Annotated in this window: 43 protein-coding genes (2 of these 43 cut by a window edge); 27 read left to right on the forward strand and 16 right to left on the reverse strand. The window is 70.1% G+C overall.

What is annotated here, in order from left to right:
* Positions 1-203 carry the beginning of a hypothetical protein gene (locus KF745_07650; protein ID MBX3358287.1) on the reverse strand. Its footprint begins 748 nt before the window's first position, so 203 of the gene's 951 nt are visible here — the first part of the coding sequence; it begins with the start codon at positions 201-203; the stop codon falls past the left edge of the window.
* Between the two features lie 91 nt (positions 204-294).
* Here KF745_07650 and arfB point away from each other — a divergent pair, with 91 nt between their 5' ends.
* Positions 295-744 (forward strand): aminoacyl-tRNA hydrolase, encoded by a 450-nt coding sequence (gene arfB / locus KF745_07655; protein ID MBX3358288.1) that lies wholly within the window; start codon positions 295-297, stop codon positions 742-744.
* Positions 745-767: 23 nt separating this feature from the next.
* Here arfB and KF745_07660 read toward each other — a convergent pair whose 3' ends face one another.
* From KF745_07660 to KF745_07680, 5 genes are all read right to left on the reverse strand, one after another.
* Positions 768-3,272 carry a hypothetical protein gene (locus tag KF745_07660; protein ID MBX3358289.1) on the reverse strand — a complete coding sequence of 835 codons (2,505 nt, stop codon included), beginning with the start codon at positions 3,270-3,272 and terminating at the stop codon, positions 768-770.
* Positions 3,273-3,908: 636 nt separating this feature from the next.
* Entirely contained in the window at positions 3,909-4,205 is a 297-nt protein-coding gene (locus KF745_07665; GenBank protein MBX3358290.1) for a transposase, read from the reverse strand.
* 207 nt (positions 4,206-4,412) lie between these two features.
* Positions 4,413-5,198 carry a glycosyltransferase gene (locus KF745_07670; protein ID MBX3358291.1) on the reverse strand — a complete coding sequence of 262 codons (786 nt, stop codon included), beginning with the start codon at positions 5,196-5,198 and terminating at the stop codon, positions 4,413-4,415.
* A 517-nt stretch (positions 5,199-5,715) separates the two neighbouring features.
* Entirely contained in the window at positions 5,716-6,915 is a 1,200-nt protein-coding gene (locus KF745_07675) for a DegT/DnrJ/EryC1/StrS family aminotransferase (protein MBX3358292.1), read from the reverse strand.
* A gap of 182 nt (positions 6,916-7,097) precedes the next feature.
* A complete protein-coding gene (locus KF745_07680) occupies positions 7,098-7,658 on the reverse strand; it encodes a hypothetical protein (protein ID MBX3358293.1) in 561 nt (186 codons plus the stop codon).
* Between the two features lie 300 nt (positions 7,659-7,958).
* Here KF745_07680 and KF745_07685 point away from each other — a divergent pair, with 300 nt between their 5' ends.
* From KF745_07685 to KF745_07710, 6 genes are all read left to right on the forward strand, one after another.
* Positions 7,959-8,909 (forward strand): efflux RND transporter periplasmic adaptor subunit, encoded by a 951-nt coding sequence (locus KF745_07685; GenBank protein MBX3358294.1) that lies wholly within the window; start codon positions 7,959-7,961, stop codon positions 8,907-8,909.
* Positions 8,861-10,903, forward strand: a complete 2,043-nt coding sequence (locus KF745_07690; GenBank protein MBX3358295.1) for an HlyD family efflux transporter periplasmic adaptor subunit — start codon at positions 8,861-8,863, stop codon at positions 10,901-10,903. Before KF745_07685 ends, KF745_07690 begins: the two co-directional genes overlap by 49 nt.
* 70 nt (positions 10,904-10,973) lie before the next feature.
* Positions 10,974-13,160, forward strand: a complete 2,187-nt coding sequence (locus KF745_07695; protein MBX3358296.1) for a PqqD family peptide modification chaperone — start codon at positions 10,974-10,976, stop codon at positions 13,158-13,160.
* A 19-nt stretch (positions 13,161-13,179) separates the two neighbouring features.
* Positions 13,180-15,186 (forward strand): hypothetical protein, encoded by a 2,007-nt coding sequence (locus KF745_07700; protein ID MBX3358297.1) that lies wholly within the window; start codon positions 13,180-13,182, stop codon positions 15,184-15,186.
* A 46-nt stretch (positions 15,187-15,232) separates the two neighbouring features.
* Complete coding sequence (locus KF745_07705; protein ID MBX3358298.1) at positions 15,233-16,444, forward strand: hypothetical protein; 1,212 nt, start codon at positions 15,233-15,235, stop codon at positions 16,442-16,444.
* Positions 16,441-16,914, forward strand: a complete 474-nt coding sequence (locus KF745_07710) for a cupin domain-containing protein (protein MBX3358299.1) — start codon at positions 16,441-16,443, stop codon at positions 16,912-16,914. The genes KF745_07705 and KF745_07710 overlap by 4 nt, the downstream gene beginning before the upstream one ends.
* Positions 16,915-16,928: 14 nt before the next feature.
* On the opposite strand, the gene accC is transcribed toward KF745_07710, so the two are convergent.
* The 3 genes from accC to KF745_07725 all read right to left on the reverse strand — a co-directional run bounded on the left by accC (position 16,929) and on the right by KF745_07725 (position 19,973).
* Positions 16,929-18,269, reverse strand: coding sequence for an acetyl-CoA carboxylase biotin carboxylase subunit (gene accC, locus KF745_07715; protein MBX3358300.1), 1,341 nt, complete (start codon positions 18,267-18,269; stop codon positions 16,929-16,931).
* Between the two features lie 95 nt (positions 18,270-18,364).
* On the reverse strand, positions 18,365-18,856 hold the full coding sequence (accB, locus tag KF745_07720; protein MBX3358301.1) for an acetyl-CoA carboxylase biotin carboxyl carrier protein: 492 nt from the start codon (positions 18,854-18,856) through the stop codon (positions 18,365-18,367).
* A gap of 13 nt (positions 18,857-18,869) precedes the next feature.
* Complete coding sequence (locus KF745_07725; GenBank protein ID MBX3358302.1) at positions 18,870-19,973, reverse strand: aminopeptidase P family protein; 1,104 nt, start codon at positions 19,971-19,973, stop codon at positions 18,870-18,872.
* Positions 19,974-20,165: 192 nt separating this feature from the next.
* Here KF745_07725 and KF745_07730 point away from each other — a divergent pair, with 192 nt between their 5' ends.
* The 15 genes from KF745_07730 to KF745_07800 all read left to right on the forward strand — a co-directional run bounded on the left by KF745_07730 (position 20,166) and on the right by KF745_07800 (position 41,845).
* The gene (locus tag KF745_07730) at positions 20,166-21,869 is read left to right on the forward strand and encodes a hypothetical protein (protein ID MBX3358303.1); all 1,704 of its coding nucleotides are present in this window, start codon (positions 20,166-20,168) and stop codon (positions 21,867-21,869) included.
* Between the two features lie 25 nt (positions 21,870-21,894).
* Positions 21,895-22,983 carry a hypothetical protein gene (locus KF745_07735; protein MBX3358304.1) on the forward strand — a complete coding sequence of 363 codons (1,089 nt, stop codon included), beginning with the start codon at positions 21,895-21,897 and terminating at the stop codon, positions 22,981-22,983.
* Between the two features lie 68 nt (positions 22,984-23,051).
* Entirely contained in the window at positions 23,052-26,123 is a 3,072-nt protein-coding gene (locus tag KF745_07740) for a VWA domain-containing protein (protein MBX3358305.1), read from the forward strand.
* A gap of 82 nt (positions 26,124-26,205) precedes the next feature.
* On the forward strand, positions 26,206-27,258 hold the full coding sequence (locus tag KF745_07745) for a MoxR family ATPase (protein ID MBX3358306.1): 1,053 nt from the start codon (positions 26,206-26,208) through the stop codon (positions 27,256-27,258).
* 154 nt (positions 27,259-27,412) lie between these two features.
* Positions 27,413-27,679 (forward strand): hypothetical protein, encoded by a 267-nt coding sequence (locus KF745_07750; protein MBX3358307.1) that lies wholly within the window; start codon positions 27,413-27,415, stop codon positions 27,677-27,679.
* A 15-nt stretch (positions 27,680-27,694) separates the two neighbouring features.
* Complete coding sequence (locus tag KF745_07755) at positions 27,695-28,618, forward strand: DUF58 domain-containing protein (protein ID MBX3358308.1); 924 nt, start codon at positions 27,695-27,697, stop codon at positions 28,616-28,618.
* Complete coding sequence (locus KF745_07760) at positions 28,615-29,094, forward strand: hypothetical protein (protein MBX3358309.1); 480 nt, start codon at positions 28,615-28,617, stop codon at positions 29,092-29,094. Before KF745_07755 ends, KF745_07760 begins: the two co-directional genes overlap by 4 nt.
* A gap of 57 nt (positions 29,095-29,151) precedes the next feature.
* Positions 29,152-31,302 carry a VWA domain-containing protein gene (locus KF745_07765; GenBank protein MBX3358310.1) on the forward strand — a complete coding sequence of 717 codons (2,151 nt, stop codon included), beginning with the start codon at positions 29,152-29,154 and terminating at the stop codon, positions 31,300-31,302.
* Positions 31,299-33,959, forward strand: coding sequence for a hypothetical protein (locus KF745_07770; GenBank protein MBX3358311.1), 2,661 nt, complete (start codon positions 31,299-31,301; stop codon positions 33,957-33,959). Before KF745_07765 ends, KF745_07770 begins: the two co-directional genes overlap by 4 nt.
* Complete coding sequence (locus KF745_07775) at positions 33,956-34,906, forward strand: ABC transporter ATP-binding protein (protein ID MBX3358312.1); 951 nt, start codon at positions 33,956-33,958, stop codon at positions 34,904-34,906. The genes KF745_07770 and KF745_07775 overlap by 4 nt, the downstream gene beginning before the upstream one ends.
* A gap of 10 nt (positions 34,907-34,916) precedes the next feature.
* Entirely contained in the window at positions 34,917-37,223 is a 2,307-nt protein-coding gene (locus KF745_07780) for an ABC transporter permease subunit (GenBank protein ID MBX3358313.1), read from the forward strand.
* A gap of 20 nt (positions 37,224-37,243) precedes the next feature.
* Positions 37,244-37,894, forward strand: coding sequence for a nitroreductase family protein (locus tag KF745_07785; protein MBX3358314.1), 651 nt, complete (start codon positions 37,244-37,246; stop codon positions 37,892-37,894).
* Between the two features lie 27 nt (positions 37,895-37,921).
* Positions 37,922-40,753: a hypothetical protein gene (locus KF745_07790; protein ID MBX3358315.1), complete on the forward strand. Its 2,832-nt coding sequence runs from the start codon at positions 37,922-37,924 to the stop codon at positions 40,751-40,753.
* A 14-nt stretch (positions 40,754-40,767) separates the two neighbouring features.
* Entirely contained in the window at positions 40,768-41,310 is a 543-nt protein-coding gene (locus tag KF745_07795) for a DinB family protein (GenBank protein ID MBX3358316.1), read from the forward strand.
* A gap of 40 nt (positions 41,311-41,350) precedes the next feature.
* Complete coding sequence (locus tag KF745_07800; protein ID MBX3358317.1) at positions 41,351-41,845, forward strand: hypothetical protein; 495 nt, start codon at positions 41,351-41,353, stop codon at positions 41,843-41,845.
* 15 nt (positions 41,846-41,860) lie between these two features.
* On the opposite strand, the gene radA is transcribed toward KF745_07800, so the two are convergent.
* Positions 41,861-43,366, reverse strand: a complete 1,506-nt coding sequence (radA, locus tag KF745_07805; protein MBX3358318.1) for a DNA repair protein RadA — start codon at positions 43,364-43,366, stop codon at positions 41,861-41,863.
* Positions 43,367-43,447: 81 nt separating this feature from the next.
* Between radA and KF745_07810 the strand changes: the two genes are divergently transcribed.
* A complete protein-coding gene (locus tag KF745_07810; GenBank protein ID MBX3358319.1) occupies positions 43,448-47,917 on the forward strand; it encodes an AsmA-like C-terminal domain-containing protein in 4,470 nt (1,489 codons plus the stop codon).
* Positions 47,918-47,971: 54 nt separating this feature from the next.
* On the forward strand, positions 47,972-49,102 hold the full coding sequence (locus tag KF745_07815; protein ID MBX3358320.1) for an LOG family protein: 1,131 nt from the start codon (positions 47,972-47,974) through the stop codon (positions 49,100-49,102).
* A gap of 12 nt (positions 49,103-49,114) precedes the next feature.
* Here the strand turns inward: KF745_07815 and KF745_07820 are convergent, their stop codons facing one another.
* Positions 49,115-49,930 (reverse strand): hypothetical protein, encoded by an 816-nt coding sequence (locus tag KF745_07820; protein ID MBX3358321.1) that lies wholly within the window; start codon positions 49,928-49,930, stop codon positions 49,115-49,117.
* A 124-nt stretch (positions 49,931-50,054) separates the two neighbouring features.
* On the opposite strand from KF745_07820, the gene KF745_07825 reads away from it, so the two are divergent.
* The gene (locus tag KF745_07825; GenBank protein ID MBX3358322.1) at positions 50,055-51,125 is read left to right on the forward strand and encodes a hypothetical protein; all 1,071 of its coding nucleotides are present in this window, start codon (positions 50,055-50,057) and stop codon (positions 51,123-51,125) included.
* Positions 51,126-51,461: 336 nt separating this feature from the next.
* On the opposite strand, the gene KF745_07830 is transcribed toward KF745_07825, so the two are convergent.
* Both KF745_07830 and KF745_07835 read right to left on the reverse strand, forming a co-directional pair.
* The gene (locus tag KF745_07830) at positions 51,462-51,782 is read right to left on the reverse strand and encodes a hypothetical protein (protein ID MBX3358323.1); all 321 of its coding nucleotides are present in this window, start codon (positions 51,780-51,782) and stop codon (positions 51,462-51,464) included.
* A gap of 113 nt (positions 51,783-51,895) precedes the next feature.
* Positions 51,896-53,191, reverse strand: coding sequence for an NAD(P)/FAD-dependent oxidoreductase (locus tag KF745_07835; protein MBX3358324.1), 1,296 nt, complete (start codon positions 53,189-53,191; stop codon positions 51,896-51,898).
* A gap of 175 nt (positions 53,192-53,366) precedes the next feature.
* On the opposite strand from KF745_07835, the gene KF745_07840 reads away from it, so the two are divergent.
* Both KF745_07840 and KF745_07845 read left to right on the forward strand, forming a co-directional pair.
* Positions 53,367-54,653 carry a hypothetical protein gene (locus tag KF745_07840; GenBank protein ID MBX3358325.1) on the forward strand — a complete coding sequence of 429 codons (1,287 nt, stop codon included), beginning with the start codon at positions 53,367-53,369 and terminating at the stop codon, positions 54,651-54,653.
* A 110-nt stretch (positions 54,654-54,763) separates the two neighbouring features.
* Positions 54,764-55,993 carry a hypothetical protein gene (locus tag KF745_07845; GenBank protein MBX3358326.1) on the forward strand — a complete coding sequence of 410 codons (1,230 nt, stop codon included), beginning with the start codon at positions 54,764-54,766 and terminating at the stop codon, positions 55,991-55,993.
* A gap of 3 nt (positions 55,994-55,996) precedes the next feature.
* On the opposite strand, the gene KF745_07850 is transcribed toward KF745_07845, so the two are convergent.
* The 3 genes from KF745_07850 to KF745_07860 form a co-directional block, all read right to left on the reverse strand.
* Entirely contained in the window at positions 55,997-56,356 is a 360-nt protein-coding gene (locus tag KF745_07850; GenBank protein ID MBX3358327.1) for a hypothetical protein, read from the reverse strand.
* A gap of 46 nt (positions 56,357-56,402) precedes the next feature.
* A complete protein-coding gene (locus tag KF745_07855) occupies positions 56,403-57,392 on the reverse strand; it encodes a hypothetical protein (protein MBX3358328.1) in 990 nt (329 codons plus the stop codon).
* Between the two features lie 108 nt (positions 57,393-57,500).
* Positions 57,501-57,671: the final stretch of a hypothetical protein gene (locus tag KF745_07860; protein ID MBX3358329.1), read on the reverse strand. 1,749 nt of this gene lie beyond the right edge of the window; 171 of the gene's 1,920 nt are visible here — the last part of the coding sequence; its start codon lies beyond the right edge, outside the window; the stop codon is at positions 57,501-57,503.

Genomic DNA, 57,671 nt, shown 5'->3' on the forward strand with positions numbered 1-57,671 from the left:
GCGGGCATGAGCGAGCGGAGCGGGTCGGAGTCGTTGGGGTCGCCGTCGGGCACCTCGCGCGCCGGGGAAGCCGGGGCGACGGCCGCTGCGGGGGCCTCGTGCTCTGCGGGATCGGGGACCTGCGCCGGCGCAGCGCCCGCGGCCAGGAGGATCGCCGCGAGACACGCGGCGGGAGCAGCGGCAGGGCAAGGCATCATCTTCATGGACACGCTCTCCGGCGCTGGCGGTAGGGGTCAGCCGTGCAGAGAATACCGGAACCGTCGCCGGAGCGACGCCCCCGGGCAAGGAGCGAGCGTGCACGAACAGGGAGCCGATCAGCCGAGCGCTCCCGGATCGGGCGTCACGCTCGCGCCGGGGGTGAGCGTCCCGGGCGACGCCGTGCGGTTCGCCTTCTCGCGCAGCGGCGGGCCTGGCGGACAGAACGTCAACAAAGTCGCGACCAAGGCGGAACTGCGCATCGCGTTGGGCGTGCTGTCGATCTCTCCATCGGCCCGGCACCGCCTGATCGCGCTCGCGGGCCGCCGCCTGACCGATGCGGGCGACCTGGTGATCGTCAGCGAGAGCGAGCGGAGCCAGGGGCGCAACCGCGATGAGTGCCTGTCGAAACTCCGCGACCTGCTGGTCCGCGCCATGGCCGAGCCCAAGGTGCGCCGCCGCACCCGGCCGACCAAGGGCTCCAAGGAGCGGCGTCTGCGCGAGAAGAAGGCGCGGGGGGAGATCAAGAAGAGAAGACAGGGGGGGTAGCCCCCTGCGTACGCGCGGCCCCGTCAGCACCCGCTGGACAGCCCCGCAAGCCACTCGTTGATAAATACCGCGATGTCGGACGGCTCGACGACGCCGTTTCCGTCGAAGTCCCCGGCGAGTGTGCCCTGGGAGAGGGAGATCAGCCACGTGTTGATGAAGATTGCAACGTCGGTGGGATCGATCGTTCCGGTGCAATCTACATCGGCGCGGCAGACCAGGATCGACGCCGGATCGCTTGTCGCCTGACCGCAGTCGGTGAGGATCTCGGCGGTGTAGGTGCCGTTGTCCGCGGAAACAAGGTTGTCGATCGAGAGCGTACTGCCGGCTTGTGTGCTGGTGATGGAGAGACGCGGATCGCCGGTGTTGACCGGGTCGCCGTTATGGAACCACTGGTACGTCACGCCGGCGTATGCGGCAGCGGGTGTCACCGTGAACGAGGCGGTCGAGACACCGCCACAGACCCGTCCGATCGACTGGGGCTGGCCGGCGATCCATGGCTCCTTGGTGTCGGTCCATCGTGCAAAGTACGAGTTAGGAAGCCCGCCGGCGGATTGGAACTGCCCGCCAACGACAATGTCGCCGTTGGGAAGCGTCTCGACGGCATTGACACCCGATCCAACGCCTGGAATGGCCGTCCACGAAGAGCCATTCCAGCGGGCGACCCGCTGCGTGGCGCCACCGAGTGTGAATGTGCCGCCGGCTACCAGATCGCCGTTGGGCTGGACGGCGATGGATTTCACGCTGCCCGAGGGAAGACCGCCACCAATCGGCGACCACGAGGAACCGTCCCACCGTGCGATGTTGAGCGCGGTGACGCCGCCTGCTGTGCCAAACAGGCCACCCGCTATGAGGTCGCCGTTCAGCGCAACCGCAAGAGCTGTGACATCCTGCCCGATCACCCCGCTGCCAAGGGCGTGCCACGCGACGCCGTCCCAGCGTGCAATTCGGGCAACAGGGACACCGCCCGCCATGGAGAACTGCCCGCCGGCGACGACATCCCCGTTGGGCATGACCGCGAGCGCGAAGACCGGGAAGTTCATCCCTGTGCCCAGCGTCGACCATGCGGTGCCGTTCCATCTCGCGATATAGCTCGCGGGGGCTCCACCGGCGAAGGAGAACTCGCCGCCCGCGATCACATCGCCGTTTGGCATGATTGCGGTGGCCCAGACCGTGTTGCTAAGCCCGGCGCCAAGCGGACTCCATGCGGTCCCATTCCATCGCGCGATGCGCAGCGCCGGCACCCCCCCCGCCGCTATGAATCCCCCCGCCGCGAGAACGTCGCCGCCGGGTAATCGCTTCAGCGACAGCACGGCGCCGCTCGTGCCCCCCGCCATCGGCTCGAACGCGGCTCCGTTCCATCGCACGACGCAGTATGTGACGACTCCGCCAGCCACCTCAAAGAGCCCGCCAAGTACAATGCTGTTGTCGGGGAGAGCGAGCAAGGAGTACACCGAGTTATCCAGGCCGTTGCCGATCACTTGCCACCCCGATCCGTGCCACTGCCGCACCACATTTCCACCAAGCACGAGCCCGCCATCAGCGAGCGCTGCGATAACCCGCACGTCGGTCGAAGAGACATATCCGAGCGACTGCCACGCCGAGCCATTCCAGATGGCTACACGGCTTCCGTCTTGTGTAAAGGATCCGCCGGCAACCACACTGCCGTTGGGCCGCACCGCGATGGTGCGCACGGTGTCGCTCAGTCCGCCCCCCATCGGGCTCCACGCGCTCCCGTTCCACCGTGCAACGTTCGAGGCAGGTATCCCTCCGCCAACCGTGCCGAACGAGCCACCGGCGTACAACGTGCCGCCTGAATCAGCTTCGAGTGCGTAGACCGTGCCGCCGACTCCGCTGCCAAGCGGGCTCCACGCCGTACCGTTCCAGCGGGCAATCTTACTGACGCTATCACTGCCCGACATTGTGAATGCGCCCCCTGCAACGACATCTCCGTTTGGAAGTGCCGCCAGCGCGAATACAGCCGCATCCAGCCCGGAGCCCATGGCGCTCCATTGCGTGCCATCCCATCGCGCCACGCGCAGCGCCAGATTGCCGCCCGCAAGCGAGAAGCTCCCGCCGGCAATCAGGTCGCCATTGGGGAGGACCGCAAGTGCGTTGACGGTCCCCGACAACCCAGATCCAAGGGGGCTCCACGCCGTGCCGTTCCAGCGAGAGATGAAGGCCCCCGCCGCGACGTTGAAGGTTCCCGCGGCGATGATGTCGCCGTTCGGGAGTGCCGCCAGGGCGTTGACCTGCGTGCTGAGACCCGGCCCCAACTGGCTCCATCGCGAGCCATCCCACCGGGCGACCCGAGGGGCCGGAAGCCCCCCGGCCTCCGAGAAATCACCGGCAACGATGACGTCGCCGTTGGGCAACTGGATCGCCGCGTACACATTTCCGTTCACACCGGGACGCCCCTCCCCGATCAGCCACTGCGGGCCGCAGGTCTGTGCGTGGGCCAACGAGACCGTGGCGACGATCGCAACCATGAACCCAAATATCGAGAGAAGCGAGTTTTTTGGCTGGAACACCGTGAGCCTCCTTGGTGAAAGCAGGAGCACGCAAACCGTACAGCGCAAGCCTAGCACATGCTGAGTTGCGTGAGAATACCCCCATATAACAACCTTGCTAGCGTTTTCTGCGTACACACACCAACCGGCGTGGGTCGCGGCCTACCGCCAAAGGATCCCGTGCCGCCGGGAGCCGCAACAGCGGTCCCGTACCCATGGGCGAACGATCGCCGGCGCGCGCACAAACGCGTCCGCGCGGGGACGCGAGAACCGCGCAACCAGCCGCGGAGGGAGTGGTTACGAAATCTCAGGATTCCCCGGGATCACGGCGCCCGCGTACTCGCGGTGTGCGCACAAATGCGCGCGCGTGGCGAGTTCGCCGCACGCATAGAGAGCGCAGGGTGCCTACAAGCCGAAGGCCTGGACGCACGTAGCCGGTGGTGGAGCGGCCCGCAGGGCACGCGATACCACCGGACCCCGACCGCTTGGCTTGTGCAGCCCGAAGGGCTGCGATCAAACGGGCAGCGATGTTGCCAAAGCCACGTGCAGACCTTCGGCCTGCAGAATCCAACCGAACGCTTCCTGGGGTGTCGGACGACACCCCAGGCTACTCACGACCAGGCCTTCGGCCTGAGCACACCGTGTGCCGCGGCGCCGCTACTCCCACGCCAAGCGATCGTCCCATTGCACCCCATACTTGCGGAGGAACGCGCGGACTTCATCTTTGAAATCGACGCCGGCATGGTGGGCCCTCTGGCCCGCGATGTACGCCTTGAGCGCCTCCACGCCGGACTCTCCGATCGAAAACGCAAAGTACCCCGATTGCCACGCGAAGCCCGCGCACTCCGGGCGACGGTGCAGCCACCGCGAGGAATCTCGCTTGATGTTGAGCATCAGGTCCGACAGGGCAACGGTCTTCGCGAGGCTCACCAGCAGGTGAACGTGGTCCGCCACACCGCCGATCGCAAGCAGCGGTGAATCCGTGAATCCATGTTGCGGCAGATGCCGCCGATGTAGGCGTGCAGATCGGACTCGGCCGACTCCGGGATGGCCGGGACGCGACCGTGCGTGGAAAACGTCGCATGAATGAAATCCGCGTCAGCGTGGAGGCCATGCGACGGACGATACCACGGGATGCGCCGAGCCGATCCCTCGCCGCCCTTACCTCGCCCGCTCGCCGTACCAGATATCCAGCCCCTCGCGGGTGGTCAGCATCTTCCGGCCGCGAACCATGTAGCGCCCGAGCAGCCCGACCATCTCCAGCATCGAGTGGGACTCGAGCTTGCGGGCCGAGGTCACCACGGCGTGGGGGACGACCACGAAGCGCCCCCGCCGCCGCATTGCGGCGCTGAACTCCACCTCTTCACTGGCGAACAGGTCGTGGGCGAAGCCGCCGACCGCCTCGAACTCCTCGCGGCGGGCGTACACGAAGCACCCCGCGGCGATCGAGCGGAACCTGGCGATCAGGTTCCACGCCCCCATGAAGCACCGCGCCGCCAGACCCAGGCTGGTGTCCATCCGCACCACCGCGCCCCCGCCCACGGCCCCGCCCGCGAGCGCCGCGAGCGCGGCCCGCAGCACCGCCTCGTTGATCCGTGTGTCGGCGTCGACGAAGACCAGTGTTCCGCCCCGGGCCGCCGCGGCGCCGGCGTTGCGGACGCGGGCGATTTGCCGGAGTTTCACGCCGACAACGGTCGCGTCGTGCGAGCGTGCGATCGATGCGGTGGCGTCGGTGGAGTCGTCGTCGACGACGATGGTCTCGAAATCCACGCCGCAGGCCCGAGCCGCCTCGCTGATGGCCGCGAGCGTGCCCGCCAGGAACCGCGCCTCGTTGTGCGCGGGGATGATGAACGAGACAAGGGACGGGACGGGCGGGCCGCGACCGACAGCCGTCGCTGCGGGAGCAGCGATCGCGGGGTTGGCGGCGTTCGCATCGGTCCTGTTCATGAGTTGCCGCGCGACTATCTCAGGGCCGGTCACCCGCGTGCCCGCGAGCGACTGCTGAGCCGCACTCGGGGCATTCGCTTCCCCCTCCGCCACGGAGATCGTACCCACAGCCCTGACATTCGTACGACGCTCGACGCCACTGTCGCCGCTTCCAGATCCACAGGAGCGTACAGCCCACGAGCGGTATCCAATATGGGCAACTCACGTACGCGCCACCCGCACGAATCGCTACAAGCGGCATGAGCCCCGGCCTGCGAAATTCCAGCGCCAGCCAGCAATGGAACCTATCTACTTCGGTGGATCGTGGCCAACCCGAAGTGTCGACCCAAATCACACCAAGCTGCCCATTCATCATGGTAACTTGCACTACCACGGGCGATGTCGCCTTGATCCGGCACGATGCAGAACATTGAACAAACAGACTTAGAAATGACATAACCGCCACGACCACCAGGGCCGCTGTCGCCAGGCGTGTGCTGCCACGCTTCTTCATCGATCAATCCGCCACCGGGCGTCGCTAAGCCCTGAACGCCGCCGCCACCTTCGCCAGCGACCGCTCGACGATCCGGAAGTGGTCGTCGGTCAGGTTGTGGTGCATCGGCAGCGCGAAGACGCGGGAGGCGAGAGCGTCGGCCACCGGGGGGTGCTCGGTGACGAGGGTCTTGAACGCGGGCTGGCGGGTGAGCGGGCGCGGGTAGTGGACGGCCGTGGGCACGCCCTCGGCGGCGAGCGCCTTGATGAAGCCGTCGCGCGTGCAGGTGAACTTCGCCGGGTCCATCTGGACCACGTAGAGGTGGAAGACGCTGGTGCCGCCGGCGGTGGTGCGCGGGGCCTTGAGGCCGGGGATGGCGCCGATGATCGCGTCGTACCGCGCGGCGTGGGCCTGCCGCTGGGCCGTCTCGGCCTCCAGGCGGTCCAGGCGCGAGCAGCCGATGGCGCCCGTGATGTCGTTCATCCGGTAGTTGTACCCGACGCTCTCGTGCAGGTACTTGTCCGTCTCGCCGTGGGATCGCAGCAGGCGGATGGAGCGGGCGAGCGCATCGTCGTTGCACGTCACCATGCCGCCCTCGCCGGTGGCGAAGTTCTTGGTGGCGTAGAACGAGTAGGTCACCGCATCGCCGAAGGCGCCGATGCCCTTGCCCTTGTACGTCGCCAGGTGCGCCTGCGCCGCGTCGTAGATCACCCGCAGCCCGTGCTTGGACGCCAGGCCCTGCACCGCGTCGATGTCGACGGGGCAGCCGTACAGGTGCGTCGCGGCGATGGCGGTGGTCTTGGGCGTGAGCTTCTTCGCCGCGTCCGCCACGTCGATCTGGTAGGTCTCCGGGTCCGCATCGACGAAGATCGGGCGCGCCCCGCGGGCGACCACCATCGACACCGTCGCGATGTACGACCACGCGGGGACCAGCACATCGTCCCCCGCCTTGAACAGCGGCTCGTACGCCAGCTGCAGCGCGACCGTGCCGTTGGCGCAGGTCATGCCGTGCTTCGCCCCGGAGATCGCGGCGAACCGCTGCTCCAGTTCCTCGCACTTCTTCGCGGCCCGCAGCATGCCGGACTTGAGCACTACGATCGCCGCGTTCACGTCCGCTTCGGCCAGGCCGGGGGACATGAATGGCACCGGCGTCGCCGACACGGCCGTCCCGCCCTGCATGGCCAACTTCTCGGCGGGAACGCTGACCTCAACAGGCTGACGCGGGGCGACGGTCTGGCTGTGCATGGCAATCGGCTCCGGTGACGACCCGCGCACGACCCAAACACAGGTCTATCAGGGGCGCGGCCGCGAATCCGCAGAGCATAGCCCACCCGCCGAGTTTGGACAGGTCGATCGCTCGCGCGTCGGCACGCCAAGCCCCTTGTTTAGGGGCTTGGCCGAGCAGGGCGCAGGGTCCGGATAATCGATTACGCCGCGAGCCGGTCCGGCCCGTCGGCCGGGAAGGTCGAGGCGAGGGTCAGCCGCGTGCGTGCCTGGTCCTGGGCGATCTTCTCCCCGAGCGTCCTCGACATGACCGCCAACTCGGCAGACACGCGCTGCGCGGCTGACATCTGGCGGGCCAAGTCGTTGACCAGCGGACGGGCCCGGTCGATGCCGCAGTTGGCCCGCGCGACCAGGTCGGCGAGTGTGCCGGTGCGCGGTCCGGGTGTGGATGCAACAGGGGCCTCGTGGGGGGGGAGCCCCCCCTCCTCCCCCTCGAACCCCGTCCCTTCGATGAGCCGCTCGGCCCGGGTGCACAGGCAATCCAGCCGATCGGCGAGCGTCTGCGCCCACACGGCGATCCGCTCGATGCGGGCCTCGGCCATCGCCGCGTGCTCTTCGACGGCCGAGATCGCGGAGGCGCAGCGGTGGGAAATGGCCTCATGGAGTTCGGCAACCTCCGCCCCTCTTGTCGCGCGGCGGCGCGTGGAGGCGGGCTTGGCGGGAACCTCGACCGTGCGGGCGGCGGATCTGGTGCGGCGGGTCATCGGTGATCTCCGTGCTGGAGTGACGAGGGCCCCAAGCGGGACTACGAGGGTGGGATCGTCCGAAAACCGGGACGGATTGAGCATCGGGGCGGATTTTCCGGAACAACCGGCACGCGCCGCCCCCGGAATACGGGGCCGATGGGCCGGGGTCGAACCGAGGGCGACCCGCCACGGCGCGGCCTATGGCACCGGTTTCGCTTCGCCCTCGCGCCCCTGGGCGTGAACTCGCCGGGCGCCGCGAGCGAACAGTCAGGAACGCACATGGGGTCCATCCACACGCCACAGGAACTACGATCACCTATGAACACCCGAACAGTCACTCGCCTGGCCGCCCTGCTGATCTCGCTCGCCGGCGCTGCGCCGATCGTGGCCCAGCCCACGGGCGACCCGGCCGGCGCCGACCCCGCCGCGACCATGGACGAGCGCCCGCTGTGGGAATCGCAGGTCGCCATCTTCGGCGGCGTCAAGGCGGACACCAAGCCCAGCAAGGACTCGGTGATGAAGTTCAGCGTGCCGACCGAGGTGCGTGAACTCAACGCGACAATCGGCAAGACCGTGAAGGCGGGGGATGTGCTGGTGCGCGGGCGCGACGCCGACGTGCTCGCCGCGATGGAGACCCAGCGGTTCCAGGTGACCAACGACGCCGAGGTGCGGGCCCAGGCGGCGCTGCTGGAGCGGGCCGAGTTCCGCTACGAGCGCGGCGTCAAGACCGGCACCCTCGCCGAGACGGAACTCAAAGACCTGGAGATCGAGAAGAAGACCGCGGCGATCCAGCTCGAGGCCGCGAGGATCAGGCTGGAGACGGAGCGGTACAAACTCAAGTATTACGAGGGCCAGTACGAGCGCTACCGGCTGGAGGCCCCCTTCGACGGCGTGATCTCCGAGGTCAACGTGGAACTGGGCCAGGGCGTCAACGACCAGGCGCCGGTGGTGCGGATCGTCGACGTCGACACCCTCTACCTCGATGCCTACCCCGGCACCGAGGAGACGATGAACCGCGGGCTCAAGCCCAGCTCACCCGCGTGGGTGCTGATGAAACTCCCGGGCGGGCCCCGCCTGGTTGAGGGGCGAGTGATCAACGTCAACCCGGTCGCCGACTCGGTGAGCCGGACGCGGCAGGTGCGCGTCGAGATCGCGAACCCCGAGCGGTGGCCGTCGGGCACGCCCGCGATGGTCCGCTTCGCCCCGCCCCCCAGCGGGCCATGGGACGCGGCACGACCCGTGCCGGGCAGCGGGAGGGCCAGCCGGTGATCGACCTGAGCAACCTCAAGGCCCCCGGGTGGGGCAAGGTCGTCGCCGACCTGTCCGCGGCGGCGCACGACGACAAGTCGTACATGGACCGCCTGATGGGCATCCTCGCGCAGGTCTCCGCCGCGAGGCAGGCTGTGTTGTGGATCCCGGATCGGCGCGAAGAGGGCGGCGAGGTCGAGCCCCGCGCGGCCTCGATCTGGCCGCCGGTCCAGGCGCAGCCGGGGGCCGGGCCGATGGACGGGCCCACACCCGAGCAGATCGAGCAGCTCGCCGACGCCAAGTCCGCGGCCAGGGGCGGGATGACCACCGCCCACGCCCGCGCGTACGGACTTGATGCACAGAACACCCCCTACTACGACGCCGCGCCGACGCAGGGCTACGTCCTGGCGATCCCGCTCCCCGGCGGCGGCCTGGGCGCCGGGCAGACGGCGGTCGTCACGCTGCTCATCGAGTCGCGATCCAAGGACGCGCTGCGCAGCACCCTGGCGATGGCCGAGGTGCTGGCCGGCTACGTGCACGGGCACAGCACCCGCCAGGCCCTGAAGCGGACCCAGCACGCCTCGCTCGCCCTCGACCTGGCGACGAAACTCATCGCCTCGGTCAACACCGCCCCCAACTTCAAGGGCGCGGCGATGACCCTGTGCAACGACCTGGCCAAGCAGTTCAGCGTCGACCGCGTGGCGCTCGGGTGGGTCCGCGGGTCGGGCACCGACGGCGACTCGATCCGCGTCGAGTCGATCAGCGACACCGAGCACTTCGACCGCCGCATGGCGATGGTCGAGAAGCTCAAGCTCGCGATGGAGGAGTGCTTCGACCAGTCCCAGCCGGTGATGTACCCCCCGCCGCCGTCCGAGGGCAGCGGGGGCGACGTGCTCCTGTCACAGGCGATCGTGCACGCGCACCGCGAACTGGTGGCGGCGGATGCGGGCCTCAAGGTCTGCTCGCTGCCGCTGCGGATCGACGAGCGCGTCGTCGGCGTGGTGACGCTGGAGTCCAAGGGGCAGGGGCAGATCGACCTGGCGTCGATCGAACTGGTGCAGGCGGCGCTGGACCTGGTGGCCCCGGTGCTGCGGGTCCGCCGCAGCGACGACCGCAACCTCGCCCTCCGCGCCAAGGACTCGATGGTCAAGGCCGCCGCGTGGGCCGTGGGCCCGAAGCACACGGTGTGGAAGGCCATCGGCGTGACGGTGGCGGCGGCGCTGCTGTTCGTGACGTTCTTCACGATGACCTACCGCGTCGGGTGCGATGCGGTCTTCGAGCCGCGGATCCGCCGCGTCGTGTCCGCGCCGATGGAGGGAGTGCTGCTCGAACTGGGCAAGGACCGCGAGGGGCACTACATCGAGCCGGGACGCCTCGTGAAGAAGGGCGATCTGCTCGTGCAGATGGACGACAAGCCCTGGCGCCTCAGCGCCGCCGAGGCCCGGGCCAAGATGCACCAGGCGGAACTGCTCGCGAGCGCCGCCCGCAAGGAGGACGACCGCGGCAAGGTCGAGCAGGCCGACGCCCAATACCTCCAGGCCAAGGCCGAACTGGATGTGTACGAGTACAAGATCTCCCAGTCGCGGATCACCTCGCCCATCGACGGCGTGATCCTCGCCGGGCGGCTCGAGGACCGGATCGGCTCCTCGGTGAAACTCGGCGACGCCCTCATCGAGGTCTCGCCGATGGACGACATGCTCGTCGTCGCCAAGGTGGACGAACGCGACATCGCCCTGGTCACCCGCGCCATGGAGGGCGGTAAGGGCAAGGGCGTGCTGGCGAGCAAGGCCCGGCCCAACGAGTCGTTCGACTTCACCGTCGAGCGCATCGTGCCGCTGGCCGAGGCCAAGGAGGGCAAGAACACCTTCGCGGTCTACGCCAAGCTCGACGGCCGCCCCGCCGCGTGGATGCGGCCCGGCATGGAGGCCCGTACGCGGTTCGACACCGAGAAGCGGTCGCTGCTGTGGATCGGCACGCGCCGGATCATCGAGACCGTGCAGCTGTGGTTCTGGTAGCCCCCTCCTCCTCCTCCCCTGTCCTGCACCCCTCTGACCGCAACGCCCAGCCCGATCGGCCAAGGTGACCATGTCCGAGCGACCGACATTCAGCCCCTTCTGGCACCGCGTGCGGACGATGAAGCCGCGTCTGCGCCCCCACGTGCAGATCACCCGCCAGCGCTACCGCGGGCGGCGCTGGCACGTCGTGCACGACCCCGCTTCCAACCAGTTCTACCGCCTCAACCCCATCGCGCACGAGTTCGTCGGCATGCTCGACGGCAGCCACGACGTCGAGACGGCGTGGAAGGCGGCGCTGCAGAAGTTCGGCGATTCGGCCCCGACGCAGAACGAGGTCATCTCGCTCATCAGCCAGCTCTACTCCGCCAACCTGCTCACCGCCGATGTGCCCCCCGAGACCGAGCAGCTACTCAAGCGCGGCAAGGACCGCCTGAAGCGCAAGATCCAGCAGCAGCTCATCGGGATCATGTACTTCAAGATCCCGGTGTTCAATCCCGACCGCATGCTCACCGCGCTCGAGCCGGTGTTCCGCCCGATCCTCAACCGCTGGGGGTTCCTCGCCTGGTGCCTGGTCCTGTTCGCCGCGCTCTGGCAGGTGGTCATCCCCCGCTGGGGCGATCTCACCGCCGGCTTTGACGCCCTCGCCGGCGGCCGCAACCCCGGCGCGTGGGCGTGGCTCGCGGCGGTGTGGGTGGTTACCAAGGTCATCCACGAGATGGGGCACGGCCTGTTGTGCAAGCGGTTCGGCGGGCAGGTCCCCGAGTTCGGCTTCATGCTGCTGGTGCTCTTCCCCTCGCCCTACGTCGACGCCTCGGCGTGCTGGGCCTTCCCCAGCAAGTGGCAGCGGGTGGCGGTCGGCGCCGGGGGCATGCTCTTCGAGCTCTTCATCGCCAGCATCGCCGCGTTCGTCTGGGCCCAGACCGACGACGCGACGATCCGGCAGATCGCCTACAGCGCGATGCTCACGGCGAGCGTTTCGACCGTCCTGTTCAACGCCAACCCTCTGATGCGCTTCGACGGCTACTACATCCTCGCCGACCTTGTGGAAGTCCCCAACCTCGCCCAGCGCTCCAACCAGATCCTCAAGCACCTGATCCAGAAGTACGTCTTCCGCATCGAGCGGCCCAGCGCCCTGATGCCCAGCCAGCTCCCCGGCGAGCGGGTCATCCTCGTCGTGTACGGCCTGCTGTCGATGGCCTACCGCATCTTCCTGTTCGTCTCCATCACCCTTTATGTGATGGGCAAGCTCTTCGCCATCGGCCTCGTCCTGGCCGTGTGGACCTCCGCCGCGTGGTTCATCATGCCCATCGGCTCGTTCGTCCACTGGCTCTCGAGCAACTCGTCGCTGGCCGAGCACCGCCTGCGCACGGTCGTCATCAGCCTGCTTCTCATCGCGGCCGGGCTGATCGGCATCGGGGTGATCCCCTGGCCCGACCACCGCCGCAGCTACGGCGTGCTGCAGTCGCTCAACCGCTCGGGGATCTATGTCGGCACCGACGGCTTCATCGTCGAGGCCCACCACCGCCCCGGCGACGAGGTCAAGGCGGGGGAGGCCATCGTCACGCTCCAGAGCCCCGAGCTGGTCCAGCAGCGCGCCAAGCTGCTCGCCATGATCGCCGAGACCCGCGTCGACGAGCGGCAGGCCTACAAGGAGGGCAAGCCCAGCGCCGCCCAGCTCGCCGACGACCGCCTCCGGGTCTACAGCGACAACCTCGAGGAGATCGACCGCCGCATCAGCGAACTGGTCGTCCGCGCCCCGCACGACGGCGTGATCGTCTCCAACGACCCCACCCGCCTCGTCGGGGCCTTCGCGAAGCGCGGTCAGGCCATCTGCGAGGTCGTCGACACCAGCAAGATCCGCGTCGCCGCGATCGTCGAGCAGCCCGACGCCGACTGGCTCTTCGACCCGCAGCACACGCCGGTGGTCAAGATCAAGCGCTTCGCCATGACCGACTCGGTCATCCCCGCGACCCGCATCGAGCCGGTCCCCGCAGGGCGCGAGGAGCTCATCAGCGCCGCGCTGGGCTACTCCGGCGGCGGCGCCGTCGAGACCAACCCCGAGGACCGCTCCGGCCAGAGCGGCCGCCGCCCCACCTTCACCGTGCTCATCACCCCCGACATCCCGACGGGTGACCACGTGCAGTGGCTCTCACCCGGCGAGCGGGTCAAGATCCGCTACACCCTCCCGAGCAAGCCGTTGCTGGTGCAGTGGCTCGACAGGCTCTCGAAGACCATCCAGGGCCGCGTCGACGTCTAACCCCGGGGACCGTTGATCCATGTCGCAGGCGGTCACACGCTACAACGCGATCTTCGAGTCGGTGCGCAGCCGGCGCCGGCGCCCCGAGTCGCACAAGGGGCTGGACTCCTTCGCGGCGCACACCGCGATGGTGCTGCGCAACCGCCGCATCTCCCTCTCGTTCCTGCGACGCCAGGCCGAGGCGATCGACCGCCTCGAGCCGGCGATGCGCCACCACTCCGAGGCCGCGCTCGACGACCGCCTCCGCACCCTCCGCGAGGTCTTCGTCCGCGGCCGGCAGGACGACGAGACCCTCCACCACGCCTTCGCCGCGGCCCGCGAGGTCGGCCGGCGCGAGACGGGCGAGGAGGCGTACATCGTCCAGCTCATGGGCGCCTTGGCCCTGTACCACGGCCGCATCATCGAGATGCTCACCGGCGAGGGCAAGACGCTCACCGGCTCGCTCGCCGCGCCCCTCATCGCCTGGCGGCACCGCTACCTGCACATCTTCACCGTGAACGACTACCTCGCCCAGCGCGACGCCGAATCGCGCCGGAAGATCTACCGGCGCTGCGGCTGCGAAGTCGGGGCGATCCACCAGAACCTCGAGCCCGAGGCCCGCTTCGGCATCTATGCGCGCCCGATCGTCTACGGCACCCCCAAGCAGATCACCGCCGACTGGCTCCGCGACCAGCTCCGCATGGGCCCGATGACCTCGGCCTGGGCGGGCCGGCGCGCCATGACCGCCGCCCCCTCCGCCGCCGGCGGGCCAATGATCCCCGGCCTGCGCGCCGCGATGGTCGACGAGGCCGATGCGGTGCTCATCGACGAGGGGGTCGTGCCGCTCATCATCGCCAGGGCCCGGCGCGAGGACGAGATGGCCCCGGTCTACAAGCAGGCCGCAGAGATCGCCCGCAGGCTCGACGAGGGGCCCGACTACAAGGTCGTCCACCTCCAGCGCCGGGCCGACCTCACCCGTCGCGGCCGCCACCGCGTCTCCGAGATGACTTTCAAGTTCGACGAGCCCATCTGGCGGGCCAGCCGGCGCGCCGAGGAGCTCGTCCGCCAGGCGCTCGTCGCCCGGCACTGCTACCTCAACGGACACCAGTACGCCGTCGTCGACGGGCGCGTCGTCATCGTCGACGAGTACACCGGCCGCTTCCTCCCCGATCGCTCGTGGGAGCATGGCCTGCACCAGGCCGTGGAAGCCAAAGAAGACCTCGACGTCACCGCCGACCGCGAGACCCTCGCCCGCGTCTCCTTCCAGCGATTTTTCCGCATGTACCCGACGCTCTCGGGCATGACCGGCACCGCCGCCGACGCCACCGGCGAGATGGAGCGCGTCTACTCCCGCCCCGTCACCGTCATCCCCACCAACCGCCCCCTCATCCGCGAGCGCTGGCCCACCCGCGTCTTCCGCACCAGCGAGGCCCGCTGGAACGCCGTCATCGAGTCGATCCGTGAACTCCACGCGGCGGGCCGGCCCATCCTCGCCGGAACCCGCTCCATCGAGGCGAGCGAGCACCTCTCCCGGCGCCTCACCGAGGCCGGCCTGGAGCACCGCGTGCTCAACGCCACCCACGACAAGGAAGAGGCGGACCTGATCCAGTTCGCGGGCGACTCCCGCGCGGGGGCCTCGGGCGCTCCCGCCATCACCGTGGCGACCAACATGGCCGGCCGCGGCACCGACATCAAACCCGATGCGCCCGCCATCAAGGCCGGCGGTCTGCACGTCATCCTCACCGAGATGCACTCAGCCAAGCGCATCGACCGCCAGTTCATCGGCCGCGCCGGCCGGCAGGGCGATCCGGGCTCGTCGCAGATGTTCGTCAGCCTCGAGGACGAGCTCGTCCGCCTGCACGCCCGGCCCTTCGCCGCGCGGCTGCGGGCCTCCGCCCGGCGGGAAGAACTCGCCGGCGCCCAGCTCCGCATCGCCCTCGCGATGTTTCGCCTCGCCCAGCGGGCGGGAGAGTCCCGCGGCCGGCGCAGCCGTGCCGAGGTGCTGCGGCAGGACGACTGGATCGACAAGAACCTGCCAGGCGGCTGACCGGGCGTGCACACCCGCCCGCACCCCCCGCCGTACGCTCATGGCGATGCCCATCGACGTGGCAACATGGCAGCGCCTGATGGGCGATGGGGCCCGCCGCCTCCGCGACCTCGCGGAAGCACACCCCCACGCCGACCCGGCCGGGGTCGCCCGCCTCCGGCGCGAGTTTGACGCCGACCTGGTCCGCTGCGCCCTGGAACTCGCCGAGGCCCGGCGACGGGCGGCATCCAAGTTCGGCGACCGCGCCCGCAAACTCGTTGCCGATCGCCCCGGCGTCGAGATGGCCAGTTCACGCTTGGCCGCCGGCCACAAAGCCGCCCGCTTCGCCGCCCTCTCGCCGCGGGCCTCACTCGCGGACCTGTGCTGCGGCATCGGCGGTGATGCGATGAGCCTGGCCGATGCGGGGCTCGACGTATTGGGCGTCGACATCGATCCGGCGCGGGCGTGGATGGCGGGGGTCAATGCGCCCTGCCGCTCCGTCGCGGCCGATGTGACCTCCGCCGCGTGGACCACCGACTTCTTCCACATCGACCCCGCCCGCCGCACGGCCGATGGCTCGCGCCGACTCTGGCGCCTCGAGGATCTCCAGCCCAGCCTCGACGCCATCATCCGACTCACCGAATCGCACCGCGCCGGGGCCGTCAAGCTCGGACCCGGCGTCGACGCCTCGGCGCTCCCGCCCGGAGAGGTCGAGTTCATCAGCGAGCACGGGCGCCTGACCCAGGCGGTCTTGTGGACCGGCGATCTCGCCATCGAGCACCGCCGCGCCACGCTCCTGCCGGACGGCGCCACGCTCACCGGCGCTCCGGGCATTCCGCCCGATGTGTCACTCGATCATGCGGTGCGATACGTTCACTCGATCGATCCGGCCCCGGAGCGGGCCGACCTGCTGCACCGGCTGTGCGAGCAGGTCGGCGCCCCGGTGCTCCACCCCAAGGTCGGCCTGATCGCGGCGGACTCCGCCATCAGCAGCCCGTGGCTCACGCCGTTCGAAGTGCTCGCCCGCATGCCCTGGATCGAGAGGCGCCTCACCGCGTGGTTCCGCGAACACGACGCCGGAATCGTCGAGGTGAAGACCCGCGCGGGCGTGGTCAATCCCGACGTGCTCCAGCCACGGCTCAGCGGCAGCGGCGCCGCGCCGTTCACGCTCTTTGTCCTGCGCATCGGGCGCCGCATCGAGGCGATCGTCACGCGCCGAGTGGACGCGGGTCCCGATGCCCAGCCCAATCACGTGGCCCGTCTACCATCCTCGCCATGACGCAGACCCCCACCGCCTACTGGGTGCTCGGCAACCTCGTCCGCATGCTGCGAACCGGGGAGCAGAGCGACGGCCGCTTCGCGATGTTTGAGATCTGGACCCCGCCAGACCCGGCCCTCGCACCCCCGCCGCACACCCACGCCAGGGGCGAGGAGTCGTTCTTCGTCGTCAGCGGCGAGATCGAGGTGCTCGCGGGCACATCGTGGTCCACGCTGGAGGCCGGAGGGTTCGCCAGCATCCGGCCCGGCACCGTGCACACGTTCCGGAACTGCGGCGACGGGCCCTCGCGGGTGATCGTCACCTTCAGCCCCGCGGGGCTGGAGCAGTTCTTCACCGACCCGGACGTCGGCATCCCGGTCTACGGGCTGATCGAGCACGAGTTCGCGCGACCGCCGAGCCTCGGGCACGACGCGATCAGCCGCGCGGTCGCCGCGATCCAGCGGTTCGACATGGCGCTCGCGGCGTCCTGACGCCGGGCGATCCGCTACTTGAGCAGCCGCTCGAGGAAGTGGATGTCCACGCCGCCCTCCTGGAACGCCGAGTTCTCCATCAGGCGCAGCTGCAGCGGGATCGTCGTCTTGATCGGCTCGATGCGGAACTCCCGCAGCGCCCGCGACATCCGCTGGAGGCACTGCCGACGGTCGTCCGCGGTCACGATCAGCTTGCCGATCATCGAGTCGTACGTCGGCGGCACGGTGTAGCCCGTGACCGCGTGCGTGTCCATCCGCACGCCCGGGCCGCCGGGCGGTTCGAACCGCGTCAGCAGACCGGGACTGGGGCGGAACCCCTTCTCCGGGTCCTCGGCGTTGATCCGGCACTCCATCGCGTGCCCGCGGAGGTGCACGTCCTTCTGGCGGAAACTGATGGGCTGGCCCGCGGCGATCTTGATCATCTCCTTGACGATGTCGATGCCGGTCACCTGCTCGGTCACCGGGTGCTCCACCTGCACCCGGGTGTTGACCTCGAGCATGTAGAAGTTCTGCTTCTCGTCCATCAGGAACTCGACGGTGGCCGCGCCCGCGTAGTCGGCGTCGCGGATCAGCCTCGCGGCGGCGGCGCACACGGCCTCACGCTTCTTGGGCTCCAGACCCGGGGCCGGCGCCTCCTCGATGAGCTTCTGGTGCCGCCGCTGGATCGAGCAGTCGCGCTCGTACAGGTGCACGGCGTTGCCGTGCTTGTCGCCCAACACCTGCACCTCGATGTGGCGTGCGCTCTCGAGGAACTTCTCGATGAACACGGCGCCGTTGCCGAAGGCGTTCTGCGCCTCCTGGCTGGCGTTCTTCAGGCTCGCCCGCAGCGTCGCCTCGTTGTGGCAGACGCGCATCCCGCGCCCGCCGCCCCCCGCCGAGGCCTTGATGATCACCGGGTAGCCGATCTTCGCGGCGACCGTGACCGCCTCCTCCTCGGTGTCGATCGCCCCGTCGCTCCCGGGGAAGATCGGGACCTTCGCCTCCTTCGCCGCCCGCTTGCACGACACCTTGTCGCCCAGCTTGCCCATCGCCTCGGGGCTGGGACCGATGAACTCGATCTTGCAGTCGCGGCAGACCTGGGCAAACTCCGCCCGCTCGCTCAGGAACCCGTACCCCGGGTGGATCGCGTCGACGTTGGCCACCTCCGCCGCGGAGATGATCCGCGAGACGTTGAGGTAGCTCTCCTTGGACGGGGCCGGGCCGATGCAGATCGCCTCGTCGGCCATCCGCAGGTACGGCGCGCCCGCGTCGGCCTTGGAGTACACGCACACCGTCTCAATGCCCAGCTCGCGGCAGGCGCGGATGATCCGGAGCGCGATCTCGCCACGATTTGCGATCAGGATTCGTGAGAACATGGGCGGTTCGGCGGACGGGCAATGGCTCGGGGCCGTGGCCAGGAGGAAAGGGAAAGCGGCCGGCGAACGCCGGCAACGCGCCGCAGCGGGAGCGACTAGCTCGGCCGCACCAGGAAGAGCTTCTGCCCGAACTCGACGGGCTTGCCGCTCTCCACGAGCACACGCTCGATCACGCCCGAGGTCTCGGCCTTGATCTCGTTGAACACCTTCATCGCCTCGATGAGGCACACCGTCGTGTCCGGCCCCACGCTCGATCCGACGCTCACGAACGCCGGCGAGTCCGGGTTCGCGGCGGTGTAGAAGGTCCCCACCATCGGAGACTCGACAGCCACGAGGCCGGCAGTGTCGGCCGGCTCGGCTCGCTCGGGGGCCGCCGCGCCGTTCTCCGATCCCTCCGCCGCGCCCGCGGCCGACGCGGGCGCGTAGCCCGGGGCCGCCATCGCCACCGCGCCGTGGTGCACCACCGGCGCCCCCGCGCCACCGCGCTTGATGGTGACGGTTTCCTGCTGGTCCTTGAGGTCGAGCTCGGCCAGATCGTTCTCGACCATCAACCGGACCAGTTCCTTGAGTTTTCGGATATCGATCATTCGTTGGCGTCCGTCACAGGGTGGCCCAGGCGAGGTCCTTGGGCAGCGTGCACAGGTTCCGCGCACCCTGGGGGGTGATCACGTAGTCGTCCTCGATCCGCACCCCACCGATCCCCGGCAGATAGATCCCCGGCTCCACCGTCACCACCATCCCCGGCTGAAGGACCGTCGATGACGTCATGTGCGACAGCCGCGGTTCCTCGTGCCCATCGAGCCCGAGCCCGTGCCCGAGCCCGTGCCCGAACTGCTCGCCGTACCCGTGGGCCGCGATGTGCTCGCGGGCCACCGCGTCCACCGCCGCGGTGGTCTTGCCCGGGGCCAGCGCCGCGGCCGACATCTGCTGGGCCTCCAGCACGATCTCGTAGATCTCGCGGATCTTCGGCGGCCACTTGCCCAGGGCGAACACCCGGGTCATGTCCGAGTGGTACCCCTGGTACACCGCGCCCCAGTCGATCAGCAGGCTCCGCCCCCGCAGCGTCCGCGCCTTCCCCGGCCGGTAGTGCGGCAGCGACCCGTTGGCGCCCGCCGCGACGATCGACTGGAACCCCGGCTCGCTGGAGCCGCGGCTCTTCATCTGCGCCTCGAGCGCCGCGGCAATCTCCAGTTCCGTCTGCCCGGGCTCGATCGTCGGAAGCACCGCCTTGATCGCCGCCTCCTGGATCTTCGCCGCGTGGGAGATCAGCCGGATCTCCTCGTCGTCCTTGATCAGCCGCTGCCCCGCGACGATCCCCGCGGTATCCACGATCCGGTTCGCCCCCACCGCCTTCGCGAATCCGGCGCGCTGCGCCACGGTCAGGTGCTCGCTCTGGATGCCGACCTTCGCGGCCCGGTCCGAGGCGAGCAGGTCCGCGATCGCTTCGCTCATGGCGCCCCGCCGGATCACCACGCTCGCCAGCCCCGCCTCCTCCACCGGCTCGAGCTCCTCCCGGTAGCGGAAGTCGCTCACCACCACCGGCTTGGCCGGGCCGACCAGCAGGTAGCTGTCGCCGCCGAGAAACCCGGTGAGGTAGCCGACGTCGCGCGGGCTTGTCACCAGCAGCCGGTCCACGCCCGCCTTCGCCACCAGCGCCTTGAGGCGCGACAACCGGCCGGCGTGCACGGACTTGGTCGATTTCATCGACGACGATCGTCTCACGCGCACTCGCACTCGCTTGCCGGACACAACCACTGCAGAAGAAGCGGCCATAGGGTGCTCATCATACCGGGATTCCGACCGCTCCGCGATCTCCTCCCCGCACCGGGGGATTCCCCCCGCGGCCCCGCCGGTGGTTTAGACTCGTGCACCGCGTGCCCACCCGCGGCCGCATCCATGCCTACCGCACTCGCGCCGCCGCGTCAGACCTCCGCTACCTCGCTGGCGCTCTGCGCCATTCCCGCCTCCCTCATCGGCGTGGCGATCGGGTATCCCGCCGTGGCCGCCATCGCCGCCGTCGCGTGGCCCTCATCGCGTGGCGGCGAGCCCGCACCCACCGCCTCCTCGCCGGCCCCCCTCTCGCTTGTGGCCGCGACCATCCTCTGGCCGCTCGTGATCGCCGTCCTCTCGACCCTGATCGCCCTGCCCGCGGCGTGGCTGCTCCGTGCCGGCTCCCGCCGGCGATCGCTGGCCGCGTTCGTTGCCGTCCCTCTGTTGCTCCCCAACTACCTCGCGTACGCCGGCTGGGGCCTCCTCCGCGCACCGATGACCTTCCTCGGCGACCTCCTCGCCACGCAGAGCCAGACGGTTCAGGTGGCGGTGAACAAGGCGATCGCGATCCTGGGGCTCTCGCTCTGGGCATGGCCGGTCGCCGCCCTGGTGCTCGCCGTCGGCGCCCGTCGCATCCCGCAGTCGCTGCTCGACTCGCTCTCGCTCGATGCCGCCGGCGCTCCGGCGCCGGTGCCGATGCTGCGGCGCTGGCTGGTGCTGCTCACGCTGCTTCGCCCTGCGCTGGCCTGGTCCGTGGCGCTGGTGACCCTGATCATGCTCGGCTCGCCGGTGCCGCTGCACCTGGCGCAGATCGAGACCTACTCCGTCGAGATCTGGCGGCGGCTCAGCCTGACGACGGATCTAGCGCCGGTCTGGGCCGCCTCCTGGCCCCTGGTTCTGGTCTCGCTTGCCGGTGTCGCTGCCCTCGTCTCTCGCCTCTCCCGCCCGACCGATCCAGGGGCCGACACGGAGATCACGGCGCCGCCCGCGCCCCCGCGCCGCTCGCTGCCGCTGCTCATCCTCGCCGCGGCAATCTGGGCACTCTCGATCATCGTCCCCTTCGTGCTGTTCCTGCTGGCCCTGCGCGACCCACCCCATTCCCCCACCCTCGCCTCGATGCTCCGCCTCAGCACCTCGTTCTGGCAGACCAGCGGCGACGCCGTCGTCTCCAGCCTCGGCGTCGGCGCGTGCACCGGGCTGCTTGCCCTGCTCCTGACCCTCTCCTCATGGGCGGCGCTCTCCCTCTCGCCCTCGCGGCTGATCCGCAGCGTCATGCTGGTGATGATCGCGTGCTCCCTCCTCGTGGCCCTGCTTCCGGGCGTCCTCGTCGGATCCGCCATCGCGGCCGCCTGGAACTCCCCCGCCACGCGCTTCGTCTCCGACACGCCGATCATCCTCGTCCTCGCCCACACCGCCCGCTTCGGGTTCATCCCCATGACCCTCGGTTGGTGGCTCGCCGCCCTGGAATCCCGCGCCGAACGCGATCTCCGCCGACCCGAGGGGGACTCCCTCCGAGCCTTCGTTCTCGCGCGTCTGCTTAATCCCGCGGCCGGCGGTCTCGCCGCGCTGGGCGGGGCCGTTGCCGTCGGCATCCTGAGCATCCACGAGATCGAGTCCACCATCATGGTCCTCCCCCCCGGCAACGCCAGCCTGTCGCAGCAGGTTCTGGAGTACCTTCATTACGCCCGGGACGAACGCCTCGCCGCGTGCGCCGTCAACCTGCTCGCGGTCGCCGTGGCGGCGGCCTACCTCAGCGCCCGCCTGATCGCCTCGACCGAGCCCACACCGGCCTCGGGTTTCTCCGGGACTGCAACGCCCCCGCACCCCTAGGGGTATTCCATTGGTGATGCTCCGGATGCCATCTCGCTTTCTCACCCGACCCGCCGGGGCTGTCGCCGCGCTCTTTCTGACCGGGCTGGTCGTTTCCTGCGGCCGGCACGACACGGGCGCCACCGGCACGGCGCCGATCTCAAATGCGAAATCGATCTGCGGCCTCGGCGAGCAGCCGGGCCGATTCGCCTACCCCCGCGCTATGGACTCTGACGGCGACTCGCTCTGGATCGTGGACAAGACCGCCCGCGTCCAAAAGATCGACCCGAACAGCGGCGCCTGCCTCGCATCGTTCCGGATGCCGGACTCGGCCCTCGGCAAGCCGGTCGGCATCACCTGCGTCTCGCTCGCCGCGGGATCGCGCGAGGATTCCTACCTTTATATAGCGGACACCCACTACAGCCGCGTGATGGTCTACCGCCCGCCCCCGGGCCCCGACGCCCCCCCGGTCCTGGTGGCCTCAGTCGGTAGCTACGGCATGGAGCCGGGTCAGTTCATCTATCCGACCGATGTGGCCGTGCTCACCTCCCCCGACCGCACCCGCATCGAGCGGATCTACGTCACCGAGTACGGCGGCAACGACCGCGTGAGCGTCTTCGACAGCGAGTGGAAGTTCCTCTTCTCGTTCGGCTCCTACGGCGCCTCGACCTCGCCGGACTCGGTCCAGTTCGACCGTCCGCAGTCCATCGCCATCACCCGCGATGCCGCAGGCGCCCCGGCGGGCGTCATCATCACCGACGCCCGCAACAACCGCGTCGGCCGGTTCACCCTCGACGGCGCCCTCACCGCGTGGATCGGGCTGCCCGGCTCCGAGGGAGCCCATCCGGAGACGGACCAGCCCCCCGTCGCCGACGCCCTGACTTTGTTCAAATACCCCTACGGCATCGCCCTCACCGCCGATCGCTCGGCCCTGATCGCCGAGTTCGGGGGCAACCGCGTCAGCGAACTCGATCTTGACACCAACCACATCATCGCCACCTTCGGCCGTCCCGGCCGCGGCGAGGGCGAACTGGCAACGCCCTGGGCCGTGAGCCTTCAGGGCGGGCGGGTGCACGTCCTGGACTCGGGGAACAACCGCGTTGTGTCGTTCCCGCTGCCGCGGAGAAAGGTGTAGTCTGTCCCACCCCCGTACACCCCCCGTCAACCCCTCTTCCCGGTCCGACGCCAGACTCCGCCAGCCACATGTCGCTCCCCCCGTTCCACCTCGGCCCGATCCAGTTTGACCAGCCCATCTGGCTGCTGATCGCGATCCCGATGTGGGCGCTGGCGATCTGGATCGGCCGCTCGAGCCTCTCGGGGATGGGGACGGCCTCCCGGCGCGTGGCGCTGGTGGTCCGCCTTTTGGTCATCCTCCTCCTGCTCGGCGCCGTGGCCCGCCCGCAGTGGCGGCAGGAAGCCGACACGGTTGTCGTCAGCGTGGTGCTGGATCAATCCAAATCCGTCCCGCTCGCCCTGCAATCCCGGGCCAAGGCCTATCTCGAGGAAGCCGCGGCGGCCTCGGCCCAAAAGGGCGACCAGCAGGCCGCCGTCACCGTCGCGCGCGAGGCCTACGTCCGCGCCCTCCCCACAACCCCCGGCGCCATGAGCGACACCGAGCAGATCGGCGATCGCGACGGCACCAACCTCGCCGAGGGGCTCCGCCTGGCCATGGCGGTCATGCCCAAGACCGCCGCCAACACCGCCCTGATCATCTCCGACTTCAACGAGACCGCAGGCGACCTCATGGCCGCGGCCCAGGCGGCCCGGGCGGCCGGCCTCAAGATCAACGTCCTCCCCCTGCGCTACAAGAACGACCGCGAGGTCGAGCTCGAACGCCTCGTCGCCCCCGCCACCGCGCGCATGGGCGAGACCGTCAACCTTCGCGTCCTGCTCTCCGCCACCCGCCCCACCTCCGGCCGCCTCAATGTCCTGATCGATGGCGAGCCGATCAAGCTCGACCCCGACGCCTCGTTCACCGGCATGGACGTCTCGCTCATCGCCGGGATGAACCCGCTCACCATCCCCGTGGTCATGTCCCGCGGCGGCGCGGTGAAGTTCGAGGCCGTCTTCGACCCTATCCCCGAGGCCGACAACAAGCTGGGCGACACCATCGCCGAGAACAACCGCGGCGAGGCGATCTCGTTCGTCTCCGGCCAGGGCCGCGTGCTCGTCCTGGGCAGCAGCACGGAGGAGGCCGCACCGCTCGTCAAGGCCCTGAACGACGCCAGGATCCAGACCGAACTGCGCGACCTCGACCAGGCTCCAAGATCCCTCGTGGAACTCGGCGCGTACGACGCCGTGGTGCTCCTCAACGCCTCCGCGTACCGCTTCTCCCAGCAGCAGCAGGAGGACCTGCGAACCTACGTCCACGACCTCGGCGGCGGAATGGTGATGATCGGCGGACCGGACTCCTTCGGAGCAGGCGGCTGGATCGGCTCGCCCCTGGCCGATGCCCTGCCGATCAAGCTCGACCCGCCGCAGAAGCGCCAGATGCCCCGCGGCGCCCTCGTGCTCATGATGCACTCCTGCGAGATGCCCAACGGCAACTACTGGGGGAAGCAGACGGCGCTCGCCGCCGTCAAGAACCTCTCCGCCCAGGACCTTGTCGGCGTCGTCGAGTACGGCTGGCAGTCCGGCGGCGCCGAATGGGTCTGGGAACTGCAGGAAGTCGGCTCCCGCGCCGGCGTCAACCGCGCCATCTCCAACATGAACTACGGCGATGCGCCCTCGTTCGATGCCTTCATGCGCCTCGCCATCCCGGCACTCGAGAAGGCCAACGCCGGGCTCAAGCACGCCATCATCATCTCCGACGGTGACCCGCAGGCCCCCTCGCCGGCGCTCATCGGTCGCTACCGCGCCGCCAAGGTGACCGTCTCGACCGTCCTGGTCTTCCCCCACTACATGGGAGCCAGCGGACCGGACTTCTCCACCATGCGGGATATCGCCGAGCAGACAGGCGGCAACTACTACCAGATCACCGAGGACAACCAGCTCAAGAGCCTCCCCGAGATCTTCATCAAGGAAGCTCAGACCGTCCGGCGCGCCCTGATCTGGGAGGGCAAACCGTTCAACCCCTCCGCCGCGAACGTCGCCACCGACGCGATGCGCGGCATCCCCCTGCCCGTGCCCCCCATCACCGGCTACATCGTCACCGCCGAGCGTGAGGGCCTCTCCCAGGTGTCGCTCCGCGGCGTGGAGAACGACCCCATCCTCGCCTCCTGGCAGTACGGCCTGGGCAAGTCCGTCGCCTTCACCTCCGACGCCACCAACCGCTGGTGCGCCGCGTGGCTCCGGTGGCCCTCCTACCGCGCGTTCTGGGAGCAGCACGTCCGCTGGGCCATGCGCCCCAATGCCTCCGCAGATGTCCGCGTCGCCACCGAAGACAGGGGCGACTCCACCCGCATCGTCATCGAGGCCCTCGACCCCGGCTCGGGCGAGCGACTCAACTTCCTCCGCTTCCGCGGCCGGGTGGTTGATCCCGACGGCGGCGCCGAGAGCGTCGAGCTCCGCCAGACCGGCCCGGGCCGCTACGAAGGGCAGTTCAAGTCCGACCGCTCAGGCTCGTACGTCCTCTCGTACCGCTACGACATCCCCGCCGCGGAGGGCACGCCCGCCCGCGAGGGGACCGTGCAGGCCGCCGTGACCCGCCCCTTCGCCGATGAGTTCCGCGCCCTGGAGGACAACTCGGCCCTGGCGCAGCAGATCGCGACGCTCACCGGCGGACGGGTGCTCAGCGGCGATCCCAAGGCCGACGACCTGTGGACCCGCAACGGCCTGGTGATGCCCGTGTCGCTCACCTCCATCTGGCTCTGGTTCGCCGCGATCGCCATCGGCACCTTCCTGGTCGATGTCGCCGTGCGTCGCGTCCGCATCGACCTCCCCGCGATGGCCCTCGCGATCAAGCGCGGCCTCTCCGCCCGGCGCGAGAAGAAGGCCGGGCAGCAGCTCGCCTCCCTCCACGAAGCGCGGCAGCGGGCCCAGCAGTCGATCGCCCAGCGCAGCGCCGAGCAGGCATCGGGCGGATCGCCGCGGGCCGACGAGCCCGCCGCCCCGATGGACCCATCGGTCCGCACCGCCAAGTTCGAAGCGAGCGCCGACGAGCTCGCCGCCGCCCGCAAGTCCGGCCCCGCCGGCGCGATGGGCACACAGGCGCCCGATACCCGCCCCGCGCCCGGCCAGCCGCAGAAACCCAAGGACAAGGCCGCAGAAGAAGAGGGAATCAACCGCCTGCTCAAGGCCAAGAAGCGCGCCCAGGACCAGATGGAGCAGGACTAACCCCCGGCCCGGCCGCGCGCCGGGCTGAAGCAGCACCGCCCGCCCGACCACCGACGACAACGCCGCACGACTGGAGCAACCCATGGCAGCCCCAACCGAGAAACTCCCCGAGACCCCCGCCGAGGTGAAAGCCAAGTGCGAGGCCTTCCGCGACACCTTCAAGCAGCTCAAGGCCGAGGTGGGCAAGGTCATCGTCGGCCACCAGGAGGTGATCGAGGCGACGCTCATCGCCCTCTTCGCCGGCGGCAACGTTCTGCTCGAGGGCGTTCCTGGCCTGGGCAAGACGCTGCTGGTCCGCACGCTGGCCCAGAGCCTCCACCTCCCCTTCAGCCGCATCCAGTTCACCCCCGACCTGATGCCCGCCGACGTCATCGGCACCAACATCGTCATGGAGGACCCCGCCACCGGCCGCCGGTTCTTCCAGTTCAACAAGGGCCCGATCTTCGCCCAGATCGTCCTCGCCGACGAGATCAACCGCGCCACGCCCAAGACCCAGTCCGCGCTCCTCGAGGCCATGCAGGAGCGCTCCGTCACCGTCGCGGGCACGAGCTACAAGCTCGACCTCCCGTTCTTCGTCCTCGCCACCCAGAACCCCATCGAGCAGGAGGGGACCTACCCCCTCCCCGAGGCCCAGCTCGACCGCTTCATCTTCAAGATCAACGTCGGCTACTCCCAGCTCGACGACCTGCTCACCGTCCTGGACCGCACCACCGGCACCGCCGCCCCGGAGGTCAAGCCCCTCCTCGACGGCCCGCAGATCATGGCGGCCCAGCAACTCATCCGCGGCTGCATCGTCGCGCCGCACGTCAAGGAGTACGCCGCCCGCCTCGTCCTGGCCACGCACCCCGGCGGCGAGTTCCAGGCCGGCGGCGACGGCGGCATCACCACCAAGTACATCCGCTGCGGCGCCTCCCCCCGCGGCGCCCAGGCCATCCTGCTGGGCGCCAAGGTCAAGGCCCTCACCGACGGCCGCTACCACGTCGGCTACCGCGATGTGCAGGACATCGCCACCCTCGCGCTGCGCCACCGAATCCTGCTCAACTTCGAGGCCGAAGCCGACCGCATCGACTCGGACGCCATCGTCCGGCAAATCCTTGAACTCACGCCAAAGGAGCCGGTGCGCGCCACGGCGTGACCTAAACGCGACCGTGGCCCACACACCGTTCATCTCCCCGCCAACCTGCCCCCTGGTAACCATGTTCCGTATTCACTCAATAGCCATTTGTACTTTGCTTACAGCCGCGCCCACCGGCTGCAGTACGGGCAACTTCGCCCCGATTCACTCTCGCATGAGCGAGGAATGCGTCAACCGCACGCTCGAACGGGATATCCCGACCGGCACTCCCGCGGTAACCGTCAAGAACACGCTTGATGAGTGGAAGGTCGCGTATGCGGATCGTCTCGAGGAAGTCGGCGAGATATCCGCTTTCCTGGATGAGCCTTGGTACCAACCGATCGTTCTCCCCTTCAAGACGGTGGGAAGCGTCACGTTCCGATTCAACGACGAGTGCCAACTGGAGTCATGGACGCAGTGCCGTGGCGGGTTGGCTCCCTGACACCACGAGAGGTTGATGCTCCGAACCCCCTCCATCCAGCGCCCCGACTCGATCGAGGACCTCCTCAGCCCCGATCTCATGTCGCGTCTCGGCCAGCTCGATGTCTCCTCGCGCAAGATCTTCGCCGGCAAACTCAAGGGCGAGCGCCGCAGCAAGAAACGCGGCGAGTCCGTCGAGTTCGCCGACCACCGCCCCTACGTCGTCGGCGACGACCTCCGCCATATTGACTGGAACCTCTTCGGCCGCCTCGACCGCCTCTTCCTCAAGCTCTTCCTCGAAGAGGAGGACCTCTCTCTCCACCTCGTCATCGACGCCTCCGCCTCGGGCGACTGCGGCGAGCCCCACAAGTTCCTCTTCATGCAGCGCCTCGCCGCCGCCCTCGCCTACATCGGCCTGGTCAACCTCAACCGCGTCGCCATCACCGCCATCGGCGGCGGCAACGCCGGCATCGCCTCGGCCGTCCGCGACCTCCGCGGCCGGCGGCGCCTCCACGATGTCTCCCGCTTTCTCTGCTCCCTCACCCCCGCGGGGCCTTCGAACTTCACCGAGGCCGCCAAGCGCATCGCCATCACCCGGCGCGGCAAGGGGGTCATGATCGTCCTCTCCGACTTCTTCTTCAAAGAGGGCTACGACACCGGCCTGCGCCTGCTCGTCGGCCACGGCTACGACCTCTTCGCCATCCAGGCCCTGAGCCCGCAGGAGCTCGAGCCCACGCTCGGCGGCGACCTGCGCCTCAAGGATGTCGAGGACGGCGACACCGCCGAGATCACCGTCTCCGCCCCGCTCCTCAAACGCTACAAGGCCAACATGAACGCCTACATCACCCGCCTGCACGACTTCTGCGCCCAGCGCGACATCGTCCACCTCATGGTCAAGTCCGATGCCCCCATCGACGTTCTCGTCCTCGATCACCTGCGAAGGAGAGGCCTGCTGAAATGATGTCCATCCGCCCCAACCTTGCCCGTTGCCCCGCGACCACCGCCGCCGCCCTCGCGGCGTGCCTCGCCATCGGCGCCTGCAACTCCCCGCCGAACGCGCCCCCTCCCACTGCCTCGGAGGCGTTCGCCCGGTCCAGCGACGCGGACCTGCGCACCCGCCTGATCACCGATTTCCCCCTGGGCTCATCGCGCGAAGCCGTCGAGGCCACCGCCGCGAGGATCGGCCTGCGCATCGCCCACTACCAGCGCTACTCCCCCTCGCTCGACCGCTCCGACACCCCCACGCTGGCCGAGACCACCTCCCGCTTCGACGTCCTGCTGATCGCCGACGCGATGCCCGCGTACAAGGACCAGGATCCGCTCCCCGCGCGCCAGCGGCTGGTCACCTTCCGCTTCTCATCCAGCGACGAACTGCTCCGGATCGAGGTCCGGCCTCCCAAGGACCCCAACGCGCCGCCGACCGTGGTCATCGAGTAACCCCGTGAACCCCGCCGCGACACCATCCCGCCACGCCTCGCCCCGTGGAGCCCGCGCATGACCTGGGCAACCCCCCTCATCGCCGGCATCGCCGCGGCCATCGCCATCCCCACGCTCCTCATCCTCTATTTCCTCAAGCTGCGCCGGCGCGATCTCGAGGTCTCCACCACCCTCCTGTGGAAGAAGTCCATCCAGGACCTCCAGGCCAACGCGCCGTTCCAGAAACTCCGCCGCAACCTGCTCCTGTTCCTGCAGCTGCTCGCCCTCCTCGCCGCCCTCGCCGCCCTCGGCCAGCCCCAGTTCAAGGCCCTTTCCACTAAGGGCGCCCGCCACGTCATCATGCTCGACCGCTCCGCCTCGATGAACTCCACCGACGGCGCCGACACCGAGGGCTCGCGCGAGCCGCGCCTCGGCGCCGCCAAGGCCGAGGCCCTCCGGCTCGTCGATTCCCTCCCCGAGCCCGGGTTCTTCGCCGAGCCCGAGTCCGGCGACCAGGCGATGGTCATCGTCTTCGATACCAGCGCCGAGGTCGTCCAGCCCTTCACCGCCAGCAAGCCCGATCTCCGGCGCGCCATCGAGTCCGTCACCCCCACCGACTCGACCACCTCGCTCCAGGCCGCCCTCAAGCTCGCCAAGGCCTACTCCCCCCGCATCATCAACCGCGAAGAGGTTCGCGCCGTCACCCACGCGCCGCCGCTCACCATCCACCTGTTCTCCGACGGCCGCATCCCCGATTCCGCCCGCCTCGCCGTCAACCCCGATGAACTCGAGGCCTCCGACCTCTCCCCCGACGACCAGGTCATCTTCCACTCCCTCGGGTCCGCCGAGGCGCCCAACCTGGGCATCACCGGCCTCCGTGCCGAGCGCGCGTACGACAACCCCGGCAAGCTCACCATCTTCGTCGGCCTCCACAACTCCTCCCTCGCCGATCGCAACGCCGACGTCGAGCTCTCGATCGACAACCAGCGTGCCGCAGTCCGCGCCCTCACGATCCCCGCCGCCACGCGCGGCGCCCCGACCGCCGCCCCAGCGGCCCCGGACGCTCCGCCGCCGCTGGGCGACATCGACCCGCGCGCCGGCGGCCTGGTCTTCACCCTCGACCGCCCCGAGGGCGGCGTCGCCGCGGTCAGGCTCATCCAGTCCCAGCCCGACTCGCTCCCCACCGACGACATCGCCTACGTCGTCATCCCCCCCGCCCGCCGCCTCAGCGTCGCGCTGGTCACCTCCGGCAACCTCTTCCTCCGCGAGGCGATCGAGGGGATGAACCTCTCCCGGCGCGTCGTCATCACCCCGGAGGCCTTCCAGCAGATGGCCGAGGGCAAGTCCGTCAACAACACCACCCTCGCCGACTTCGACGTGGTCGTCCTCGACCGCTTCATCCCCACGCTCAAGGACGCCGCCGGCAAGGCCATCCCCACCCTCCCGCCCGGCCGCATCCTCGTCATGAGTGCCGTCCCTCCGCCCCCTTTGGGCGCGATCGACGAGGGCCCCGGCGAACCCTCCCTCATCGTCGATTACGCACGCGACCACCCCGCGCTCCGCTACGCGGGCCTCACCGACCTGCTCATCGCCCGCGGCCGCAAGGTCAAGATCGCTCCGGAGTCCCCGGTCCGCGCCATCGCCTCCGACCAGTACGGCCCCGCCATCCTCGAAGCCGCCAACAACGCCACCCGCGCCATCATCGTCCCCTTTGACCCCGCCGAGACCGATTGGCCCCTCAAGCCCGGCTTCGTCCTCTTCCTCGCCTCCGCCATCCAGAACCTCGCGACCGACGGCCCCGAAGCCCTCGGCGACTCCCTCCGCCCCGGCGAGACCCTCGTGCAGCGACTCCCCCTGGGCGCCACCGACGCTCGCATCGTCCTCCCCGACACCACCTCGGTCCCCCTCGCCGTCGCTCCCGACGGCCGCGTCGCCTTCGGCCCAGTCTCCAAGGTCGGCATCTACACCGTCTCCTGGGCCGGCCCCACCCTTCCCACCGACGTCGTCGTCGACAACCGCGGCCGGCGCGCCGCCGCCGTCAACCTCCTCGACCCCGCCGAATCGCTCGTCGCCGCCCGCTCCACGCTCGACCTCCCCGGCCGGCTCGTAACGGCCACGCCCACCGCCGAGTCCGATTCCGTCCAGCGCCTCTGGCCCTGGCTCCTGCTCGCCGCCCTCGCCGTTGTCATGTTCGAGTGGTTCATCTACAACCGCAAGGTGTACGTGTGACCTCGTTCTGTCATCCAGCCCTTCCCCGCGCCGGCGCCCCGCCGCGGCGGTCCCACTCCCGGCGCCCGCCCATCCTCTCGCTCCTCGCCCCGCTCCTTGCCGTCTGGCTCATCGCCTCGACCGCGCGGGCCCAATCCGACGAGCCCCCGCCCACGGTCGAGATCGACGCGCCCGCCATACCCACGCCCGCCGCGAGCCCACCCGACAGGCCCTCGCTCCTTGCCCGCTTCCCCTCCACCGATCGCCCGATCGGCCGCTGGCTCCCCGTCGTCGTCTCGATCCAGGGCGGCACCAAGCCCTTCGACGGCGTCCTCCGCATCGAGTTCACCCAGACGTCCAGCCGCACCGCCGCCGTCGTCACGCGCGTCGCCGCCACCCCGGGCCGGATCTCCGACTACACCGTCGCCATCAACCCGTCTCCATCCGCCGGCCGCATCGCCTTCTCCCTCATCGATTCCCGCGGCGAGGTCGCTCGCGTGGTCTACTCCACCGCGCCCGATTCCACCGAGATGCAGCTTCCCCTGATCAACGGCCGCAACCAGCAGATCGCGGCGCTCTGCGTCGGCCCACCGGGCGGCATCGCCGCCTCGGTCGCGCCGGCCCTTGAACTCCAGCCCGTCGGGATCATCGCCTCGCAGGCCCGCGCCCCCTCGATCGGCGCCGATGCGCTCCCCGGCGCATGGGCCGCCTACGACTCCCTGCGCGTCCTCATCGTCGAGGCCGAGTCCGCCGCCCGCGCCGATCCCCGCGCCCTTGCCGCCATCCACGAGTGGGTCTCTTCCGGCGGCCGCCTCATCATCATCGCCTCCCGCCCAGGGCGAGAGTGGCGATCATGGCTCCCCCCGGCGCCCTTCGGCTCGGTCGTCACCATCGATGAACCCGCCGACCTCCCCACGCCGCGGGACCTCGCGGGCGTCGCTGCCGCGGTCCGTCCCCGCGGCAACCTCGTCGATCGCACCCGCACCGACCGCACCTACACGTGGACCTCCAGCGGCTACCAGCGCGTCTACGGCCCCGTAGACCTTTCCTCCCGCACCGCTAACACACTCGGCAGCGACTCGACGGACCCCGCCCACGCGCCGGCGGACCCGGCCGCCGCCGCCCCAACGCCGGTCCCGTCGCCCTCCGTCACCGCCCGCATCGTCCGCATCACCCCCGCCGGTCGCGAGTTCGGCTGGCGCACACGCTGGACCGCCCACTCGGTCAGCCCCGACGAGATCACGGTGCAGTCCCCGGAACTGACCACGGGCGACGGCGCCGCGGGCCTCATCGCCGAGGGTCCCGTCGGGTTCGGCTTCGTTACGATCGTCGGCGTCGACCCGCGCCGCTGCACGACCGTCCTCTCCGAGCCCGCCATCAAGGCCGTCTGGGAGTCGATCCTCCGGCCCGCCGTGGTCGACTCCAGCGCCACCGCGGCGAGCCAGTGGGGCGGCTACGCGGTCCCCCTCACCGAGTCTGCCCGCTCCTCGGTGCTGGACTCGCTCAGCGATGTCCCCACCGTCGGCCCCGGCGCGTTCCGCCTGATCATCGTCGCGATGGTCCTCCTCGCCCTGCTCCTTGGCCCGATCGACGCGTTCATCCTCGGCCGCCTCTCGCTGCGCCACCGCTCGTGGATCAGCGCCCTGCTCTGGATCTCCATCGCGTCCATCGCCGCGTACCAGTTCCCGCTCCTGGCCCGGTCGACCGAGTGCGTCGTCAACCGCGTCCGCGTCATCGATGCCCTCTTCCCGGCTCACGCATCTGTCGGCCCGACGGCCCCCGGCGCCTCCTCCCTCCGCGCCGTCGCCCCCGGCTCCGGCGCCGCCACACCGCTCGCCTGGCAGACCGGCCTCACCGGCTTCTTTGCCGGCTCCACCCTCAGCGCCTCCTTCACCGGCGACCGCATCGGCTCCTCCTGGTGGCGCTGCGTGGTGGCGAACGACGAGAACTACTGGGGCATTCAAGACTCCCAACGCGACTCCTTCGGCGGCGCCATCCCGTTCGCTGAAACCGTCCCCGACCTCGCGTCGCTCGGCTCGGCCCCGGACCCCTGGGGCGGCTGGCCGCTCGTCCCCAACGCCTCGGGCCTCGCGGGCGCGCCCCTCGCCCCCACCACCTACCCCCTCTGGACCTTCCACACCTTCGAGGACCGCTCCCGCACCCTTCCGCCCTTCGATGTCCGCCTCTCGGATTCCGTGGCCGACGGCGCCACGCCCGAGTCCCCACTCGTCGTGCTCTCCAACCTGCCGGAGGATGCGACCCTGGTCTGGGGCGCACTGCGGACCGCCAACGCCTGGTCCGAACTCACGTTCAACGAGCCCACGGGCGCCACCCGCACCGCGTCGCTCGCCCGGTTCTCCGCCGTCATCCCGACCCCATGGGCGCTCCCCGAGAACCTCACGCAGGGGTATTACTACTACTACGCCAACCAGAACAGGGCGGGGGCCCTCCCCTCTCTCCCCGGCGTCGCACTCCAGCTCACCGGCCCCGACACCCGCGAACAGGCCGTCTCCGCGCTGCTCGCCACCGGCCGCTGGGCAGCGGTCTACGCCTCCCTCGATCACGCCCCCGACGACATGACCCTCTCCGTCCCCGCTCAGCGACGCACCCGCCTCGTGCTCCGCGCCGTCATCCCCATCCCCGAATCCCTCATCCGCTCTCTCGGAGACGCACGTTGATCGAGCTCCGCGACGTCACCAAGAAATACGGCGACCTTACCGCCCTCGACTCACTCACCCTCTCCATCGGCGAGGGCGAGGTCTTCGGCTTCATCGGCCCCAACGGCGCCGGCAAGTCCACGACGATGAAGATCCTCGCCTGCCTCCTCCGCCCCGATTCCGGCTCCGCCTCTGTCGGCGGGCACGATGTCCTCACCGACGGCGACGCCATCCGCCGCCTCGTCGGCTACATGCCCGATTTCCTCGGCGTCTACGACGACCTCACCGTCGACGAGTACCTCCAGTTCTTCGCCTCCGCCTTCCGCATCCCCTCGAGCAAGCGACGCGCCACCGTCGACGGCGTCCTCGATCTCACCGACCTGACCGCCAAGAAAAACGCCATGGTCGAGTCGCTCTCCCGCGGCATGCAGCAGCGGCTCGGCGTCGCCCGCGTCCTCATCCACGACCCCAAGGTCCTGCTCCTCGACGAGCCCGCCTCCGGCCTCGACCCCCGCGCCCGCATCGAGATGCGCGAACTCCTCACCGAGCTGGGCCGCATGGGCAAGACCATCATGGTCTCCTCCCACATCCTCTCCGAACTCGCGGAGATGTGCACCACCATCGGCATCATCGAACGCGGCAAACTCCTCTACGCCGGATCCATCCAGGACGCCTATGCCCGCGCCCAGGTCGGCCAGCGCGTCGCCGTCGGCCTCGAGCCAGGCGGCGCCCCGCTCGACCAGGCCATCCTCTCCCTCCAGCGGCACCCCGCCGTCGCCTCCGCGTTCCGCGAGAACACCCCGGGCAACGGCACGCTGCTCATCATCGAACTCCACGCCGACGCCACCAGCCACCACGGCGTCATCGAGACCCTCGTCGCCTCCGGCTGCCGAATCTCCTCCTTCACCCCGCGCCAGATCAAACTCGAGGACGCCTTCCTCCGCCTCACCAAGGGCCGCGTGAACTAGCCGACCTCCAATGCCCGCCGACCGCGCCCCATCCCGCCTGGCCTTCCTGCTCGTCGTCGCCGCCGCGACCGGCGCGTACGCGTTCTCCGATGCCTGGTGGCCCCTCGCCGACCAGTTCCCGGGTCTCGAGGTGTACGCCTGGGCCCACGCGCTCGCGGTCATCGCGTCGATCGCGTGCCTCGTTCTCCTCTGGCGCTGCCGCCGGCCCATCGACCTCCTCCTCCCCTCCGCCATCGTCGCCGCGGTGCTGTTCCTCCACGGCCTCGCCTGGTTCAGCTTTGCCGATGCCGCGTTCGCCAGCGGCCTGGCCTTCCCGCCCAACGCCCCCGTTACCGGCCCGCTCGTGACCCCACTCATCCCGCTCATCGCGGCGCCGCTCCTGATCCTGATCACCTGGTTCCGCGTCTCCGGCCCGCCGAAGCCGAGACGCTCGCTCCGCAGGAGTCTCCGCGCCGGCCTCCGCTCGCTCAACCCGATCGCCCTCCTCCTGGGCCCTGTCTTCCAGAAGGAGGCCCGCGTCATCGGCCGCCGCCGGACCACCTACTGGGCCCGTGCCGCCTACCCGCTCGCACTCACGCTCATCGTCGGCCTGACCTACCTCGCGATGTCAAGCGACATCCGCGCCTCCACCGGAGCCTTCCGCCTCCAGCAACTCCAGCAGATCGCCCCCGTCCTCGGCACCGCCCTCGCCGCGTGCCAGTTCGCCCTGCTGGTCTTCATCGCCCCCATCCTCACCTCCGGCGGCATCTGCGACGAGCGCCGGGCACGCACCCTCCCCGCCCTCATGACCACCCCGATGACCTCCGCCCAGATCATCGGCGGCAAGCTCACCAGCCGCATCGTCGAGCTGTTCATCCTCGCGCTCGTCGGCCTCCCCCTGCTCCTGGCCCTCCGGGTCTTCGGCGGCCTCGAAGCCAGCACCATCTTCGCATCAACGTGCGTCGCCCTCTCCGCCGCGGCCCTCGCCGCCGCCCTCGGGCTCATGTTCTCCATCTGGCACAAGCGCGCCGGCGTCGCCGCCGTCTTCGCCATGCTCACCATGGTCGCCTTCGCGCTCGTCCCCGTCTCCATCTTCGTCGCCCTCGAGCTCCGCGCCATCGGCGGCACCGGCCCGCCCCCCGGGTGGATCTTCGCCCTCGCCGCGCCCGCCACGATGTTCCTCGTGGTCCTGAGCACCTTCGAACCCGAAGCCGCCGCGATGATGGACGTCCACTTCGGCGGGCAGTTCGCTGTCCCAGCCTGGGTCCTCAACGTCGCCCTCAACCTGATCCTCACCGGCGCCGTCGTCGCCTTCTCGACCGTCGCCCTCCGCGCCGTGCTGATCGCCGAGGCCGCCGGCGCCACCATCGATTCGCAGCCGAGACGCGCCCGCCGTCGCCGCGCCGCCCCAGCGCCCTCTTCGCCAGATGGCGAGCCTCGCGCCGAAGCCCTCTCGACCCAGGACGACGACGCCGTCGTCGAATCCCACCGCAAGCGCACCGTCTCCGACCGCCCGGTCCTCTGGCGCGAGGTCCGGCAGGCCGCCTTCGGCAGCCGCTGGCCGCTCCAGGTCTTCTCCGTCGTCGCCGTGCTCTCTCTCGCCTGGCTCTACTGGCGCTTCGGGCTCTTTGATGAGACCCTCCACGGCATCGTCGGCTCCGTCATCATCCTCGCCATCTGCCTCCACGCCGCCGTCTCCGCCACCGCCGCCATCAACGGCGAGCGCGAGGCCCAGACCTGGGACGTCCTCCTCACCACCACCCTCACCGGCCGCGAGATCATCCTCGGCAAGCTCCTCGGCTCCATCCGCCGCCAGTGGTTCCTCTTCGCCGTCCTCGTCGCCCACTTCTCGATCTCTGTACTCGCCGGCGCCGTCCACCCCGTCACCGTCTTCCAGGTTCTGCTCATCGCGCTCTGCGCCTCGGTCTTCCTCAACGGCACCGGCCTGCTCCTGAGCCTCCTCTTCCGCCGCTCCACCATCGCCGCCGTGCTCAACATCTCACTCGCCCTCCTGCTCTGGATCGGGCTTCCCGTCGGCGTCTCCATCCTCAATGAACTCTTCAGCTACCGCGGCGGCAACGAACTCGACTGGATCATGCAGTGCTTCATCACCATCAACCCCGTCGTCATGACCTCGGTCTCGCTTCAGGAAGGCGTCGCCCGGAACCCATGGGTGTTCGATACCTACGACAGGTACTCCATGCCGACAGGCTCTATGGGCCTCGCGGGCTTCACCGCCTGGCTCCTCGGCGGCTGCCTCCTCCAGGCCGGCTTCGGCCTCGCCTGCGTCTGGGTGTCGATCCACTTCTTCCGCCGCCTCGCGGGCCGCTGCTCCTGATCCCACACACGTCGTGCCCCATGCCCAATCCCCTCACCATCCCCCTCGATCCCTACACCCCCGCGGCTACCTCTCAGGCCGCCGCGAACGCCTTCTTCGAAGTCATACGCCGCCGCCGCAGCGTCCGCGACTTCTCCCCGGCCCCCGTCCCGCGCGAGACCATCGAGTGGTGCGTCCGCGCCGCCGGCGCCGCCCCCTCGGGCGCCAACAAGCAGCCCTGGCGATTCGTCTGCATCAGCGACCCCGCACTCAAGCGCGAGATCCGCGCCGGCGCCGAGGCCGAGGAGCGCGAGTTCTACACCCGCCGCGCCACCCCCGAATGGCTCGCCGACCTCGACCCCCTTGGCACCGGCCCCGACAAGCCCTTCCTCGAAACCGCCCCCTGGCTCGTCGCCGTCTTCAAACTCATGAAGACCGACGACGGCGGCGCCGTCTACTACGTCAACGAGTCCGTCGGCATCGCCGTCGGCCTGTTCCTCGCCGCCGCCCACCACGCCGGCCTCGCCACCCTCACCCACACCCCCAGCCCCATGGCCTTCCTCGCCAAGATCCTCGACCGCCCGCCCCACGAACGCCCCTTCCTCCTCATCCCTGTCGGCCTCCCCGCCCCCGGCTGCACCGTCCCCAACATCGATCGCCACCCCCTCGACCACATCGCCGTCTGGCGCTAGCCCGTCGGCCCTGCCGATAATCCACCCATGCCCTTCCCCCGCGCCAGCGTTGCGCGCACCCTTCTCGCCCTCGCCGCGGCAATCCTCGCCGCCCGCCCTCTCGCGGCCGCCGCCCAGCCCACCGCAGACCGCCCCCCCTCCGCCCGCCGCGTCGTCCACCTCTTCGATTTCGAGGAGCACCTCCCCGACTCCACCGGCTTCGTCAACCCCGACCCCGTCCCACTCAACTGGGAACGCGTCTGGTCCACCCCAACCTCCCCCCCTCCCCTCCGCGGTTTCCCCCAGTGGAACGCCGCCGCCTTCGACCTCACCACCGCCCACTCCGGCGAGGCCTCGGTCAAACTCCCTGCCAACGGCGGCTCCACCCGCCTCTCCCTCGCCCCCGGCGTCATCCCCGTCCTCCCCGGCGGCGACTACCTCGTCTCCGCCTACGTCCGCACCAACAACCTCCGCTCCGCCCGCGCCTTCGTCGTCACCCGCTTCCTCGACGCCTCCCGCACCCCCATCCCCGGCTCCGAGGCCCGGTCCCTCCCCATCGAATCCCAGGACGAATGGACCCCCGTCCTCCTCGATCTCCGCGGCAAGTTCGATTCCGCCGTCTTCCTCCAGATCGATCTCGAGCTCCTCCAAGCCGTCAAGTTCCAGCCCCCGGGCCCCCTCGCCGAGCAGACCGTCTTCCTCGAAGACCTCGACGCCGCCGCGTGGTTCGACGACGTCGCCGTCTTCCTCATCCCACGCACCGAACTGGTCACAACGGCCCCCGCCAACCTCTTCCTCGCCCCCGACCGCCCCCTGCTCCGCACCATGGTCCGCGACATGGTCGGCGACGACCTGCAGGCCCGGATCTCCATCATCGACGCCGACGGCCACGTCGTCGCCTCGAACAAGACCGACGTCGATCCCTCCGGCCGCCCCTCCGACTGGACCCCGGACCTGCCCGCCTTCGGCTGGTACCGCGCCACGCTCGAGACCTACCACGAAGCCGCCCTCGTCGGCCGCGCCTCGCTCGACCTGATCTGGTTCCCTCCGCTTCCCGCTGACTCCTCCACCACCGCCCCCGAGCGGACCCGCTTCGGAATCGCCGCCGACGTCGATGCCCCCGAGGACCAGCCCTGGCCCCGGTTCCTCCCTCACCTGACCTCCGCCACCGGCGCCGGCTTCCTCATCCTCCCCGCGGCCGACCCAACCCAGTTCCCCCTGGAGCGCACCGACGACGCCCCCGGGCTCACCACCGTCATCGATCAGCTCCTCGACCGGCAGGTCGATCTCACCGTCTCATTCCACGGCGTCTCCCGCGCCACCGCCCGCGAACTGGATATCGACTCCTCCGACACCCTCGCAGCGATCGCCCGCGCCGAGACCGTCTGGCTCCCTCTCCTCGCGCCGATGCTCGAGCGCTACGGCCAGCGCATCCGCCGCTGGCAGATCGGCCCCACCGGCGCCGACGCCGCCGCGTGGCGCGCCGACCCGGCCGCGGTCGGCGCCTTCCGCGCGGGCGTCGGCCGGTTCGTCCCCGGCCCGGTCATCAGCCTCCCCTGGCGCGCCGAGTTTCCGCCGCCAGCGCAGGGCGCCGCCGGCGTCGGCGCCGACTCAGTCTCCGACTTCATCCCCTACACGTTCCCCGCGTCCTCGATCTTCCCCACCCTCGACTCGTGGTACGCGACCGCCGCCGCGATCGTCCCCCCGCCCCCGAACCTCCCCATCGACCTCGTCCTCGATGTCGCGCCGACCACCTCCTTCGGCAACCGCGCCGGCGCCGCGGACCTGGTCCGGCGCACCGCCGACGCCTTCGTCGCCGCCGAGCGGGCCGGCATGCCCCGCCAGCCCCGGCTCGCCATCCGAGACGCCTGGCGGGTGGTCCCCGGCGATCCCCCCGCCGTGGCGCCCGCCCCGCATCTCGCGGCGTGGCGGACCATCATCGATCACTTCACCGGCCGGCGCGCCGTCGCCGAACTCCCCATCACGCCCGGCGTCCGCGCCGTCGTCCTTGCGGATCGAACTCCCGCGCCCATCGGCGCCCCCTCCCGCGGCACCATCGTCGCCTGGAACCATTCCGCCGACCCGAAGCGCGCCATCCTCCACGCCTACCTCGGCGATTCCCCCGTCACCGTCACCGATATCTTCGGCAACTCCCGCCTCCTCGAGCCCGACCGCGCCCGCGCCTACCTGATCGCCATCCCCTCCACCCCCATCTTCATCGACGGCATCGATCCCAACGTCGCCCGCTTCGTCTCGTCGTTCCGCATCGAGCCCGGCTTCGCCCCGGCCTCCATCACCGAGCACGATCACCGCATCGTCCTCGAGAATCCCTGGCCCATCCGCATCTCCGGCAAGATCCAGATCGTCGAACCCGTCGACGGTCGCGGCGGCTGGACCATCTCGCCGCGCGGCCCCGTCCCCATCTCCATCGCCCCCGGCGCCTCGCAGCGCATCCCCCTCACCTTCGCCTTCGGCGCCGCCCAGGAGTCCGGCCCGCAGCCGTTCAAGGCCATCGTCACGCTCAGCGCCGACCGGACCCTCCCGCCCCTCGAACTCGAGACCAGCATCGACATCGGCCTCCCCGAACTCGATCTCACCGCCGATCTCATCCTCGGCCCTACACCAGCCGGCCCCGATGCCTCCGTCGTCGCCACCATCGTCAACCGTGGCGCCTCACCCCGCACGCTCCGCCTCACCGCTCTCGCCTCGGGCTACGCCACTCAGGAACAGCCCATCTCCAACCTCGCTCCCGGCGAGTCCGCAGTAAAGAAGTTCCTCTTCAAGGATGCCGCGGCGAAGATCCCCTCCAAGCGCATCCGCCTCTCTCTCAGCGATATCGACGCCCCCGAGCGGCTGAACATCTCCGTCCAGATGCCCTGACGTATCCTTTGATCATGACCCCGCAATCGGTCCTCTCCGAAGCCGTCCTCCTCTCCAAGTCGCTCACCGCCCGCTACCTCGCAGGCTTCGACGACTCCAACCACACCACCCAGGCCCCCGGCCTCCCCAATCACACCGCCTGGTGCCTCGGCCACTGCGCCTTCATCATGCACCGCATCGCCGAGGTGATCGAGCGGGACCTCTCTTCGCTCCCCGACGTCCCCATGATCCCCGAGTCCGAGTTCCTCCCCGGCGACGTCGGCGACCGCTCCCGCTTCGCCATCGAGGCCGTCGCCTTCAAGTCAGACCCCGTCGACGACGCCTCCCTCTACCCGCCCATGGCCCGCTGCGTCGAGATCTACAACTCCGCGTGCGACCGCCTCGCCGCGGCGGCCCGCGCCGCACCCGACACAAGCCTCTCCCGGGCCATCACCTGGGGCGCCCTGCAGACCACGGCGTTCGCGATCATCCTCCGCATGCTCTTCCACAACGGCTTCCACGCCGGCCAGATCGCGGATCTCCGGCGCGTCCTCGGGTTCAAGTCGATCTTCGCATGACAGCGCGCAACGAAGCCGCGCGTTGATCCTTCCGGCTCTCATGACTCCACCCGCCAACGCTTCCCCCAATCGCCCCTGGGACCATCACGCCTGCTGGCAGTGCGGCTACGACCTCACCGGCTCCGACCTTCCCGGTCTGAACTGGAACTGCCCCGAGTGCGGAACCACCAACCTGCCCGGCGATGACGTCGCGTCTCCGCTCCAGAACAAGCCGCGCCCGAGCCTGTGGCTGGTCGCACTGATCGTGCTCGTCCCGGGCCTCGTCATCGGGGCCGCCGGGGCCCTGTTGCTCCTCATCGCGCCCGGAGTGGCGGCGGACCCGTCGTACGGGCTCTTCTTCTTCCTGCTCGCCATGCTCGCGGCCTTCGGCGGCACGGTGCTCTGGTCGATCTACATCCCCCGCGCCATCATCCGCCGCCGAGTCCCGCACAACCGCGCCGTGAGGATCGAGGCCACCCTGTCGGTCGCCATCCTTATAGGAAACCCCGTCCTGATGTGGACCGCGTATCTCGTCGCGACCATTGTGTTCCGGTAAACCAGCTGACTGACCTCACCCCAACTCCCCCATCGCCTCACCCACGCTTTTCACCCGCACCACCTCGACCCCGCCGACGCTCTTTGGTTTCCCCTCCGACTTCCCCCGTCCCGGCACGATCACCCTTCCAAACCCGAGCCGCGCCGCCTCCTTCACCCGCTGCTCCACCTGCGTCACCGAGCGCACCTCGCCCCCCAGCCCCACCTCCCCCACCGCCACCGTCCCGGCCGGCAGCGACTTCTTGTAATGCGCCCCGGCGATCGCCAGCAGCAGCGCCAGGTCCGCCGCGGGCTCGGCCACGCGAATGCCCCCCACGCTGCTCGCGAAGATGTCCCGGTCCGCCAGCCGCAGCCCCGCGTGCTGCTCCAGCACGGCGATGATCATCGCGAGCCGGTTCGCATCCAGCCCGCTGCTCTTGCGCTTCGCCGCGCCAAGGAACCCCGTCGCCGTCAGCGCCTGCACCTCCACCATCACGCACCGTGTGCCCGTCATCACGGGGCAGACCACGGTCCCCGGCCGCGCCTCCCCGGCTCCCAGCACGCCCACGCCCATCCCCTCGGGCACCTCGCGCAGCCCTTCGCCGGTCATCTCGAACAGCCCGATCTCCAGCGTCGTCCCGAACCGGTTCTTCACGCCGCGGATCACGCGGTGCGCGTGGTACCGGTCCCCCTCGAAGTACAGCACCGCGTCCACCAGGTGCTCCAGCAACCGCGGCCCCGCCAGTTGCCCGTCCTTGGTCACGTGCCCCACGAGCACCACGGCGATCCCCGTCAGTTTCGCCAGGTACACCAGCTCGGCGCACACCCTCCGCAGCTGCGTCACGCTCCCCGCCGCGGCATCCACATCCGCCTTGTACACCATCTGCACCGAGTCGATCACCACGACCGCCGGCTCCACCCGCCGCACCTGTTCCACGACCCGCGCGAGGTTCGTGTCCGCGAGCACGAAGAGCCCCGGCGCGGCATCCACGCCCAGCCGCGCCGCCCGCAGCCGCACCTGCTCGGCGCTCTCCTCGCTCGAGACGTACAGCACCCTCGCCCCCGCGCCATCCCCGGTCCCCTCGCCGCGGCGCGACGGCATCTTCCCCGCAGCCTGCAGCATTAGCGTGCTCTTGCCGATCCCCGGATCGCCACCCACCAGCACCACGCTCCCCGCCACCAGCCCCCCGCCCAGCACGCGGTCCAACTCGCCGATCCCCGTCGAGATCCGCGCCACCCCCGCGCCGCCGTCGCGCGCGACCTCCGCGATCGGCCTCGCCCCGCCGCTCCCCGCGATTCCGACATCCTCCGGCCTCGCCCCCTCGCGGATCGCCTCCCACGCCCCCCACGCGGCCACACCCCCGCCTCCAACCCCCGCGCCGATCCCCTCCACCACGCCGCGCTGCGGGTCGCGCCCCGCCGACTTCTCCTCGCGGTGCTCCTCCAGCGCATCCCATGCGCCGCACTCCGGGCACTTGCCCATCCACCGTGTCTGCACCCCGCCGCACGTCCGGCACACGTACATCTGCCTCACCTTGGCCATGCCCGCACGATACCACCGCGCCGGACGCGACGCGTTGCGGGGCGCCGGGTCGCCGTACCGATACGATCTACCGCGTTCACCATGGCCACGGAGCAGCCGCCCGACAGCCCGACGCCCGATTCCTCGCCCCGCGCCCGCGGCCCCATCATCCGTGTGCGCACCGGCCACCGCCTCCGACGCCGCACCCGCTGGCTGCTCCGCATCCTGATCGGCCTGCCGCTGGTGCTGGTCATCCTGATCGTCATCATGACGCGGTCGCCCCTCCTCAAGTGGCAGGTCGCCCGGGCCATCGAGGCCGAGTTCGGCTGCAAGGTCCACGCCTCGACGATCGTCATGCACTGGGACGGACACGCCTCGGCCGACAACATCCGACTCACCATCCCCACACTCGACGGCCCGCCGTCGGAGTTCCTCCGCGCCGCCCACGTCGACGTCGGGGTCAGTCTCGTCGACCTGCTGCGGTTCCGAATCACCCCCACCGAGGTCCGCCTGTACGAGCCCGTGTTCAGCCTCTACCTCGACCCAAAGACCGGCCGCCTCAACATCGACGACCTCGGCTTCAGCGGATCGGGGGACGCGCCCGCGGCGAAGATCCTGGTCATCAACGGCCGCCTCGATTTCGGAGAGTTCTCCTCGACCGGCGCCGACGGGGCGCTGCTCCGCTCCATCATGGTCTCGGGCGAGATGAGCCCGGTCGCGCCCAACTCCCCGGAGTTCTCCCTCTCCCTCACCGAGTCGGCCGTTCCCGCTTCCGCGATGTCGCCCGGCGCCGCCACGCCCAGCGCCCTGCGCCTCGACGGCCTTGTCAACCTCCAGACCGACGCCGTCCAGATCACCCTGCACAACCTCCGACTCACCGACTGGCCCCCCGAGACCGTGCCCGCCAGCATGCGCCGCCTGTGGTCCGAACTGGACATCCGCGGCGAGGTCTCCAAGACCATCCTCACCTCCGACCCCGACGCGGGTGTTGCCGTCTCCATCGTCCTCGACAACGTCTCGATGAACGCGCCGATCCCCGCCGACCGGCCCGAGATCGCCGGCGACCGGCTGCTCCCGCTCAGCCGCGTCAGCGGCGACATCCGCTTCTCCAAGGCGGGGCTGAAGGCCAGCCTCGCCGGCGTGGTCGGCAACCTCCCCGCCCGCGTCGCGCTGACCACCGACAGCCTCTCCTTCGACGGCGCGCTGCGCTGCGAGATCACCACCGAGCGCTTCGAGGTCGGCAGCGGCCCTGCGCTCCTCCCCTACGCCCCGGAGGTCGTCCGCCGCCGCTTCGCGATGTTCTCCGGTCCGACCGCCGTCGTCGATGCCCGCGTGCTCCTCTCGCGAGCGGCGCCCGTCAACGGCGTCCCCGGGGCGCTCTCTATCTCCGGGTCGATCGCCTTCGAGAACGGACGCGCCGCGTTCGAGCGATTCCCCTATCCCGTCGAGCACCTCAAGGGGCTGGTCACCTTCAACGACGAGAAGGTCGACCTGGTCAACATCCAGGGCCGCGGGCCCACCGGGGCGATCGTCTCGGGCAACGGCATCATCGCCCCGCCCACCGACGGTGCTGGATTCAAGATCGATGTGCTCGCGCTCGACGTCCCCGTCGACGACGTCCTCATGAACTCGCTCGAGGGTGAACGCCGCGAGATCGTCGACGCCCTCCTCAGCCAGCCGCACTACGACGACCTGATCAAGAACCACCTCGTCATCACGCCCAAGCGGCGCGACGAACTCCGACAGGAACTCGCGGACCTGACCGCCCAGCGCGACCGGCTCGCCGCCGCCGCTCCGCCTGCGCCCGATCTCGCCGAGGTCGAGGCCCGCCTCGCCGCGATGCAACGCATGCTGGAGACGCCGGTCTTTGATTTCGGCGGGCAGGCCAACCTGTCGATCCTCGTCGAATCGCCCGTCGGCGTCGATGCGCCGATCTACTACACCGTCAAGATCGCCTTCCCGAAGGCCGGCCTGGTCCCCAGCAAGTTCCCCTTCCCCATCGTCGCGTCCGACGTCGCCCTCACGCTCACCGACGAGAAGCTCACGCTCGATTCCGGTCGATTCACCGGCCTCCGCGGCGGGGATGCCGACCTCACCGCCGTCGTCCTGCTCCCCGGCGATGACAACCCCAACACGCGCCCCGACATCACGATCAACGCCCGCGGCGTGCCCGTCGACGACCTGCTCGTCAACGCCATCCCCGACGACGAGACTCCGGGCGAAGCGGACGGCGGCGCCGCCCGCCTCCTCTCGACCAAATCGCTGCTGCAGTCCCTGCGCATCGAAGGCTTCGTCTCGTCGCTCGCCCACATCACGACTGACGACGCCGGCACCACCGCGGCCCAGGCGACCGTCACGCTCAACTCGCTCACCGCCACGCCGCCCCCGGCGCCGGGCGATTCGCACCCCGGGGTCTCGCTCCAGCACCTCTCGGGGGACATCCACCTGACCGAGGGCGAGGCTCGCATCCCGTCGATCAAGGCGGACCTGGTGCGCCTGATTCCCTCCAGCGACCCCGCGCTCGCCGGCCGGCTCGACCTGGCGCTCGAGTCGCGATTCCCGGATCAGGCTTCCAACGAGCCCGGCCACCTCACCGCCACGCTTGGCATCAGCGACCTCGATCTCTCGACGCCCATCGAGGACCTGCTGCAGCTCTTCAGCGAGCCCGCCGCGGCCACCGTCCGGCGCGCCCGCGCCGTCCGCGACCCCGCCGGGCGGATCGACGGGGATGTGCGCGTGGCCGTCGCGGGCCGGGGCGACCCGGGCGTCTCGGTCCGGGTGGAGGCGGCTCGCGACCTCGCGCTCAACGCCGCGGGGGGACGAGTCTCGGTCGACCGCACCGAGGGACCCTTCACGTACTCGCCCGGCGCGGTGTCGCACCTGGACTTCGATCACACCACCGCGCGGCTGCTGTTCGACAACCGCCCCGTGCTCGCGATCGCCCTCAACGGGTCCGTGCTTCTCCCCGGCCTCGCCGGCGCGACCACTCCCGAGCCGCCCAGGACCGCGACCGTCACGGCGGGCATCACCAACGCCGACCTTCAATGCCCGCTCGTTCGTGCGGTGATCTCCCGTGCCGCGGCCGGTTCGCCGATGGACGGCGAGGACCCGATCGACTCGCTCGACCCCGCCGGCCGGTTCGACGCACAACTCGACATCACCTCGGCGCTCAACGCGGGTGTTCCCGCGTACGGCGTCGGCGGCTCGATCTCGCCGCGGATCCTCTCGTTCACCAGAGCCGGGACCCGCATCAACCTGCCGGACGCCTCGGGCTCCATCACGATCGACGGCTCCCGCGGCCGGCTCGAGGCGCTGCGCCTCGCCAACGAGCAGTGGTCGGTCACGCTCGACGGCGCCTGGGCCGCGCCCTCGAACCCGGGCGAGGCGGCGTTCACGCTGGACACGTCGATCGCCGTCTCCGCCAACGGGCTGACGCCGGACCTTGAGGCGATGCTGCCCGAGCAGGTCCGCTCCGTCATCCGCAGCCTGAGCCTTGACGTCCGCGGGCCGGTAGCCCTCTCGGGTGCGCGCCTGCGGCTGGACTACCCGCCCGCCGGCGCCGCGGCCGCCGGGCCCAGCAACGCCGACTTCCACGGCGACCTTTCGTTCTCCAATGCCTCGATGGACATCGGCTTCCCGGTGGTCCGCGCGGAGGGCTCGCTGGCGATCGGCGTCGAGGTGCGGCCCGGGCAGGAGCAGCCGGCGGTCGACTTGTCGCTGCACGCCCCGTCGCTGATCGCCGCGAAACTGGACCTCACGAACGTCTTCGCCCGCCTCGTCTCGTCCGCGTCCACCCCCGGCCGCTTGCTGGTGCCGGTGCTCACCGGCGAGTTGTACGGCGGGCGCGTCTCGGCCACCGCGTCGATCGGCGGCGATCCCGGGGACGACGCCCCGACGGCGTACAAGGCCGACGTGGTGGTCGCCGGCTCGCGGTTCTCGCCGATCCTCAACGCCTACTCCACACCGGACACCCCCGCAGCGCCGACCGATGAGTCCCGCGGCCGGCTCGACGCCTCGCTGTCGATCAGCGGCGTCGAGGGCGATTCGCTGTCCCGCACGGGTCGCGGCTCGGTGCGCATCGCGGGCGGGGACGTCATCCGCCTGCCGCTGGCGCTGCCGCTGATGCAGTTGTCGAACCTGCAGCTCCCCTCGGCGGACCCTCTGGACTACTTCCAGACCGCGTTCACGCTTTCGAGGAACACGCTGACGTTCGAGCAGATCTCGCTGATGTCCGAGTCGATCTCGCTGATCGGTTCGGGCACAGTGGGCTGGCCGACGACCGATCTGGACCTGCGGTTCAACTCGCAGTCCGCGTCGACGCGGCGGATCCCGCTGGTCTCGGACCTGCTGGAGGGCGTGCGCAACGAGTTGATCTCGACCCGCGTGACCGGGACGCTCGCGGACCCGAAGTTCACGACCGAGACGCTGGCGGGGACGCGGAAGATGGTCGAGGGGTTCTTCTCCGGCGGGTCGGCCGGCGGCCCTGCGCCGCCGAACGAGAAGGCGGTCCGGAGCGAACGCGACCGGATCCGGTCGAGCACTTCGGTCTCCCTGCCGCGGGAAGGCCGCTAGGACGGCCCCGGCGGGGGTCCGTGGGCGCGGCTCGGGCGCTACCCTCACCGTTCTATGCCTCCCATTTCCCATCCCGAGCACAACCGTCCCGAACTCGATCCCCCGCCCGGCGCCTCGATCGCGCCGCCCGTGGGCGTGCCGCCGGAGAAGCCGGCGCAGCGGCGGGCCGACGACCCGGACATCACCCAGCGGATCGACGACCTGATCCGCGACCTCGGCGGCGAGCCGGGGACCTTCGACGCCCGTCTGGTGCGCGACCTGATCGCGACGGGCCTGAAACTGATCCCCGACGGGCGGGACACGGGCGAACTCAAGCTCATCACCACGGCGGTGAAGGAACTGCGGTACGCGTACCGCGTCTTCGGGCAGTACCCCGAGCCGCACAAGGTCACGATCTTCGGCTCGGCGCGCACACCGCCGGACCACCCGGATTACCTGGCGACGGTGCAGTTCTCCCGCCTGATGGCCGACGCGGGGTGGATGGTGATCACGGGGGCTGGCGGCGGGATCATGGAGGCTGGGCACGTGGGGCCGGGCCGGGAGAAGTCGTTCGGCGTGGCGATCCGCCTGCCGTTCGAGACCACGGCGAACGAGGTGATCGCGAAGGACGAGAAGCTGATCCACTTCCGCTACTTCTTCACGCGGAAACTGATGTTCCTGTCGCAGGCGGAGGCGGTCGCGCTGTTCCCGGGCGGGTTCGGGACGATGGACGAGGCGTATGAGGCGCTGACGCTGATCCAGACGGGCAAGTCGTCGATGATCCCGGTGGTGCTGCTGGAGGGGCGGGGGCAGAACTACTGGGAGCAGTGGGACGGGTGGGTGAAGTCGTGCCTGCTGGAGCGGAAACTGATCTCGCCGGAGGACATCGGGCTGTACCGGATCTTCTCCGAGCCCGAGCAGGCGGTGGACCACATCAAGCGGTTCTACCGGATCTACCACTCCTCGCGGTACGTGCAGGACGACCTTGTCATCCGGCTCAAGAAGCCGATCCGGCCGGCGGACATCGAGCGGCTGTCGCGCGAGTTCGCGTCGCTGATCAAGCGCGGCACGATGGTGCTGCGCGGGCCGTACGAGGTCGAGGATGACCATCTTGATCTCCCGCGGTTGGCGTTCACGCACACACGGAGCAAGTTCGGGATGGTGCGGAAGCTGATCGACGCCATCAACGAGTGCGAGCCGCAGTAAGGGCGGCGGCGTCTATCGGCGCGGGCGGGGCGGCGGGCCCGAGCCGCCGAGGGCGGTGGGCCGGGGCGCGTCGGCGCGGGGGAGAGGCGAGACGCGCAGGCCGGGGTCGAAGGCGCTGTTGCCGGCGTTCACGGAGCGGTCGATCTGCGTCGCCGCGCGGAGGTTGCCGCGCTGGAACGGGGCGACGGGGGTCCGGACGGCTCTCTCGATCTTGAGGGCGGCGGAGCGGTTGCCGCGTTCGAATGGCGCGATCGGGGTGCGGACGGCTTGCTCGATCTTGAGCGCGGCCTCGGTGTTGCCTCGCTCGAAGGGGGCGATGGGCATGCGCAGTGACTGATCGACCTTGAGCATCGCCTGCTGGAAGCCGGTGGTGAAGGGGTCGTAGCCGGGCTCGCCGATTCGTGGGAGATGATCCGATCGCGGCACGGCGGGGCCGGCCACGGGCGCCGCGAAGTTGCCGGGGAGGCAGACGGCCAGGGGCGGGCAGTAGGTTCGGCCCGGGAGGTAGGGGAGTCCGAGGGTGGAGATGGAGTAGCCGGGGTCGTCGGCGAACATCACGGCGTCGTACTGGACGGTGGTCGGCGGGAAGTCCTGCGGGGCCTCGTCGGCGGGGGTGTCCACTTGCGGCGCCGGATCGGGGCGGCCTCCGGTGGCGTTCGAGGGAACCACGATGGCGCCCGAGGGGGTGCGCTGCGCGACGACGGGCGGGGACTGGTGGAAGGTGAGGGCGTCGCTGGGAACCGGGATGGCCCTGGGGGCGTCCGACTGGGCGAGGGCGGCGGAGGACGCCAGGGCCGAGGCTGCTGTGATGAGCGTGGTGAAACGCATGGGCGGCTCTTTCGCTGTGTACCAGTCAGTACGAGTGTGGTGCGGGATGGGTGCTGAAACAAGGTGAAATCCGGAGTTTGAGGGAGGGATCCGGGGTGAGCGCCCGGCTCGTATCATCCGGGCCATGGCCATGCGTCAAAAACCCTCCCAGATTGCCTGGACTGCCGCGTGCATGACCGCGGCGGGGCTGCTGGCATCGTGCGGGGGTGAGCCGGTGGCTGTTCGCCCCAGCGACGGGACGGGGGCGATGGCCGCGGCGAGCCCGGTGGTGGTCGGGGGGGACAACGGGCTGGAACTGAGGTGGTGGGTGTCGTCGGCGAGCCCGGCGGAGTTTGGGGCGGTGCTGGCGGAGTACGCCGCGAGGCCGGTGCCGCTGGACCCGGGGCAGAAGCGGATGCTGGAGGCCAATGGTCTGCGGTGCGTGGCGGTGCCGCTGGAGCAGTTGCCGGAGGTGCAGTCGCGGCTCAGCGTGATCGGGGCGATGCAGCGGCAGTGGCTTGGGCAGGCGCCGGCGTGGATCGAGGCGGTGCCGGGGCCGTCGCGGCCGGGTGGGCAGACGATCGCGATGCACGATGGGCCGCTGCGGCTGGGGCCGGGGCGGCTGAGGCTGCTGGCCCGGTGCTGGACGATTCCGGTGGCGCCGCGAGCGGGGAGCGCGGGCGGGAGCGAAGCGGCTCTGCACATCGAGCTGATCCCTCAGCACGAGGAGCCGAAGCGGGATGAACTGAGCGACAGCGCCGGGCGGCTGAGGCTGAACCCGACGCCGGCGGCGGTGGAGGATCAGGGCCTGCTGTTCTCGCGGCTGCACGTCACGATGGAGGTGGCGGAAGGAGACGCGTACCTGCTCGTGCCGGAGTTGCCGGACACGATGTGGGAGGCGAGGACGGAGGGGGAGGCGACTGCTGAAGGGACGGCGAGCCGGCCGGCGGGGGCTGGCGGTGGGTCGGGGTCAGCGCCGCCGATCGGGCAGGTGGTGCGGGAGTCGGAGACGGGGCCGAAGCCGGGACGGGAGCAGGCGACGGGCGACCGGGGCCGGACCGGTCCGCCGGGGCCGCCATCGGCGCAGTTGCCGACGCTGGGGCAGGCGATGCTGATGTCGGTGGTGAAGATCCCGGACTCGGGCGTGGATCGGACGGTGAGGGCGGTCGTGCTGCTGGTGCCGCGGGTGCCGAAGGAGTACCGGCTGGTGCGGTAGCGGCGGGGGCAGGCGTGGGGGCAGGGGTGGGGTTGGGGAAGTCGGCGAAGGCGTCGGGGCGGATCTTGAGGATGGAGTCGGCGGCGAGGCGGGCCTGGCGCGGGTCGGCGAGGTTGGCCGCGATGCGGGCGAGGATCTCGAGGGCGAAGAGCCGGACGCGGTGGCAATACTCGGCGGCGGAAGCGGGCGGCGACTGTTGAGCGTGCATGGGTCCCCCTTTGGCGCGGCGTTCTGGCCGCGATGGGGGGACAGTACAGCGTGGCGGAGGGGATGCAAGAGGGAACCGGCGCAGTAGCGCGATTCAGCGCACAGGTGCGCTCCTGCGCGCGAGATTCCTTATTGCAGGCCGGTCTGGCGGGTCTCGACGACCTTGCCGGCGGCGAAGATGACGGTGATCTGCTTGCCCTTGTCCTTCCAGACGAAGACCCGCTCCTTGGCGGCATCGGAGCCGCTCATGAGGCCGCCTCCGGAGATGGAGGTGCCGCCGGAGGAGGTGTCCTCGGTGCCGGAGCCGAGGATGCCCTCAACCTGGGCGATGGTCATGCCCTTGGTGATCTGCTGGTAGTTGTCGATGGAGACCTTGGACTCGCAGGCGACCACGATGAGGAGCACAGAGGCAAGCAGGAGGGACGTGGTGAGGCGGGTGATGGTCGTCATGGGGAGGCTCCTTGGTGGATGCGGGGCATCCGGCCTGAGTCGTCCGTACTCCGGGAGAGGCTTTTCGGCAGGGTACCAGAGATGGGCGGAGTGAAGCGATGCGCGCGGGTGGTTCAGAGCGATGCGCCCTGAGTGTGCCGGGCGCGGTGGATGGAGAGGGCGACGTCCTGGCGGGGGAAGAGCAGGTCGAGGGTCCAATCGGCGGCCATGCGGATGCGACGGGACCAGCCGGGCATCTTCATGAGGTAGACGGTTCGCCAGAGGAACCACGCGAGGAAGCCGGAGATCTTGAAGCCGAAGATGCTGGCGACGCCGACGCGGCAGCCGAGGGCGGCGAGGTTGCCCTGGTCGGCGAGGTCGCAGGGGACGGGCGTCTGAGAGCGGACGGCGCGGGCGATATTGCTCGCGGCGTGGCGGCCCTGCTGGATCGCGAGTTGGGCGAGGGCGGGGTAGGGCTTGCCGTCGGGGGCGGGGATCGCCGCGGAATCGCCGATGCCCCAGACGCCGGGGAGGCCGTCGACGGTGAGGTCGCGCCGGCAGCGGATGTAGCCCTTGGCGTCGAGCGGAAGGCCGGAGCCATTGAGGAGCGGGCTGGGGGCGATGCCGGCGCACCAGAGGACGGTGCGGGCGCGGAGGGTGTCGCCGGACTCGAGCGTGACGGTGTTGGGGGTGACGCCGGAGACGGTGGTGTTGAAGCGGACATCCATGCCGCGGCGGGAGAGGTGGCGCAGGGCGTAGTCGGAGAGTTCGGGGCCGAGGGGGCCGAGGATGCGGTCGGAGCGTTCGACGAGGGTGACGCGGACGTCGTCGGGGGTGAGGTTGGGATAGTGGTGGGCGGCGCGCTGCATGAAGGCGAAGTACTCGCCCGCGGCCTCGACGCCGGTGAAGTTGCCGCCGACGACGACCCAGTGCAGAATCTCGCGGCGGAGGGCGGGGTCGTCGACGGCGTTGGCGAGTTCGAGGAGGGAGATGGCGCGGTCGCGGAGGGCGATGCCGTCGAAGATGCTCTTGATCTCGAAGGCGTGCTCGCGGAGGCCGGGAACGGGGGGATCCGGCTGGCGGGTGACGCTGCCGAGGGAGACGACGAGGTGATCGGCGGCGAGGGAGCGGACGCCGGGCTCGCCGGGGAGGGTGTAGTCGACGCGCCGGGCGGGAGCGTCGATGGCCACGACCTCCGACATGATGAAATCGACGCGGCGGATGAAGGAGCGGATGGGGACGACCGCGTGGCGGGGCTCGAGGCTGCCGGTGCCGGCCTCGATGAGGAGGGGGAAGAACATGAGGTAGTTGTGGCGGTCGAGGAGGACGATGTCGGCCTCATCGGAGCGCAGGCGGCGCTCCAGGGCCTGGGCGCAGTAGGCGCCGGCGAACCCGCCTCCGGCGATGACGATGCGTGGACGGGCGGGCATGGGGCGCTCCGCGGCTGGGCGGCGCTACGGCCACCCCGGGGATCGTATTGGACCGCGCGGGTGCGGGCTTGGGATCCACGCGGGGTCTGGTAGCATGGGCAGCCCCCCTCCCCCCTCCCCCACACACTCCCCGCGTCTCCGGAATTGTGCGGGCGACTGATCGAGGTGATTGCTCATGACGACATCGAGAACGGCGGTGTTGATGGCGGCGGGCGCGTGGGTGCTCGTGTTGGCGGGAGCCGGTTTGCCGATGCGCGAAGCGGAGGCGCAGACAACGCGCCGGGGCAATGCCGCCGCGGAGGAGCGGGCGAAGGCGGCCGAGGCGAAGGCCGCGGAGAAGGCGCGGCTTGACGCGGCGGTGAGCAAGGGCGTTGACCTGATCGTGGGGATGCAGGAGGGAGATGGGAACGGCGAGTGGCCGTACGAGGGGGTGTACCGCGTGGGCGGGAAGATCCCGGTCGGCTACCGCGTAGGGGGAACGGGGATCGCGGCGCTGGCGGTGGTGCAGTCGCCGGGGTATGCGGTGGAGGGAGCGGACGGGCCGAGGCACGCGGCGGTGCGGCGCGGAGTCGAGTTCATCTCGAAGGGGCTGGAGCACCCGCTGATGTCGTACGAGGACTACGACGCGGGGTACGACGTCCGCGGCTGGGGGTATACGTATTCGCTGCTGCTGTGCCTGAGGCTCAAGGAGATGGGGCAGGTTCCGGCGGGGCTGGAGGAGGCGGTGGAGAAGATCATTGCGTTTGACCTCGCGGCGATCCCGGCGACGGAGATCCCGCAGGCGGGCGGGTGGAACTACGCGAGGCCGGCGGGGCGGGACAAGGTGGCGCCGCCCTCGCCGTTCATGACCGCGCCGACGCTGCAGGCGCTGTTCGAGGCGAAGCGGCTGGGGTACGCGGTGGACGAGGGGGTGGTGAACCGGGGGCTGGATTCGCTGGAGCGGGCGCGCGGGCCGGCGGGGGCGATCTCGTACACGACGCCGCCCGAGGGGAAGCAGGCGCGGGACCCGGTGCCCGGTGCGGTGGGGCGAATGCTGGCGACGGAGACAACGCTGGCGCTGGCAGGGCGCGGGAGCGTGTCGAACATCCGCGGGGCGGTGGACGCATTCATCGTGCACTGGGAGTGGCTGAACAAGCGGCGGGCGCAGCAGGGGACGCACGTGCCGCCGTACATGATCGCGCCGTATTACTTTTACTACGCGCACTACTACGCGGCGCAGGCGATCGAGATGCTGCCGAGCGCGGAGCGGGCGGAGTACCGGCGGCGGGTGAACGACCTGCTCTTCTCGGTGCAGCTGGAGGACGGGTCGTGGAACGACCGGGTGTTCCCGCGGACGGCGAACTTCGGGACGTCGATGGCGGTGATGGCGCTGCGGATGCCGGACCTGAAGAGCCCGGCGCCGTGGAGGGCGGGGGCGCCGGCGGAGGGGGAAGAGAAGAAGGGCGAGGGTGATGGGGGCTGATGGCTCCGCGGCGAATCGCCCGGCTGTGATTGACCCGGATCGGCCTCGAAAACCAAAGCGGTCGTCGTGTGCGCCGGGTGTGTCGCGTGGGGTTCGGGTAGGCTCGTGGCGTGGGCAGCGAAACGGGACAGCATGGGCCGCGGGTGTCGGGGGCGTGCTACGCGAGTTTCGCGTACGACGTGGGGTTCGCCGTGGACTTGGAGAGGGCGCAGGGGCTGATCGCCGCCGCGGCGGAAGCGGAGGCGTCGGCGCCGGCCGGTGACGGGGAGCGGGGTGCGGCGGTGCAGCGCGGCGAGTTGCGGCACCATCGGCGGGCGCCCAAGTCGTTCCAGTTCAGGCCCGCGCCGCTGGTGGTGACGCGCGAGGCGAGGCCGATGGAGATCATGCCCGGGTGGAGCACGGCGGGGATCGAGTATGTCGTCTACGACTTCGGGGCGGTGTCGGTCACGTACCGGATCCCGATCGAGGGCGAACGGGAGCTGGGGGCGCTGCAGGGGCTGGGCGAGGCGCTGTACGACTGCAGGCTGCTGCTGACCGACTCGCGCGAGCGCGTCACGCGGCTGATGGGGCTGCTGTCGGGGGCGATCAGCAGCCCGATGCTGGTGGACACGGTGGAGGACTACGTGGTGCACCGGCTGTCGCTCGTTGAGGGCGGCGGCGGGCGGACGGCGCCGGCAGAGTTCATCGAGCAGAACCGGCGGGCGGTGGCGCAGATCCTCCGCGGCGAGCGGGAGCGGCTGTCGGAGCGGGAGATCGCCGATGCGCTGAGCGCGCGGATCGCCTACGGCGAGGAGGACGAGGCGGTGATCGACTTCAGCGCGGCGATCCTGGTCTCGCCGGACGCGGCGTCCGCGGCGGAGGACGAGGTTCGGGACGTGCTGGAGTTCGCGAACGTCGAGCTGCTGGAGATGCGGTACCTCGACGACCAGCTCGACGCGGCGATGGAGAGCGCGTACCGGTTGATGTCTCGCGACCGGTCGGGCCCGGGCGTTGGAGTGGCGGAGTCGGCGGCGGAGAGGCTGGGCGCGACGGAGGCGGGGCGGCTGGCGAGGCTGGCGCGGATGCAGGTGGACGGGGCGGTGCTGTACGAGGCGGTGAACAACTCGCTCAAGCTCATCGGCGATCACTACCTCGCCCGGGTGTACCGCCTGGCGGCGCAGCGCATGCACCTGCCGGACTGGGACGCGAGCATCATGCGGAAGATCCAGACGCTCGAGAGCATCTACCAGAAGGTCTCGGACCGGCAGACGAACCGGCGGATGGAGATCCTCGAGTGGATCATCATCGTGCTGATCGCGCTGGAGATCGTGATCAGTTTCGTGCCGGGGCTGAGGCACTAGGCGCTAGGTGAACGTCGTCTCGTACAGCTCGCCCCACTCGCGGGCCGTGTCGTCCAGGGAGTACGGCGTTCCGCACTCGGGGCAGCGGCCGGCGGGGGCGAGCCCGTCGAGCACGTAGTGGCAGACGACGCAGACGTGGCCGCGGTGGGCCCGCAGGTGCTGGACGTGGCGGCGGGTCGCCCATGCGTTGAGTTCGATGACCGGGATGATCATCACCGCGAAGGCGACCAGGAATGTGATTCCATACGGCGGCCAGCCTGGCAGGGTGGCGATCGCCTTGGCCAAGAGGGACGCACCGAGCAGCAGGAGCATCGACGCGATCTCGCACAGCCGCTCCACGCGGGAAATCCGCCTGTGGAGCATGCGTTGCCGGCGGCGTCTGGCAAAGTAGCCGATGGATCGTCCTCGCTCACTGCTGCGTCGCGGCGGGCGGGCCCGGGGGTGGCTTTGCGGTGCAGCCCATCACCGACTTCAGCCCCGAGATCGCGGACTGCCATGCCCGGGATTGTGCCGGCGTCGGACGACCCACGTTCAAGAACGTGCCATCGAACCGGAGCTTGATCCTGACGCTTCGTCCCACGCGGGGGAGATCCCGGAAGTGCTGGAGCGTGAGCCGCTCGTCGACCCGGTGGAAGAACTCGAGGACGAGCCGGACCTTGGCGCGGAGAACCGGGTTCTTCCGGTAGGCGTCCCAGAACGCCGGCTCGTTGTCCATCATCGCGCTGGTGATGCAGGAGAAGTCGCCGGCGAGGCTCGCCGTCGCGTGGGGGCACAGGAACCCCTTCGCCTGCAGTTCGCTGGTGCTCAGGCCGGCGAGGGCCCTGTCACTGCTGGTGGACCGGTAGTCAAAACCGTCCGGGAGCAGCAGCCCCCAGGCGCCAAGGTCCATCATGTCGAGCCTGGCGATGAGGACGGCTCGGCACAGGGCGAAGTGAACCTCTCGCTCGATCACGGCCGAATGGAATGGCGCTCCGGATCGCGAGAGCGACGACAGGTAGATCGTCCGCTCGTCCCGGAGCGACCGGCAGTACCGGCCCTCTGCGCGGATCACGCCGGCGAAACAGGCCGAATCCATGTACGTTTCGAAGAACCCCGGCGGGTACTTGGACACGGCCTGTGCGATGGTCGCTTCGAGGTACGCCTTGTCGTCCTCTCGTGGCGGCACGACCGTTAGTCCCCAGCGCGGAGCCCGCCAGGACTCGGGGAATACGGACGTGTCGGTGACCCAGGAGACCGCAACCGGCCTCGACACGGGCTCGGCTCGCTCAGCCGCGCTCGCAGGTGGGTCGTTCGGGAGTCCTGCGCCGGACGACATGCCCACCACACCGGCGGCCGCGAGGCCGATGAGCAGACAGCGCAGGCCGCACCGTGGCAACTCGTCGTGTATCTGCTGCGCCATGGGCCGATCCCCGTGGGGGTGCCGTATCGAGCGAGACTCGGCCCAGCATACCCCGGCCTCCCGCGGCCTCCAACTGCATTCTTCCTGCCGGAACTGGGGGTGGGGAACCTAGCAGCTCCCGGCCAGTTCGCTAAGCCAGGTGCTCACGAACGTCGCAACGTCGGCCGGCTCGATCGCGCTGTTGCCGTCGAAGTCGCCTGCGGTCGTGCCCTGCTGCAGGCTTGCCAACCAGTCGTTGATGAACGCCGCGACGTCGGTCGGCGTGACGGTTCCATCGAG

The sequence above is a fragment of the Phycisphaeraceae bacterium genome, from assembly GCA_019636655.1.
Taxonomy (GTDB): domain Bacteria; phylum Planctomycetota; class Phycisphaerae; order Phycisphaerales; family UBA1924; genus JAHBXB01.

Excerpts from the sequence above, each read along its gene's own strand:
- KF745_07670 (MBX3358291.1), bottom strand. The coding sequence starts at position 5,198 with ATGAACAGGACCGATGCGAACGCCGCCAACCCCGCGATCGCTGCTCCC.
- KF745_07675 (MBX3358292.1), bottom strand. The coding sequence starts at position 6,915 with ATGCACAGCCAGACCGTCGCCCCGCGTCAGCCTGTTGAGGTCAGCGTT.
- KF745_07680 (MBX3358293.1), bottom strand. The coding sequence starts at position 7,658 with ATGACCCGCCGCACCAGATCCGCCGCCCGCACGGTCGAGGTTCCCGCC.
- KF745_07685 (MBX3358294.1), top strand. The coding sequence starts at position 7,959 with ATGAACACCCGAACAGTCACTCGCCTGGCCGCCCTGCTGATCTCGCTC.
- KF745_07690 (MBX3358295.1), top strand. The coding sequence starts at position 8,861 with ATGGGACGCGGCACGACCCGTGCCGGGCAGCGGGAGGGCCAGCCGGTG.
- KF745_07695 (MBX3358296.1), top strand. The coding sequence starts at position 10,974 with ATGTCCGAGCGACCGACATTCAGCCCCTTCTGGCACCGCGTGCGGACG.
- KF745_07700 (MBX3358297.1), top strand. The coding sequence starts at position 13,180 with ATGTCGCAGGCGGTCACACGCTACAACGCGATCTTCGAGTCGGTGCGC.
- KF745_07705 (MBX3358298.1), top strand. The coding sequence starts at position 15,233 with ATGCCCATCGACGTGGCAACATGGCAGCGCCTGATGGGCGATGGGGCC.
- KF745_07710 (MBX3358299.1), top strand. The coding sequence starts at position 16,441 with ATGACGCAGACCCCCACCGCCTACTGGGTGCTCGGCAACCTCGTCCGC.
- accC (MBX3358300.1), bottom strand. The coding sequence starts at position 18,269 with ATGTTCTCACGAATCCTGATCGCAAATCGTGGCGAGATCGCGCTCCGG.
- accB (MBX3358301.1), bottom strand. The coding sequence starts at position 18,856 with ATGATCGATATCCGAAAACTCAAGGAACTGGTCCGGTTGATGGTCGAG.
- KF745_07725 (MBX3358302.1), bottom strand. The coding sequence starts at position 19,973 with ATGAAATCGACCAAGTCCGTGCACGCCGGCCGGTTGTCGCGCCTCAAG.
- KF745_07730 (MBX3358303.1), top strand. The coding sequence starts at position 20,166 with ATGCCTACCGCACTCGCGCCGCCGCGTCAGACCTCCGCTACCTCGCTG.
- KF745_07735 (MBX3358304.1), top strand. The coding sequence starts at position 21,895 with ATGCCATCTCGCTTTCTCACCCGACCCGCCGGGGCTGTCGCCGCGCTC.
- KF745_07740 (MBX3358305.1), top strand. The coding sequence starts at position 23,052 with ATGTCGCTCCCCCCGTTCCACCTCGGCCCGATCCAGTTTGACCAGCCC.
- KF745_07745 (MBX3358306.1), top strand. The coding sequence starts at position 26,206 with ATGGCAGCCCCAACCGAGAAACTCCCCGAGACCCCCGCCGAGGTGAAA.
- KF745_07750 (MBX3358307.1), top strand. The coding sequence starts at position 27,413 with ATGAGCGAGGAATGCGTCAACCGCACGCTCGAACGGGATATCCCGACC.
- KF745_07755 (MBX3358308.1), top strand. The coding sequence starts at position 27,695 with ATGCTCCGAACCCCCTCCATCCAGCGCCCCGACTCGATCGAGGACCTC.
- KF745_07760 (MBX3358309.1), top strand. The coding sequence starts at position 28,615 with ATGATGTCCATCCGCCCCAACCTTGCCCGTTGCCCCGCGACCACCGCC.
- KF745_07765 (MBX3358310.1), top strand. The coding sequence starts at position 29,152 with ATGACCTGGGCAACCCCCCTCATCGCCGGCATCGCCGCGGCCATCGCC.
- KF745_07780 (MBX3358313.1), top strand. The coding sequence starts at position 34,917 with ATGCCCGCCGACCGCGCCCCATCCCGCCTGGCCTTCCTGCTCGTCGTC.
- KF745_07785 (MBX3358314.1), top strand. The coding sequence starts at position 37,244 with ATGCCCAATCCCCTCACCATCCCCCTCGATCCCTACACCCCCGCGGCT.
- KF745_07790 (MBX3358315.1), top strand. The coding sequence starts at position 37,922 with ATGCCCTTCCCCCGCGCCAGCGTTGCGCGCACCCTTCTCGCCCTCGCC.
- KF745_07795 (MBX3358316.1), top strand. The coding sequence starts at position 40,768 with ATGACCCCGCAATCGGTCCTCTCCGAAGCCGTCCTCCTCTCCAAGTCG.
- KF745_07800 (MBX3358317.1), top strand. The coding sequence starts at position 41,351 with ATGACTCCACCCGCCAACGCTTCCCCCAATCGCCCCTGGGACCATCAC.
- radA (MBX3358318.1), bottom strand. The coding sequence starts at position 43,366 with ATGGCCAAGGTGAGGCAGATGTACGTGTGCCGGACGTGCGGCGGGGTG.
- KF745_07810 (MBX3358319.1), top strand. The coding sequence starts at position 43,448 with ATGGCCACGGAGCAGCCGCCCGACAGCCCGACGCCCGATTCCTCGCCC.
- KF745_07815 (MBX3358320.1), top strand. The coding sequence starts at position 47,972 with ATGCCTCCCATTTCCCATCCCGAGCACAACCGTCCCGAACTCGATCCC.
- KF745_07820 (MBX3358321.1), bottom strand. The coding sequence starts at position 49,930 with ATGCGTTTCACCACGCTCATCACAGCAGCCTCGGCCCTGGCGTCCTCC.
- KF745_07825 (MBX3358322.1), top strand. The coding sequence starts at position 50,055 with ATGGCCATGCGTCAAAAACCCTCCCAGATTGCCTGGACTGCCGCGTGC.
- KF745_07830 (MBX3358323.1), bottom strand. The coding sequence starts at position 51,782 with ATGACGACCATCACCCGCCTCACCACGTCCCTCCTGCTTGCCTCTGTG.
- KF745_07835 (MBX3358324.1), bottom strand. The coding sequence starts at position 53,191 with ATGCCCGCCCGTCCACGCATCGTCATCGCCGGAGGCGGGTTCGCCGGC.
- KF745_07840 (MBX3358325.1), top strand. The coding sequence starts at position 53,367 with ATGACGACATCGAGAACGGCGGTGTTGATGGCGGCGGGCGCGTGGGTG.
- KF745_07850 (MBX3358327.1), bottom strand. The coding sequence starts at position 56,356 with ATGCTCCACAGGCGGATTTCCCGCGTGGAGCGGCTGTGCGAGATCGCG.
- KF745_07855 (MBX3358328.1), bottom strand. The coding sequence starts at position 57,392 with ATGGCGCAGCAGATACACGACGAGTTGCCACGGTGCGGCCTGCGCTGT.